Source organism: Lichenicola sp. (genome assembly GCF_965198575.1).
GTDB lineage: Bacteria > Pseudomonadota > Alphaproteobacteria > Acetobacterales > Acetobacteraceae > Lichenicola.
In genome coordinates this window covers 773,007-830,677 of the sequence record NZ_OZ240671.1, presented here as the reverse complement: position 1 = coordinate 830,677, position 57,671 = coordinate 773,007, and the positions used below count along the sequence as shown (strand labels likewise).

Here is a 57,671-nt window from a genome sequence, read left to right as displayed (position 1 = left end):
CCAGAAATAATACAGCGACAGGATCCGCGGTGCGGGGTCGCGCAGCAGGCAGAAGGTGAAGCAGCGCTCGCCGCGATCGAGCCGTCGCATCGTCGGCAGGTCGTAATGGCCCCACACCACATCCGCCCGCCGATGCGCCTCGGCGAGCGCCCTGGTCTCGGTGAGGGAGCGCACCGGTGCATGCCGCCGGTCGGTGTTGGAGTGGATCTGCAGCGGGTGGAACTGTGCCGCCAGCACGCTGATGAGCGACGAGCCGGCGGTTTTTTCCAGGTGCAGGAACCGAACCTTGGGGCCGCGCCAGAGGGTGAGCGGGTTGCCCATCATCTGCGCCGGGCTGAGTGCCGGGCCTGCGTCGGCGTCGGTCGTGGCGCCCAGCAGCATGCTGCGGCTGATCATCGGACGCGCTGCCGGAACGTATGCGGCGGCACGCAGCAGCGGCGGCAGGGCGTGCGAGGTGGCCTGCAGGCCGCGCACGAATTCCGCCTGCTCGGACGCGTCCGGCCAGCGCCCGAGGATCGTGCGCAGCACAAGCTGCCCGGGCCAGCCGGCAACCACCGCCCGGAGGACGCGCCAGCCCACGCTGCGCACCGCATGCCGAAGGAGGCTCGACCCCGGGGGACCCTGGACGCGCAGCCGGGCCGGTTTCGCCTCGGCCACGACGTTGCGGCCTGGCACCGCCAGCAGCAGCGCTCCGACCAGTCCCAGCGTCAGGAAGCCGGTATCGTCCAGATGGCCGACCAGGCCGAGCCGATCCGGGATCAGGTCGAACGGGAGGAACAGGTAGCTTGCGCCCGCCGCAAGCACGAGCTTGGGCACGATCCCCGACTGGCGGCTGAACAGTCGCGCCAGGGTCGCCGGCGTGGCGGCTTCGGCAAGGCGTCCGGTCAGTCCGCGAAACGCACCGGGTCGGCCTGGATGGGCGCGGTCGCCTGGCGTGATGGCCTGTTCCAAGGTCAGTCGACAGCTCCTCCAACCGGCACGCCGTCTCGCAGGTGCGGGCCGGAATTGTCCCGGAGTGTTGCGTAACGCTCCGTGCCGAGTGTTACAGCAGCCCGCATGTCATGTGATGGTCATAAAGCCGGCCCGGCGAAACCCGGGCAATTTCCGTGCGCCACCGCCGGGCTGGAGGTAACAGCACAATCGCGTGATGCCATGTTCGGAGTGCTTCCGGGAGGTCGCCCGGGAAGCCCGCGTTGCCGCTCGGAGCCGCACATGCAAGATTGACCGATCGGTCAGCGGCAGCGCGGCCGCGACAGGCGCCCGGGGGCAGGATGGCTGAAGACGACCGGCAGCAAGATGGCGGCCACGACACCGAAAACGACCGGCAGGGCGGCGGGCAGGATAGCCGGGCCCGGACTGCCGGAAAGCAGGATGCCGAAACGCAGGAAGGCGGCAAGCAGGACGGCGGAAAGCAGGACGCCGACAAGCAGGACGCCGACAAGCAGGAGGCCGACAAGAAGGAAGCGAAGCGGGACGAGGATCGCAATGCGGCCAAGCCGTATGTGAAGATCGGGCTGTTCCTGTTCCTGGTCGTGCTGGTCGTGGGCGGCGTCTATTTCTGGTGGAGCACGCGCAACGAGGAGAGCACCGACGACGCCTTCACCTCGGGCCGCACCCTGACGATCGCCCCGCATGTCGCCGGCTACGTGACCGAGCTCGACGTCAACGACAACGAATACGTGCATCAGGGGCAAGTGCTGGCGCGCATCGATCCGCGCGACTACCAGGCCGCGCATGATCAGGCGCAGGCGACGCTCGACCAGGCGAAGGGCCAGCTCGAGGGTGCGAAGTACTCCGTCGAGGTGTCGAAGCAGAGCTTCCCCGGTCAGCTGAAGCAGGCCCAGGGTCAGCTGGCACTGGCGCAGGCGGCGGAATTCCGCGCCGAGACCGACTACAAGCGCGAGCACAGCATCGAGCGCGCCGCGACCTCGCAGCAGCAGGTCGACTACTCCACCGCTGCCCTGGACCAGGCCAAGGCGCAGGTCCTGCAGGCGCAGGGCGCGCTGCAGCAGGCGAGCCCGGTGCAGTCCAATATCGGCACCCAGCAGACCCGCGTGACGCAGCAATCGGCATCGCTGGAACAGGCACAGGCGCAGCTCGAGCAGGCTGATCTCAATCTCGGCTGGACCGTGATCAGAGCGCCGAACGACGGCTGGGTCGCCCAGCGCAACATCGAGCGCGGGAACTACGTCACGAGCGGCCAGGCGCTGTTCTCGATCGTCGAGCCCGATGTCTGGATCTCGGCCAACTTCAAGGAGACCCAGATCACCCGCATCCGGCCCGGGCAGCCGGTGCGGATCTCGGTCGATGCCTACCCTCAGCTGAAGCTGCGCGGCCATATCGACAGCATCCAGCTGGGCTCCGGCGCCGCCTTCAGCACCTTCCCGGCGGAGAACGCCACCGGCAACTTCGTCAAGATCGTGCAGCGCGTGCCGGTCAAGGTAATCATCGATGACGGGCTGGACCCGCTGACGCCGCTGCCGATCGGGATCTCGGTGGAGCCGACGGTGGACGTGAAATGAGCGGTTCGGCGAAGCCGGCGGGGGCAAAGGCGGGCGCCGGCGCCGACTGGAAGCCGAAAGGCAATCCGTGGCTGATCGCCGTTGTCGTCACCCTCGCGGCGTTCATGGAGATCCTCGACACCACCATCGTGAACGTGTCGCTGCCGCATATCGCCGGTGATCTCTCGACCTCGTACGACGACGCCAGCTGGGCGCTCACCTCGTACCTCGCGGCGAACGGCATCGTGCTGACGATCTCCGGCTGGCTCGGCCGCAGGCTCGGTCGCAAGCGCTACTTCATGATCTGCATCGCGATGTTCACGGTGTTTTCGTTCCTGTGCGGGGTCGCCACCAGCCTGCCGCAGCTGATCGTGTTCCGGCTGTTCCAGGGGCTGTTCGGCGGCGGGCTGCAGCCGAACCAGCAATCCATCATCCTGGACACCTTTCCGCCGGCCAAGCGCGGCGGCGCCTTCGCGATCACCGCCATCGCCACCATCGTCGCCCCGGTGCTGGGCCCGACGCTGGGCGGCTACATCACCGACAATTTCTCCTGGCGGTGGGTGTTCTTCATCAACGTCCCGGTCGGCATCTTCGCGGTGCTGGCGGTTGGCGCGCTGGTCGAGGATCCGCCCTGGGCGAAGATGCGCAAGACCCCGGTCGACGTGATCGGGCTGGCGCTCATCACCATCGGGCTCGGCTGCCTCGAGGTGATGATGGATCGCGGCGAGGACGATGACTGGTTCGGCTCGCCGTTCATCCGCATCCTGGCCGTGCTGGCCGCGATCGGCATCGTCGGCGCGATCGGCTGGCTGCTGACCGCGAAGCGTCCGGCTGTCGATCTGCGGGTGTTCGCCGACCGCAATTTCGCCATCGGCGCAGGGCTGATCGGAGTGGTCGGCGTGGTGCTGTATTCGAGCGCCATCCTGATCCCGCAATTCGCCCAGCAGGTGATCGGCTATACCGCGACCTGGGCCGGGTTGATCCTGTCGCCGGGCGGCCTCGGCATCATCATAATCATCCCCTTCATCAACATGGCGATGAAGCGCATCCAGGCCCGCTACATCATCGCCACCGGCTTCGCGATCATGGGCGCCTCGCTGATCTATTCCTCGCACCTGGTGCTGCAGATCGACTTCAAGCACCTGGTCTGGTACCGGTTGTCGCAGACCGCGGCATTGGGATTCTTGTTCGTGCCGATCAGCACGGTGGCCTATCTCACCTTGCCGCGCGAGCTGAACGGCGACGCGTCAGCGCTGTTCAGCATGTTCCGCAACGTGTTCGGCGCGATCGGCATTTCCGCCAGCACGTCGCTGGTCACCGACCGGACGCAGATCCGCGAGGCGCATCTCGGCACCTTGATGACGCCGTTCCACCAGCCGTACAACGCCTACCTGAACCACGCCGAAACCGTGCTGCGCCGGCTCGGTCGCCCGGCTGCCTCGATCCACGGGGCCGCGATGAACCAGCTGCACCGGCAATTCATCACCCAGGCGTCCGTGCTGGCCTACAACGACTGCTTCCTGCTGTTCTCGCTGATCGCCTTCACCGTGGTGCCGTTCTGCCTGCTGCTGAAGCCGGGGGTGACCGGTGGCAAGAAGCCTGGGGGCGGCGGACACTGACCGGGCTCAGTCGTCGCCCTCGGGGATGATCGAGACCTTGCCGTCGCGCTCGACGATCGCGTAGCGCACCTGCTCGAGCCGCATCAGGCCGTTCTGGCGCACCGCCGCCATCACGTCGCTCTCCAGCATGCGCAGGTCGCGCATGCGGTCCTGATGCCATTCGCCGCGCTCGTAGATGATGACCGGGGTGCCATCGACGACGCGCCCGAACCGCGGCGACCGGCGCTTCAGTGCCGACACGCCGATATGCATCAGGCCAATGGTGAACACCACGCTGATGGCTGCCACCATCGAATGGTCGTTGCCCAGAACGGCCGACATCAGCGCGCCGCCGAACAGGAACAACACGACGATGTCGAACGGCGCCATCATGCTGGCCATGCGCCGGCCGATCAGCCGCACCGCCAGCAGCAGCACCAGGTAGGCCACCGCGGCGTGAATGATGACGGTCATGGGCCCCGCCTTCTTGCAAAGGGCCTTATCGCACCCGGCCTCATGGCACGACGAACTGCGTCCAGCGCAGCACCGGATGTCCCTGCAGATGGGCGACCATGTGCACCGGCCCGATCACGTCCGGCATGAGCATGACGCGCAGCTCGGTGTCGTGGCTGTAGGCCGGCACCGCGATGCTCAGGCGCAGGCCGTCGGGCGCGGTCTGCGACACCACCGGTTGTGGCAGGACCTGGTGCAATCCCATCGGCTCGACCAGGTGGTTGTCCAGGAACAGGTCGATCGTCGTCGCGGCGGTATCGTTCTTGATATGGAACGTCACCTGGGTGTCGCATTGTGATCGCGCCACCGGCTCGAAATCGACCGCCAGGCCGGAGGCGGGCGAGCTTACGGTGCGGTGGCTGAATGGCCCGCGCCCGAACAGTCCGGCAATTCCCGCCGCCACCAAGACCAGCATGACGACGTAGCCGCTTCGTTCGGCATGGCTCCATCGCCTCTCGAACGTCTCGTCGTATCCGACCTCGAGTTCGTCATTGACCTTGTCGGCACCCTGCATGGCGCTGCAACACCGCGACCGGAAGCGGGTTGCTGTCACGATCCGTGACGGCTGTAACGGAAGCCATCATCGGGTGCGGATCAGCAGGACGCGGCTCCACCAGCGCGGCTTGCGTACACGCTCGCGCTCGAAGGTGAACAGTCCGGAGCCGATGATCACCAGCGAGCCCAGGATCATCGGCAGATCGATGCCGATGTCGAACAAAGCCGCATCGAGACCGATCGCCCACAGCATCTGGCTGTATTGCTGCGGGGCCACCTGGCTTGCCGGCGCGCGCTCGGAGGCGAACATCAGCAGCACGTTGGCGAACGCCGCCAGCACGCCATAGCCGAGCACGAACAGCCACTGCCGTGGCGTGGGCAGCAGCAGATGCGGGCTGGCGATGACGAAGCTCGCCACGATCGGCCCGACCAGGCCGGCGCCGTACAGCGAGATGCGCTTCTCCGTGGGCCCGAGCTTGCGCAGGATGACGATGGTCACCGCCGCAGAGAATGCGCCCAGAATCGCCGACAGGTGGCCGAAGGTGAACGGCTCGAGCCCGGGCCGCAGCACGATCAGCACGCCCGCGAAGCCGGTCACCACCGCCGACCAGCGTCGCCAGCCGACCGCCTCGTGCAGGAACAGCACCGACAGGATGGTCACGAAGGCCGGCATCAGGAACAGCAGCGCCATCGCCTCGGCCATCGACAGCCGGGTGAAGGCGATCACCGAGAACACCGAGCTGGCCACCGCGGCGACCGCACGCAGGCACCACATCAGGCGGGAGCTGGCCCGCAGCAGATCGCTCCAGCGCTCGTCCGGCCGCTTGACCAGCGGCACCACGAGAACGCCCAGCAGCGCACCCAGGAACACCAGCTCGAACGGCGGCAGGGCCCCGCGCAGCAGCTTCACCGACGCATCGCTCAGCGAGTAGAAGACGAAGGCGAGGAACGCCAGCACGACGCCCTGGCGGACGCTGCCAGTCGCTGCCCCGATCCTGGCCGGGCTATCCGGAAGATCCATGACGCTGTTCCCGCTCGTGTCCCGCAGCCCCCTGCATAGCAGGGAGCCGGGCGTGATGGGCGGGCCCGGCGACGCTTTATCCGGCGTTCAGGAGGAAGGTCCGGGCCCGGGGGGACACGCGGCGCAGCACGATCACGAGCCCTGCAGCGGCATCGCGTAAGGGGCGAACGAGACCGCCAGGATGGCGTAGGTGGCCTGCTTGAAGCCGACCTCGAGCGTCGGCAGGGTCTCGAGCGGCGCCCACTTCCAGGCGTCGAACTCCGGATGCGGATCCAGGTCGAGGCGGATCTCGCTATCCTCGCCCAGGAACCGCAGGGCGAACCAGCGCTGCCGCTGGCCGCGATACCGGCCGCCGAGCGCACGTCCGAGCAGATGCGGCGGCAGGTCGTAGCTCAGCCAGTCCGGGTGATAGCCGAGGATCTCCGCATTGTCGGTGCCGACCTCCTCGCGGAGCTCGCGCAGCACCGCCACGGCCGGATCCTCGTCGGCATCAATGCCACCCTGCGGCAGCTGCCAGACGCCCGGCGCACCCTCGGCATTGGGCAGGTCGGCCCGGCGCGCCACCAGCACCAGGCCGTCGCGGTTGAACAGCGCCGCGCCGACATTCGGGCGGTACGGGAGATGGCTGAACGCGTCGCTCATGACGGGCTTCCGGCAGTGACGGGGATGGCTTTCGGCGCCGCGGCATCCGGTCGGTGCTGCCGCCAGCTGAGCAGCACGGTGACCGGCACCAGGGTGATGCCGCGATCGCCGAGATGCCGGCTCCAGGCGGCCAGCCGCGCGATGGTGACCGGCCTGAGCGGTCCGGCGATGCCGAGCGCGCTGCCTTGCGACACGGCGAGTTGCTCCAGCCGGGACAGCCGCGCCTCGATGTCGGCGGCATCCGGCTCGGAGTCGAGCGTCAGGTCGGCATGCACCGAGTCCGGCATCGGAACCACCGGACCGGCATGCGGACCGGTTCCGGCATCGACATAGATCAGTCCGCGCGAGGACAGCGCCCCGGCGACGATCCCGAAGGCACCCGAATTGGCGAACCGGTCGCCGCGCAGGCCGCTCAGCGCGTTGGTCACGCCGACATAGCCCTGCAGCCGCGACAGCGTCCATTGCAGCGCGCGGCGGTCCTGGTCGAAGGCGAGGGTGGTGCTGAGCGCCTGCGGGCCCTCATCGTCGAGCGGGCTGCCGGCGGGTTCCATCGGCAGCGACAGCAGGGTCTCGTGGCCGACAAGCCGCGCGGCCTCGGCCAGTGTCGACACGCCGGACTGGTCGCGCACCGGGCCGGGCGGATGATCGAAGGCCACCGCGTAGGGTGAGAAGCCGAGCGAGATGGCGGCGGGCAGGCTGTCGATCGCGGTGTGGCTGATCGCGTCCGACAGGCCCAGCCCCTCGATCAGGATCGCCACGATCTGACCATGCGGGGGCGCTCCCGGATGGGCGGCATAGACCTGCGCGGGGCGGCGCCCGTCGTCGGCGATGCGTGGCAGCATGCGGTCGGGATAATCCGGCGCAGGCTCGAGCAGAGCAAGGTCGGGTTTGGCCAACGCGACCGGGATCGAGGCGACCGCGGGCAAGGGCGTCGCCCCCACGCCGGCAGCGGGAGTGGTCGGTTCCTGCGTGGATTTCGGCGGCAAGGGCTGACTGCCGGCGATTACCGCCTTTGGCGCCCGCGGATGGGGCGCGCCCAGTTCCTGCAGCAGCAGGGCGCCACCACCGCTCAGCAGCAGCAGCGTCGCCCAGCCGGCGATGAGCGCGCGACCAGCCGGATGCATGCCGGCCGCACGCATGTCAGGGGGAGCCGGCGTGCTGGGTGCTGGCGGCGGGCGCGGCTTGGCCTGCCGACATCGCGTTGACCACCTTCAGGCCTTGCTGCAGCTGGAAGTCGGTGCCGGGTTTGGTCGGATCGAAGGTGGGCCAGTTCGCAGGCGGCTCGTCGGGGATCGACTTGGCGATCGCCGGCAGGTCGGTGCGCGGCGCGGCCGGCGTCTGCGTGCCGCCCTCGTTCTTGATGATGTGGGCGAGATCGCCTTCGCGCAGCATGAACTTGCTGTCGTCCTCGCGGCTCTCGCGCACCTTGATGTCGGGGGTGATGCCGAGGCCCTGGATCGAGCGGCCGGACGGCGTGTAGTAGCGCGCCGTGGTCAGCCGGATGGCGCCGTTGTCGCCCGACAGCGGGATCACCGTCTGCACCGAGCCCTTGCCGAACGATCGCGTGCCGAGGGTGATGGACCGATGGTGGTCCTGCAGCGCGCCGGCGACGATCTCGCTGGCCGAGGCCGAACCCTCGTTGGTCAGCACCACCAGCGGCAGGCCGTCGGTGATGTCGGTGCCGTGCGCGTTCATGCGCTGGCTGTCCTCGGGATGGCGGGCGCGGGTGGAGACCACCTCGCCTGAGGTGATGAAGTCGTCACACACCGCCACCGCCTGGTCGAGCAGGCCGCCCGGATCGTTGCGCAGGTCGAGGATGACGCCGTCGAGCTTGCCGCCGGCCTGCTTCTTCATCTTTTCGAAGGCGTCGCGCATGCCGCTTTCGGTGTCCTCGTCGAACGAGGCCATGCGGATATAGGCGACCTTGCCGTACAGCGCCGAGCGGATCACCTGGATGTGGATGATCTCGCGGGTCATGGTGACGTCGTACGGCTTGTCCTTGCCGGGGCGCTTGATGGTCAGCGTGATCTTGGTGTCGGGCGCGCCGCGCATCCGGTCGACGGCGTCGTTCAGGTCGATTCCGTCCAGGCTCTTGCCGTTGATCGAGATGATGTAGTCGCCGGTCTTCATGCCGGCGCGGTAGGCCGGCGTGCCGTCCATCGGCGTCATCACCTTGATCAGCCCGGCGTCGGAGGTGACCTCCAGCCCAAGGCCGCCGAAATGGCCCGAGGTCTGCACCTGCATGTCGGCGAACTGCTTGGCGGTCATGTACGAGCTGTGCGGGTCGAGCCCGGTCAGCATGCCGTTCAGCGCGTTGTTGATCAGGTCGCGATCGGTGACCGGCTGCACGTAGTCGGCGCGCACCCGTTCGAACACGTCGCCGAACAGCGTCAGCAGCCGGTACGTCTCGGCGTGGCCGCTGGCGCTCGTGGCCGAGGTGCCGGCGGTATTCTGCTGCACGTCCTGGGCGAGGGCGGAGCCGAAGGTCGCCTGGTGGCGTGCGACCCGCCCGATCTCGGGGCCCGCAACGACGCCGACCAGGAAGGCGGTGCCGAGCAACAGGCCATTTCGCAACGTCATGCGGTGCTGTCTCCAGGGGTGCCAACGGACGCACCGGGGATATGGATGGAACCGTACGGTGAACCGGGACCGACCGGTGTGGAGAGAACAAGGGGGCGGACAGCCTGCAAGGCAAGCTCACGGAAGCCGCCATTGTGGCGGTACCAGCCGTTCTGGCACCTTTCGATGACATTACACTTAACGTGTCCCCAGCAAAAACCGCGCGGGATCGATCGTCGCGTCGCCGTGTCGCAGCTGCACATACAGCGCGGCACCCCCGGTGACACCGGAGGCGGGCATCCGACCGACCGCGGCACCACGGGCAAGGGTCTGGCCGATCGCCACGTCGAGCCGGTCGAGGCCGGCCAGCACGAAGCGATACTCGTGGCCGCAATCCAGGATCAGCATGTGGCCGTAGGAGCGGAACGGCCCGGCGAAGTCGATCCGGCCGGAGCACGGCGCCGTCACCGTGGCCAGGGCGGCCGGCGCGTAGGTGACGCCGGTGGCCGGCCCGGCATCCGTGCGTGCCCCGAACGACTGCACCAAGCGCCCGGCGACCGGCGCGGTCCCGGGGGCGTTTCCCGGCGAGGTGTTTTCCGCCTTGCTGCCAGACGCGCTGCCAGACGCGCTGCCGGACGCGCTGCCGGCCGGGGCCAGGCCCGGTCCCGCAGGCACCGCCAGGCTTGCCGCATCGTCACGTGCCCGCCTGGCATCGTCGGGGCGTCGCGCAGCCTCGGCCGCCGACGCCTGCTGCTGGAAGCGTGCCTCCGCCGCTGCCTCGGCCGCCTCGATGCGTGCGACCGCGTCGCCGAGGGTGGTGGCGCGTGCCGCGGCGTCGGCGGCCGTGCGTGCCGCCTGGTCCGCCGCCGCCCGCGAGGCCAGCTGCACCGCCTGCGCCGCCTGTGCCCGGGCAGCCACCTGGGCCTGCTGCTCGGCCTGGTGCTGCTGCAGCGCCGACAGCCGCGCCTGCTCATCATCGAGCTGCACGCCGAGGGCTGCCAGCCTGGCCTGCTCGTCGCGCAGGCTCCGGGCGCGGCGCTCGAGCTCCACCCCGAGGCCGCGCAGGACCATCAGCCCGGTCAGGGCGTCATCCGGCCCGACAGGTGCGGCCAGCAGCGTTTCCGACGGATACAGCGACAGCCGCTCGATCACCGGCAGCAATGGAGCCAGCGCCGCCGCATCGGCCGCCAAGGCCCGACGTGCGACGTCGGCCTGGGCGTCGAGGGCGTGGACGCGGTCTCCGGCATCGGCTGCGTTGCGCTCGGTCTGCTGCACCCGGCTCGCCGCCTGCACCGTCGCCGCCGACAAGGCACGCGCGCGGGCACGATCCTGCTCGGCACGCAGCCTCGCCGCCGCCAGCTGGTTCGCCGCCGCCGCCGCGATTGCCCGAGCCGCGAGTCGCTGGGTCGCAAGGAGCCGGCGCTGCTGCTGCAGGCGGGCGGTCGTCGCGGCATGATCCCCGAGGGGCTGGGGAGGCCTGCCCACCCGGGGGCGAACGGATCGGCCCGGATGGTCCTGCGGCGCATGTGCAGGGAACGCCGGCACGGCACCGAGTGGCAGCATGGTCATGAGCAGGCAGCAGACCCGGACCAGCCGTGCGACGCGCATTGCCGAGGCGTGATGAGGAGTTAGCCCTGGGACCTGGGTTCAGCCGCCGTCGAGCAGCGAGCGCCCGGTCATCAACACCGGCTGCTCCAGCCCCATCAGCGCCAGCAGCGTCGGCGCCAGGTCGGCGAGACGGCCATCCGCCAGGCGCGCATTATGCGGCAACGCATGCTGGCCGGTCAGCACCAGCGGGACCACGTTCAGGGTGTGCGCGGTGTGCGGCTCGCCGGTGGTGGGATCGCGCATCATCTCGCAGTTGCCATGATCGGCGGTGGCCAGCAGCACGCCACCCTGCGCCTCGACGGCAGCCACCAGCCGGCCCAGCCCGGTATCGACGGTCTCCACCGCCTTGATCGCCGCCTTCAGGTCACCCGTATGCCCGACCATGTCGGGGTTGGCGTAGTTCAGCACGATCAGGTCGTAGGTGCCGGATGCGATGGCTGCCACCGCCTTGTCGGTCAGCTCCGGCGCCGACATTTCCGGCTGCAGGTCGTAGGTCGCGACCTTGGGCGAGGGTACCATGATGCGGTCCTCGCCCGGCAGCAGCGCCTCGCGGCCGCCATTCAGGAAGTAGGTGACGTGTGGGAATTTCTCGGTTTCCGCCATGCGCAGCTGCCGCCGGCCGGCGCGCGACACCACCTCGCCGAGCAGGTCGTCCAGGCTCTGCGGCGGGAACAGCACCATGAGGCGGTCGGCCAGGTCGTCGCTGTAGCGGGTCATGGCGACGACGCCGCAGATCTTCGGCGGCCTGGGGCGCTCGAACCCGGTGAAGTCGGTGTCGAGGATGGCGTTCAGCAGCTGGCGGATGCGGTCGGCGCGGAAGTTGAACGACACGATGCCGTCGCCGTCCTGGATGCCGTCGAAGCCGTGCAGCACCGTCGGCAACACGAACTCGTCGGTGATGCCGGCGGCGTAGGCGGCCTCTAGCACCGTGTCGGGGTCCTGCTCGCGCGGGCCGTGCGCCGACACGATCGCGTTGTAGGCAAGCTGCACCCGCTCCCAGCGCCGGTCCCGGTCCATCGCGTAGTAGCGGCCCGAGATGGTGGCGAGCTGAACCTGTGGCGGCAGGGCGTGGCGGAGGGCGGCAACGTATTCGCGAGCGGATTGTGGCGGGGTGTCGCGCCCGTCGGTGAAGATGTGGAACGCCACAGGAACGCCGGCCTGCACCAGGATGTGGGCGAGTGCCGCGGCATGGTCCTGGTGGGCGTGCACGCCTCCGGGCGAAACCAGGCCCATGAGGTGAGCCGTGCCGCCCGACGCCCGCAGCGACGTGATCAGGGACTGCAGCCCCGGCAGGTGGGCCAGTGACCCGTCCTCGGCTGCGGCGGTGATGCGCGGCAACTCCTGCATCACCACGCGGCCGGCGCCGATATTGAGGTGGCCGACCTCGGAGTTGCCCATCTGGCCCTGAGGCAGTCCGACGTCGTAACCGCAGGTGCGCAGGAAGGCGCGCGGTCCGTGGCTCCAGAGGCGGTCGAAGGTCGGCGTATTGGCCTGTGCGACGGCGTTCTCGGTGCTGTCCTCGCGCCAGCCGAACCCGTCGAGGATCACCAGCATGACCGGTCGAGGCGCCATGGCGGTGGGGTCTGGCGGCAGCATGGCACTCTCCTGGCAGTGTGGCCCGGGCAATCAGGCCGGGGCCGGTCCGGGCACGACGCCCGCGACCTGACCCCAAGTGTGCCACCAAACCTCCAGGCTGCGAACCGACCCGGATCAGTCGTTGGGGCCGGTGCTGCCTCCGACGGACGGCGGGTCGCTGGCCGGGAAGGTGTCCTCGACGGCGTCGTCGACCTTCTCCTCGCGGACCTTGTGGTGCACCGGCACGCCTTGCGCCGTTTCGGCCGTCCCGGTCTCGGGTGGAACGGTCTTGCTGTCGTCGTCGTCCATCATCGTCTCCCAGAGCGTCACGTACAGGACAGCGCAGCCGCCGCTGCCGGGTTGCGCGGATCGCCGCGACGCCCAATTTGCAGGTGCGAAACGACGCTTCGAGGAACCATCATGAGCAGCACCGCCAAGCCCGCATCCGACACGTCCAGCCCGACCGAAGTTTTCGACGACGAGACGCTGCGGCAGCGCCTGACGCCGGAGCAGTTCTATGTGCTGCGCGAGCATGGCACCGAGCGCGCCGGCACCAGCCCGTTGAACTACGAGAAGCGCGACGGGCTGTTCCACTGCGCCGTCTGCGACACGCCGCTGTTCAGCTCGGCCACGAAGTACGAGAGCGGCAGCGGCTGGCCGAGCTTCTTTGCCCCGCTCGAAGGCGCGGTGGAAAACTCGGTGGACACCAGCCACGGCATGCGCCGCGTCGAGGCGCATTGTGCCAAGTGCAAGAGCCACCTCGGCCACGTGTTTCCGGACGGACCGAACCCGACCGGCGACCGCTACTGCATGAACGGCGTCTCGCTCTCGTTCGAGCCCGCGAAGGCCTGACCTGGACGCTTGCGGACGGAGGGGCGGCCGCTACTGCAGGAAGCCCCAGCGGTCGGTGGCCGGTTCCGCCTGTGCCCAGCGCCAACGGGCCGACCCCTTCGCCGCGCACTCGGTGGTGACGTAGTCGGCTTGCCGGTGTCCGCTGACCACGGTGAACACGATCTCACGGCAGTCGGCCAGCGGATTGGGGATCGTATCCGCGACACGCAGGGTGCCGTGTGCGTCACCGAACGGCAGCACGTGGGTGATCTTCCACTCGGTCGCACCACCGAGGGGAAGCTTGCCAGCCGAAGCCGCGATGGTGTCCTGCTGGTCGGCCTGCTGGCTGCGGGCGATATACATCACGAGGGCATTCACCGCCGCCTGGGTGCCCAGCCCGACCGCGGTGCCCACCAGCGGATTGACCGTCGCGGCGCCCGTGGCGATCCCGGCGATGGCACCGGCACCGGCCCCGACCGATTGGCAGCCGGCCAACGCCAACACCCCCAGCAGGGCCGGGGCGAGCAGCGCCGAGTCGGGCCGACGCCGCCGACTCACTGCAGGGCACCCCACCGCGCGGTCGCGGGCTCCGCGGTCGCCCAGTTCCAGGTTCCGCCGTCCTGGCACACGGAGGCGGTGTAGAAACGCGGTGCCGGCTGATGCTTCACCGTGTGGTCGACCGAGAACACGATCTCCTTGCACTGCATGCCTGCGGCATCGGAGCCGATCAGCCGCACCACCGCGACCTGGCCATGCTCGTCCGCCTCGATCGGGATGTCGTGCTGCACGCGCCACGGCGTGCTGGCGCCGACCGGCAACGGGCCCGCCGCCAAAGCGATCTGCTGCTGCTCGGCGTGATGCACGGTGCGTTCCAGCGCCTGCACGGCGGCCGACGCCACCGCCTGCGCGCCGAGGCCGATCCCGGTGGTGACCGCCGCATTGCTGGTGATCGCGTTGGCGACCCCGGCACCCGCAACGCCGGCTCCTGCCGATGCGCCCTGCGTCAGCAACGAGGAGCAGCCACCCAGTCCGATGCTCGACACACCGATCCACACCGCGGCGAGCCAAGCCCGTCGCGTTCCTGCAAATGCCTGCACCCGTTGCCTCGAAGCCAGCCTGTCGTAGCGCATCGTGCAGGAGTTTCCCCGGTTCCGGCAACCGGTGCTGGAAAATTCGTGCAGGGCTGCTAGACGGGGTGACATGGAGACTGTCCCGCCCGATCTGCCGCCCCCCGGGGTGGCGCTGCCCGCACGGTTTCCGTCGGTGGTCGTGCTCGAGCATCCGCTGGTGCAGCACAAGCTGACCCTGCTGCGTCAGGCGAGCACGTCGACCGCAGATTTCCGCCGCCTGACACGCGAGATCAGCCTGCTGATGGCGTACGAGGCGACGCGCGACCTGAAGCTCGAGCCGGTCCGCATCGAAACCCCGCTGGAGCCGATGACGGCGCTGCATCTGTCGGGCAAGAAGCTGTGCTTCGTGTCGATCCTGCGCGCCGGCAACGGAATTCTCGACGGCATGCTGGATCTCGTTCCGGCAGCGAGGGTCGGCCATATCGGCCTGTATCGTGACGCGGCCACGCTGGCGCCGGTGGAATACTACATCAAGCTGCCCGACGATCTTGCCGAGCGAGACTGCATCGTCGTCGATCCGATGCTCGCTACCGGCCATTCCGCGGTTGCCGCCATCGACCGGCTGAAGCAGGCGGGGGCGAGTCGGATCACCTTCGTCTGCCTGCTGTCGGCGCCGGAGGGGCTTGCCACCCTGACCGCGGCACATGCCGACGTGAAAATCATCACGGCGGCAATAGATCGCGAGCTGGACAGCCACGGCTATATCCGGCCTGGCCTCGGAGATGCCGGAGATCGGCTGTTCGGGACACGATAGGAACGATCTCACCTGGAGTCAGAACCGGCCCGCTGCCAGCGCCAGGGCAGGTAAGGCCCGCTGCTGGTCGGCAAGGAACGCCGCAACCGCAGAGGCCGGCATCGGCCTGCTGAACAGGTAGCCCTGCATGACCCGGCACCCGAGAGCGGTGAGCACGCGTTTCTGCGCCTCGGTTTCGACGCCCTCCACGACGCAGTCGAGATCGAGGTGTTTGCACAAATCGATGATCGTCCGGATGATGTCGCCCGACGTCTTGCTGCCCTGGACGTCGGTCACGAAACTGCGGTCGATCTTGATCTGATCCGGCTTCAGACGATGCACGTGCCCCAGGCTTGAGCAGCCGGTGCCGAAGTCGTCCAGTGCGATCCGCACGCCCAGTTGCCTCAGGATCTCGATCGCCGCGGTCGCCTGGCTGAAATCGAGCAGCGCCGCGGTCTCGGTGATCTCGACGTCGATGCGCCCTGGCGCGATGCCGCTCTCGCTGATGATGCGCGAGACGTCTGCGATGGTCTCGAGGCTGGTGATGTCCCTCGCGGAAAGATTGATCGCAATCCGTAATGAAACCGGCCACGACCGGGCGGCGATGAGCGCCTTGGTGAGCAGCACGCCGGTGAGCCGGCCGATCAGGTGCTCGCGCTCGGCAACCGGGATGAACAGGTCCGGGCCGACCGCGCCCAGCACCGGGCTGTTCCACCGTGCCAGCGCCTCGAAGCCGGTGGTGCGCGCAGTCGCCGTATCGATGATCGGCTGGAATGCGAGCCACATCTCGCGCTCGAAATCGGCATGACGCAAAGCCTGCACCAGCCGGTGGCGCTCGCGGATGAGGCTCTCATGCGCTTGCGAGAAGACCACCGCCTGTCCGGTCCGGGTTTCCTTGGCACGATACAGTGCGAAATCCGCTCGCTCGAAAAGTTGCCCGGCCGTGTCGCCACCATCGGGAAATGCGACCATGCCGATCGACCCCGACACGTTGGCGGCAATGTCCGGCATCAGGTACGGCCCCTGCAGCACGCGGCCGAGTTCGCCTGCATGTGATGCGAGATCGTCATCCGTCGGGTTGTCTGCGAAGATGACGCCGAACTCGTCGCCGCCGAGGCGTGCCAGGAATACCGACGGGCTGCCGATCGCCTTCAGGCGCCCGGCCACTTCCGTCAGCAGGCGATCGCCGGATACGTGGCCGTAGATATCGTTGACGCTCTTGAAGTTATCGAGGTCGATCAGCGCCAGCACGCAGCGCTTTTCGGACAGGCGGGATGTTTCCATGACCGCTTCGAGATCGGACAGGAAGCGCCGCCGATTCGGCAGGCCGGTCAGGTCGTCCAGGTTGGCCAGCCGGAAGTTATCCTCGCCAAGACGTTCGGCTTCCGCGTGGCGGCGCCGCAGTTCCCGCTGCGACACGATCAGCTCGGCGAAATCGCGATAGTTGCGCAGCAGGACATAGATCAGTCCGCAGGTGACGAGCAGCAGGTTGATCGCCACGGCGACGAAAACGAGCCGGCCCGTGCAGCAGAAGAAGATCGAGAACGGAACGACGACCACCGCCGTCAGCAGCAGCGCGGCTGCACGCAGGTGCATCAGGCAGAAGATGCAGCTGATGACCGTGATCGACATGTAGAAGGCAACGTGGAATTTCGCCGCGGTGTCGCCGTATGGATAAAGGCTGAGACTCCAGGCGGTGAAGGCAACGCCGAACAGGGGAGTCATAAGCCCCGTCCTCCGCAATTGACGGACCGCCTCCTGGGAGCTGATCGGCTTGCCGATGGCGCGAGACCAGAAGATCGCTCTGGCGCTGCAGCAGCCGCAGAGCACCATCGGCACGATGACTGCCAGTGCGAACGGCGAGGACCTGACATGGGTGATGCAGAGTGCCACGGCATTGGCCATGAGGATGCAGTACAGCAACGGCAACTGCCGGCTGAGGGCCTGGAACTGCGAACTCGCAAGATCCGGGTCGCCGGCATGGACGCTGAACAGCGCCCTCAGGTCTCCCAGCTTGTTCGCCATCGCATGGACTGCCTGACCTGCCATCCGGCGACCATGACGGGAAGATGTTAACGACGCGCTAACCCGATGCGGGTCGGTGCGGCGCCGTTACATGCGCCGCACCACGTAACGTTCGGCCAGCGCGTCGGCGATCTCGTCCGCGTGCGTAGGGTCCCGTGCTTCCAGCATCACCTCGAGCTCGGCCGCCTGCACGCTGGGTGCCGCGAACAGCCGCTCGTGCGACACCTCGATGATGTTGCCGCCGCGCTCGCCGATGATGGTGGCGATGTCGGCCAGCACCCCGGGGCGGTCCGGTATCTGCATCGACAGCCGCAGCAGCCGGCCGTCGCGCAGCAGGGAGCGCAGCAGGGTGTTGGCGAGGATCCGGCTGTCGATGTTGCCGCCGCAGATCGGCATCGCGACCCGCCGGCCCTGGAACATGTCCGGATGCGACAGCACCGCCGCAAGCGCCACCGCGCCGGCACCCTCGGACACCTGCTTGGCCGCCTCCGCCATCAGGGTGATCGCATCCTCGACGGCGCGTTCCGACACGGTGAGCACGCGGCTCACATGACGCCGCACCAGCTCGAGCGGCTGCCGGCCGATCTGCAGCACGGCGATGCCCTCGGCGATCGTCGAGCCACCTGGCGGCATCACCTCGTCGCCGGGGAAGGCGCCGAGCGAGGAGTAGTTCGCGACCTGCACGCCGATGATCTCGATGCCGGGGCGCATCTCGACGGCCGCCGCAGCACTGCCGGCGATCAGCCCGCCGCCGCCGATCGGGATCACCAGCGCGTCGAGCGGGCCGGTATCCTCGAGCAACTCGAGCGCCAGCGTGCCCTGGCCGGCCATCACCGCGACATCGTCATAGGGATGCACGAACACTCGGCCCTCGCTCCGGCACAGCGCGTCGGCATGAACCGACGCTTCCGCAAAGCTCGAACCGTGCAGTACGACGCGTGCACCCCAGGCGGCGGTGCGTGTCACCTTGGCGGCCGGAGTGAAGCGCGGCATCACGATCACCGCGTCGATCCCGAGCAGGCTGGCATGGCGTGCCACACCTTGCGCGTGGTTGCCCGCGGACACCGTGATCACCCCGCGGGCCCGCTCATCCGCGGTCAGCAGGGCGAGCTTGTTGGCAGCGCCGCGCTCCTTGAAGGAGCCGACAGCCTGCAGGTTGTCGAGCTTGAGGGTGATCTCGGCGCCAGTCGCGCGCGACAGGCCGTGGCTGAAGATGCTGGGCGTGCGCAGGATCCGGTCCGAAATCCGCGCATGCGCCTCACGGACGTCCTGCAGCCCGATCAGCGACAATGGAGCGCCCTCGGTCAGCCGAAACTGATGTTGAGGATCTCGTAGGTGCGGTCGCCACCTGGTGCCGGAACCGACACCGTGTCCCCCTTGCGCTTGCCGATCAGCGACCGGGCCAACGGCGCAGAGACGGAAAGCAGCCCGGATTTGATGTCGGCCTCGTACACGCCGACGATCTGGTAGGTCGCCTCCTTGTCGGTCTCCTCGTCGACCAGCTTGACCTGGGCGCCGAACTGCACGTGGTCACCGGACAGGCTGGACGGGTCGATCACCTCGACCGCGGACAGGATTTCCTCAAGCTCGCCGATGCGGCCTTCGACGAAGGATTGCCGATCCCGCGCCGCGTCGTATTCGGCGTTTTCCGACAGGTCGCCATGGCTGCGGGCCTCGGCGATCGCGCGGATCACCGACGGGCGCTCCTCGCTCTTCAGCTTGCGGAGTTCATCCTCGAGCCGCTGCAGGCCACGGGCAGTCATCGGAAATTTCTGCAACGGACGCGTCCCCAAGACAGATGATCAGGTGGTGGCGAAGCGGCCGAAGGAGCAGCCCGGGCGGGATCGACCCGGAGCGCTCCATCGCAATCCGCTTAGAACGATCCGTGAAAGTAGGACTGCAGCGGGGCAACTTCAAGCGGTCCGGATCGCAGGGCCGCTATGGCATAGACGGCGGCACGGGCGCCGGCGATCGTCGTGAAATGCGGCACTCCGTGGGTGAGCGCGCTGCGGCGGATGTCGAAGCTGTCGGCGACCGACTGTGCGCCGCCGGCCGTGTTGATCACCATCTGGATGTCGCCGGAGCGGATCGCATCCACGCAATGCGGGCGGCCTTCCAGCACCTTGTTGACGATGGCGGCCTCGATCCCGGCTTCCTTCAAGGTGGCTGCGGTGCCGCGGGTGGCGAGCAGGCCGAACCCCATATCGACCAGCCGGCGGCCCAGCGGCACGATCGCCGCCTTGTCGCCCTGGCGGACGGAGAGGAACACCCGGCCGGTCAGCGGCAGCTTCACCCCGGCGCCGAGCTGGGCCTTTGCGAAGGCGCGCTCGAAGCTCGCATCGAGGCCGATCACCTCGCCGGTGGAGCGCATCTCCGGCCCAAGGATCACGTCCACGCCGGCGAACCTGGCGAACGGGAACACCGCCTCCTTGACCGCGACGTGTGGTGCTATCGCGCGATCGTCGAGCCGGAACTCCGACAGCCTGGCGCCTGCCATGACGCGGGCGCCGATCTTGGCGATCGGAACGCCGGTCGCCTTGGCAACGAACGGCACCGTGCGGCTGGCGCGCGGATTGACCTCGAGCACGTAGATCGCGTCGCCCTTGATCGCGTACTGCACGTTCATCAGCCCGACGATGCCGAGCTCGCGCGCCATCGCCTCGGTCTGCGCCTTGAGTTCGGTGATGGTGGCGGGCGACAGCGAATAGGGCGGCAACGAGCAGGCGCTGTCGCCGGAATGGATGCCGGCCTCCTCGATATGCTCCATGACGCCGGCGACGTACACCTGCTGCCCGTCGCAGATGCAGTCGACATCGACCTCGATCGCGTCGTTCAGGTAGCGGTCGATCAGCACCGGGCCGGAGGCGATCTCGGGGCCGGCAAGCTGCAGTGCGACACGCATGTAGCGGGCGAGACCGGTGCGGTCATGCACGATTTCCATCGCCCGGCCGCCGAGCACGTAGGACGGGCGGATCACCACCGGATAGCCGATGCGCTCGGCAACCACTTCCGCTTCGGCAGCCGACCGCGCGATGCCGTTTTCCGGCTGGCGCAGGCCGAGCTTGTGCAGCATCGCCTGGAACCGTTCGCGATCCTCGGCACGGTCGATCGCGTCGGCGGGTGTGCCCAGGATCGGAATGCCGGCAGCACCGAGCGACTGGCTCAGCTTCAGCGGCGTCTGGCCGCCGTACTGAACGATGCAGCCCAGCACGCGACCGTTCTGCTGTTCGCGGCGGATCAGCGCGATCACGTCCTCGTCGGTGAGCGGCTCGAAATACAGCCGGTCGGAGGTGTCGTAGTCGGTGGAGACGGTTTCCGGGTTGCAGTTGACCATGATGGTCTCGAACCCGGCCTCGCGCAGCGCGTACGCGGCATGCACGCAGCAATAATCGAACTCGATGCCCTGGCCGATACGGTTCGGACCACCACCGAGAATGACGATCTTGTCGCGCGCGGTCGGATCGCTTTCGCATTCCGGCTGGCCGTAGCCGCCTTCGTAGGTCGAGTACATGTACGGCGTGGTGGAGGCGAACTCGGCAGCACAGGTATCGATGCGCTTGTACACCGGGAGCACGCCCGCACGGGTCCGGCGCTCATGCACGGCGGTCTCGTCGAGGCCGCCCAGCACGGCCAGGCGCGCATCGGAGAAGCCCATCGCCTTCAGCCGGCGCAGGCCGTGGGCGTCGGCAGGCAGGCCGGCACTCTCGATCTCGCGTTCGGCGGCCACGATCTTCTCGATCTCGCGCAAGAACCACGGGTCGAACTTGCAGGCGGTGTGGATGTCCTCGACCGACACGCCGGCGCGCAACGCCTGTGCCGCCATCAGGATGCGATCCGGTTTCGGCTGGCTCAACGCGGCGCGGAATGCGTCATGGCCGCCATCGCCGGGCGGCTCCACCGGATCCAGCCCGGTGAGGCCGGTCTCCATCGAGCGCAGGCCCTTCTGCAGCGCCTCGTTGAAGCTGCGGCCGATCGACATCGCCTCGCCGACCGATTTCATGCTGGTCGACAACATCGCGGGGCTGCCCGGGAACTTCTCGAAGGTGAAGCGCGGGATCTTCACCACGACATAATCGATGGTGGGCTCGAAGGCGGCCGGCGTGCTGCCGGTGATGTCGTTGGCGAGCTCGTCCAGCGTGTAGCCGACCGCGAGCCGCGCCGCGACCTTGGCGATCGGAAATCCGGTCGCCTTGGAGGCCAAAGCGGAGGAGCGCGACACCCGCGGGTTCATCTCGATGACCACCATGCGGCCATCGACGGGATTGATGCCGAACTGCACGTTGGAGCCACCGGTATCGACGCCGATGCGGCGCAGGCACGCGATCGAGGCATCGCGCATGCGCTGGTATTCCTTGTCGGTCAGCGTCAGCGCCGGCGCGACGGTCAGGGAATCCCCAGTATGCACGCCCATCGGATCGATATTCTCGATCGAGCACACGATGATGCAGTTGTCGGCGGAATCCCGCACGACCTCCATCTCGTATTCCTTCCAGCCGAGCACGCTCTCCTCGACCAGAACCTCGGTGGTGGGCGATGCCTCCAGGCCGCCGCTGACGATCTGCTCGAATTCCTCGCGGTTGTAGGCGATGCCGCCGCCGGTGCCGCCGAGCGTGAAGGAAGGCCGGATCACCGCCGGCAACCCGACCTGCGCCAGCGCCTCGCGCGCCTCCGCCAGGCTGTGGGCGATGACGCTCTTCGGGCTCTCGATGCCGATCTCGGCCATCGCGTCGCGGAACTTCAGCCGGTCCTCGGCGCGGTCGATGACCTCGGCATTGGCGCCGATCAGCTCGACGTTATTAGCGCGCAGGAATCCCGACGCATCGAGCGCCATCGCGGTGTTCAGCGCGGTCTGGCCGCCCATGGTCGGCAGGATCGCGTCGGGCTTCTCGCGCAGGATGATGCGCTCGACGAACTCGGGCGTGATCGGTTCGACGTAGGTGGCGTCCGCAAGACCCGGATCGGTCATGATCGTCGCCGGGTTCGAGTTCACCAGGATCACCCGGTAGCCCTCGTCGCGCAGCGTCTTGCAGGCCTGCGCACCGGAATAATCGAACTCGCACGCCTGGCCGATGACGATCGGGCCGGCGCCGATGATCAGGATCGATTTGATGTCTGTCCGCTTGGGCATGATCCGCCTTCACATCCTGGAGGCGGCATCGGCCGCGTGAGACGTCATCAGCCCGACGAAGCGCTCGAACAAATGGAAACTGTCGGACGGCCCAGGGCTCGCTTCGGGATGGTATTGCACCGAGAAGGCCGGCCAGCGGGTGCTGGCGATGCCCTCGTTGGAGCCGTCGAACAGGCTGGTGTGGGTGATGTGCACGTCGTCCGGCAGGCTCTTGTCCTCGACCGCGAAGCCGTGATTCTGGCTGGTGATCTCGACGCGCCCGGTCGCCAGGTCCTTCACCGGCTGGTTGGCGCCGCGATGGCCCTGCTCCAGCTTGTAGGTCGCAGCCCCCAGTGCCAGCGCCAGCAGCTGGTGCCCGAGGCAGATGCCGAACACCGGCTTGCCCGCCTCCAGCACGCCCTTGATCGCCGGCACCGCATACACCGCCGTCGCCGCCGGATCGCCCGGCCCATTGGACAGGAACACCCCGTCCGGAGCGTGCGCCAGGATCTCGGCCGAGGTGGCGTTGGCCGGCACGACGGTCACGCGGCAGCCGGCCTGCACCAGGCAGCGCAGGATGTTCCGCTTGGCGCCGTAATCCACCGCGACCACGTGCTTGGCGTCCGCGGCCGGCTGCTTCGGCGCGCGCCCGTCGGCCCAGGTGCCCTCGGTCCAGTCATAGCTCTGCGTGCACGACACCTCGAGCGCCAGGTCCATGCCCTCCAGCCCCGGCCACTCGCGCGCGGCCTGCTGCAGGGCGGCGATGTCGAAGCGGCCATCGGCGGGATAGGCCAGGATCGCGGTCTGCGGGCCATGGTCGCGAATGCGGCGGGTGAGGGCGCGGGTGTCGATGCCGCAGATGCCGGGGATGTTTCGGGTGGCAAGCCAGGCATCGAGGGTGCGGGTCGAGCGCCAGTTCGAGGGCTCGGTCAGGTCCTGCTTCACCACCAGCCCGCGGGCGGCGATGTTGGTGGCCTCCTCGTCCTCGGGCGTGGTGCCGACATTGCCGATATGCGGAAAGGTGAAGGTGATGATCTGGCCGGCGAACGAGGCGTCGGTCAGCGTCTCCTGGTAGCCGGTGAGGCCGGTCGAGAAGCAGATCTCGCCGATCGATCGCGCGCCGTCCGTGTGCGCACCGAAGCCGCGGCCCCAGAGCACGCTGCCATCGGCCAGCAGCAGCACCGCCGTGGCGCCATCAGGTGCGTCGTCGACCGGGATTGCGGCGGCTGGCATCGAGGCGGCTGGCATCGGCGTCTCCGGCTGGTTCGACATGGAGGCACCGGACGGCTGGGCGAGATCTGCCACGCTGACGCCGGTCGCGGCCAGGATGGCGCTCCAGTGCTTCGGCGGCACGGCGCGCGCCTGCCTCCACTTGCGGATCGCCTCGGTGCCGACACCGGTCAGCCGGGCGGCCTGTTCGGCGCCCCCAAGTCGTTCGATGATCGCCTCGACAGTCAGCGGCATGCGATAAGACCTTCCAGTCCGGGTGCGGACGGCTTAGCAAGACCGACCCGATCTGGGAAGTTTTTTCCCACATGGCAGGCTTGTGCCGCTGGGAAGTCCGTTCCCGATGACCGCCTGCCACCAACCAGGAGATCCGACCATGTCGTTGCGCGCGCGCTTCACCGACGGCCTCAAGACGGCGATGAAGGCCGGTGATGCGCCGCGTGTGTCCACGCTCCGGATGGTGCTGGCCCGGCTCAAGGACCTCGACATCGCGGCGCGGCCGAAGGGCATCGAGCAGATCCCGGACGACGAGATCGTCTCGATGCTGCGCAACATGGTGAAGTCCCGCTCGGAGTCGGCGGCGATGTATCTGCAGGGCGGGCGTGGCGAGCTGGCCGCCAAGGAGGATGCCGAGATCGTCGTGATCGAGGAGTTCCTGCCGGCCCCGATGGACGATGCTGCCCTGGTGCTGGCGGTGGCCGACGCGGTCACGGCCACCGGCGCCGCGTCGATGAAGGACATGGGCCGGGTGATGGCGGCGCTGAAGGCCGCGCACGGGGCCGCACTCGATCTCGGGCGTGCCAACGCGCTGGTGAAGGCGCGGCTGTCCGTCTGACGCACGATGGCCTTCGACCCCGCCTTCCTGGACGAACTGAGGGCCCGGACGCCGCTCGCCGCGGTGATCGGCCGGCGCACCAAGCTCGTGCGATCGGGCCGGCAGCTCAAGGCGTGCTGCCCGTTCCACGGCGAGAAGACGCCCTCCTTCTACGTGTACGACGACCATTTCCACTGCTTCGGCTGCGGCGTGCATGGCGACGCGATCAGCTTCGTCATGCAGGCGGAGGGCCGGTCGTTCCTGGAGGCGGTCGAGGGGCTGGCCTCCGAGGCCGGGCTGGAGGTGCCACGCCAAAGCCCTGTCGATCGCGGCCGTGCCGAGCGCGCCCGCAGCCTCACCGACGTGCTCGACGCCGCCCAGCGGAGCTACGCGCGGCGGCTGCACGAGGCCGAGGGCAGGGAGGGACTGGCGTACCTGCGCGGCCGCGGGCTGACCGACACCACCATCGCCGATCACGGGCTCGGCTGGTCGGGCGATGGTCGCGGCAGCCTGGTCGCCGAGCTCAAGGGCCAGGGGTTCGCGGCCGAGATGATCGCCGAGGCCGGGCTGGTGCGGATGGACGAAGAGGGCCGGCCGAAGGGCGAGCTGTTCTTCAACCGGGTGACGTTCCCGATCCGCGATCGCCGCGGCGGGCTGGTGAGCTTCGGCGGCCGCATCCTGGGCGACGGCCAGCCAAAGTACCTGAACGGTCCGGAAACGCCGCTGTTCGTGAAGCGGCGCACCCTGTTCGGGCTGGAGCGCGCATCCTCGGCGCTGCGCACGATCAGGCCGCCGGGGAGTGCCGCACTCGCCTCCCGGGAGCTGGTGGTGGTCGAGGGCTACATGGACGTGATCGCGCTGCACCAGGCGGGGTTCGGCGGGGCGGTGGCGCCGCTCGGCACGGCGCTCACGCCCGAGCAGCTCGAGGCGCTGTGGCGGGTGTCGCCGGCGCCGGTGCTGTGCTTCGACGGCGATGCGGCCGGCCGGCGGGCGGCGATCAAGGCGGCCGAGACGGCACTGCCGCTGCTCGATCCGGAGCGCACGCTGCGCTTCATCCGGCTGCCCGAGGGCGAGGATCCGGACAGCCTGGTGCGTCGCCAGGGTCCACCGGCGATGACCGCCCAGCTGGGAGCGGCGGCAGGCCTGTCGGACGTGCTGTTCGAACTGCTGAGCGAGGGCATCAAGGATCCTGGGCCGGAGCAGCGGGCGGCGCTGCATGCCCGACTGACCGAGGCCGCCGCGACGATCGGCCACAAGGGACTGGCCGCCGAATATCGCCGGACGCTGCAGCAGCGGTTCTTCGAGGCGTTCTCCCGCGGGCGGGGCGGCAATCAGAAACGGGGGCCAGGCAGCGGCGCCAGGGATGGCAATCCGGTCCGTCCGGGCGGCGCACCCGCGATCCAGCCGGCGCGCCCGATCCCCGGCGCCGAGAACACCCGGTTCGAGCGCATGCGGCTGCTGCTGGCGATCCTGCTGGCGCATCCGGACCTGCTGCACGACGTCGAGCAGGCGCTGTGCGGGCTCGACCTTCCGGAGGATCTGGGGCGCGTCCGGGCTGCACTGCTGGAGGCTGCATCGACATCACCGACACTTGACTCGGAGGGTCTCATAGCCCACCTGCACTCGGCCGGATTGACGGCACAAGCGGACATGATACGCGCGTCCAGACCCCTTCCGATGTCGGCAGATGCTTCACCAGGAGCGATGCCGGCCGATGCGGAGCGGGCATGGTGGGAGCTTTTCGGCTTTCTCAACCTGGCCGGGCTCGACGAGGAGGTCGCGGCTGCGGAACGCGCAGCGGGGCAGGGCGATGAGGATTCGCTGAGGCGCCTGGCGGTTCTGGCTCCGGTGCGCTTCAGGCTGCGTCGGGGCGAGCAGACCGACGAGGAAGATTGATCGTTCGGGGCCCGGTGCGGGCACGCGTCCTGCAAGGCGGGGCGTTGCGCCGGGTGTCGGGGTTGGAGTTGGGTTAAAGCATGGCGACGAAGACGGCGGCGACGACGGAAGCGACCTCGAGCGAGCAGGATGCCGACGCCACCCTGCTCGACACGCAGTCCACGGCGGTCAAGCGCCTCATCGCGCGCGGCCGCGAGCGCGGGTACATCACGTTCGACGAGCTCAACGCGGTCCTGCCGCCCGACCAGATGTCGTCGGAGCAGATCGAGGACGTGATGGCGGTGCTGTCCGAGATGGGCATCCAGGTTGTCGAGAACGAGGACAACGAGGAAGCCGAGCCCAAGAGCGAAGAGGAAGAGGAAAAGAAGCCCGAGGCCGAGGAGGGCGAAGCTCCCACCGGCAATGTCGATGCCGAGAGCCTCGGCCGTACCGACGATCCGGTGCGGATGTACCTGCGCGAGATGGGCTCGGTCGAGCTGCTGTCGCGCGAGGGCGAGATCGCGATCGCCAAGCGCATCGAGGCCGGCCGCGACGAGATGATCGGCGGACTTTGCGAGAGCCCGCTGACCTTCCGTGCGATCATTTCCTGGCACGACCGCCTCAAGGTCGGGCAGATGCTGCTGCGTGACATCATCGACCTCGAGGCGACCCAGGCCGGCAACGTGGTCGTCGAGGAGGTGGCCGAGGGCGCGGTGCCGACGCCGCCCGAGCCCAGCTTCGAGGCAGCCCCCGACAGCGACGATGCGGAAGAGGGCGAAGGCGTCGGGCTGTCGCTGTCGGCGCTGGAGGAGAAGCTCAAGCCCGAGGTGCTGCTGCAGTTCGAGGAGATCGAGACCCTCTACAAGAAGCTGCACAAGGTGCAGGCCAAGCGACTCGATAGCCTGACGTCCGGCGAGGAGATGTCTGACCGCTCGGAGAAGAGCTACGAGAAGCTGCGTGACGAGCTGGTCGCCAAGGTCGAGCAGGTCCGGCTGCACAACAACCGCATCGAGGAGCTGGTCACCCAGCTGAAGCAGATCAGCCAGCTGCTGAACGGCCTCGAGGGCCGCATGCTGCGTCACGCCGAGAGCGCCAAGGTCAGCCGCGACGACTTCCTGATCAAGTACCGGGGCCACGAGATGGACCCGAACTGGATGCAGACGGTGTCCGGGCTGCCCGGCAAGGCCTGGAAGAACTTCGTCGCCAAGCACGCGCCCGACGTCATGGAGCTGCGCGGCAAGGTCGGCCAGGTGGCGCAGGATACCGGGCTGCCGATCAGCGAGTTCCGCCGGGTGTATGCGACCGTGTCGCGCGGCGAGCGCGACAGTGCGCGCGCCAAGAAGGAGATGATCGAGGCCAATCTGCGCCTCGTGATCTCGATCGCCAAGAAGTACACCAACCGTGGGCTGCAGTTCCTGGACCTGATCCAGGAGGGCAATATCGGCCTGATGAAGGCGGTCGATAAGTTCGAGTACCGCCGCGGCTACAAGTTCTCGACCTATGCCACCTGGTGGATCCGCCAGGCGATCACCCGCTCGATCGCCGATCAGGCGCGCACCATCCGCATCCCGGTGCATATGATCGAGACAATCAACAAGCTGGTGCGCACCTCGCGCCAGATGCTGCACGAGATCGGCCGCGAGCCGGCGCCCGAGGAGCTTGCCGAGAAGCTCGGGATGCCGCTCGAGAAGGTCCGCAAGGTGCTGAAGATCGCCAAGGAGCCGATCAGCCTCGAGACGCCGATCGGCGACGAGGAGGACAGCCACCTCGGCGACTTCATCGAGGACAAGACCGCGGTCATTCCGCTCGATGCGGCGATCCAGACCAATCTGCGCGAGGCCACCACGCGGGTGCTGTCGTCGCTGACGCCGCGTGAGGAGCGGGTGCTGCGGATGCGCTTCGGCATCGGCATGAACACCGACCACACGCTGGAAGAGGTCGGCCAGCAGTTCAACGTGACCCGCGAGCGCATCCGCCAGATCGAGGCGAAGGCGTTGCGCAAGCTCAAGCACCCGAGCCGCAGCCGTAAGCTGCGCTCGTTTCTCGACGACTGAAGCCGGGGCCTGGACGACGAGCACTTGGTCGCCCGCAACCGGTTCGACTAGAAGAAGTTGAGGCCTTGGGCACCGGTGGCGATCCCCCCGGCTGCGTGCCAGGGGAGGCAGGGACGATGTCTTTCTGGCAGCCGCCACTTCAGGACCGCAACAGCACCCGGATCGCGGTCGACGTGACGTTCCTGCGTCTGGCTCCTGCGGCTCCCGGTTCGGCCGGTGCGGGCGCAGCTGCGGCGGATCTGTTTCCGCCCGGCACCGCGCTGGTTCGCCTCGAAGCCCCCACCGTCGGGTTCTATCGCTACCTCTACAACACCGTCGGCAACGACTATTGCTGGTGGCTGCGCCGGATGACCCCGGATGCGGAGCTGGCTGCCCTGCTTGCCCACCCCGGGGTCGGCATCTACGTGCTCTATGCCGGCGGCGAACCTGCCGGCTTCTTCGAGCTCGATGGGCGTGGCGGCCAGGACGTCAATCTCAGCTATTTCGGGCTGATGCCCGGTGCGATCGGCAAGGGCCTCGGCTCCCGCCTGTTGCAGGCGGCGATCGAGGTGGCGCGGGCCCGCAGCAGCTCCGGCGTGGTGAGGGTGAACACCTGCACGGCGGATCATCCGCGGGCGATGGCGACGTACCTGCGTGCCGGCTTCGCACCGATGCGGACGGTGCGCGAGGTGTGGGACATTCCCGAGGCGCTTGGGCTGCCGATCCCGGATCGGCTGCGTGCGTAGGCTCCCCGCGCGCCGACCGGCGTGATGCATCCTGACGCACCGCCCGGCGTGATGAGACGGGAGCCGCCCTTGTTGCGGCTTGCCGGGGGGCAAGTGGCGGCGAGCGGCCCCGATCCTGTGGCGATGCCGCGCAGGTCCGACCTGGAGGCGGGACCTGCCTCTCGTCCGCCTGCAGCTCCGCCGCCGTCCCAACCTGCCGCTCCGCCGCCGTCCCAAGCTGCGGCTCCGCCGGCGCCTCGACCTGCGGCTCCGCCGACACCTCGACCTGCGGCTCCGCCGCCTGGCGCTGCCGTCGTCCTGTCGCGACCACGGGCCAGGCTGTTCGTGCCGTCGGCTGCCTGGGGCGGGCGTCGGCGGCGCGAGATCCTGTTCGCCGCCGCATTCATCGCGGTGCTGGCCCACATCCTGCTGACCGTGGCGATCATCGAGGCGCCCCGCCTGTGGCCGGCGCGCTTCGCACCGCCACCACCACCACCATCGGCAGCCGACCAGCCACCGACCATGGAGATGCTGATGGACAAGAACCGCTACGCCGGCGGTTCGAAGCCCACGCCGCAGGCCAGCCCGACGCCGCCGACCCCGCAGGCTCCCCCGGCGCCGCCGCAGCCGAAGCCGCCCGCGTCACCCGACCTGACCACCACCGCCAGGAATTCGCACGAGACGGTGACCGTCCCGCCGCCCTCGCCGAGCTCCACCACCCAGCCGCCCCCGACGCCCGTGCAGCCGGCCCCGACCCAGGCGCCGCAGGGGCCGCCGCCACAGCCCGAGGTCAATCTCGATCCCGCCGACGGGCTGGGCTACGGCGAGCAGGACGATCCGAAGATCATCCCGGCCAGGCCCGACGATCCGCGCGCCAACCGGATGCCGCCCTATCCGCCCGCCGCCGGCCGGCGCGGCGAGGAGGGCTCAGTCGAGATGCTGGTGCAGATCGCAGCGGACGGCTCGGTGTCGTCGGTGGAGATCGCCACCAGCTCGGGGCACGCGTTGCTCGACAAGACGGCGCGTGATGCGGTGGCGCACTGGCACTTCAGGCCGGCAATGCAGAACGGCGTCGCCGTGCCGACCCAGATGATGCAGGTCTTCAACTTCAAGATCGACCGATAGGCCCTCTGGCGGGCGCGCCACTCATGTCCGGATGGTGGTTTGACATCGTCCGGACAGGTCTCCATGTGTGTCGCAACCCGCCCCCGATGGACGGCAGGACGCGTCCAGCGCCGGTCGATCCGGGGTCATTGTCTCGCAGGATCTGTTTGATGGCGAACCGGCACCTCCAACCTGAGCGCGTGCCCGCGTGCCCGTAACACCGGCGCATGGCCTGACGACGGTGTCCGACCCGGTGATCCTGACCGACGGCTGTCATCACCTCCGCCTGGCTTCCGGGGATATTGTCCCGCTGTTCGAGGCGCCGGGCCTGCCGTCATGCAGCTTCCTCCCCGGTTGGTCGCCGGTCGCCCTGTATTCGGGCGCGGGCGCCGTCAGCGTGCTGGCGTTCGAGGGGCCGGGCGGCGCCACCGGCTGCTGGCTTCTCGACCGCGACAATGTGCGACTGGGCGACAGCCTTGGCGAGTTGCCGCCGGAGCTCGCCGCCGACTTGCTCGACAGCCTGCGTCCGGTGGTGGCGGCGCTCGCCGGCGAGCTGCTGCTGCGGACCCATCCGAGCCCCTCCGCATTGCAGGAGGCGCTGGCATTCCTGCATCTCGGCAGGGAGTTGCGGGAACAGGTTGCCGACGCGCTGTCTCTCGACCTGGTGGTTCCGCCGCAAGTCCTGCTGGCGGACGCGCTGGCAACCAGCACCCTGGTGCCGACCCCGGACGGCGTCGTGCCCGAGGTCGCCATCGACCGCCTGCTGGTCCGTGCCGGTTTCGCCGTCGACCTGCAGGACCGGCTGGTCTCGAGCACCCTGGCTGGGCTGCTGGAATGGCCGAGCCCGGTCGACGGGCGGATGGTGGCCACCCAGCAGTGCCTGTATCTTGATGATTTCCGGCTGGCCTACCGCTTCGTCGACTCCCGACATGGCCTGCTGTTCTATGTCGTGGCCTCGGATCATCTCTGCCGGTCGCTTGCCCTCTATCTGCCGACCGCCGACCTGCTGGTGGTGAAGGACGACTGGAGCCGGCATCTCACGGAGGTGTATTTCCCGGTCGGCATCGCCCGTCGGCTGGCGGCGCATTGCGCGGTCTGGGCGACCGAACTGGTCCCCGCCTTGTCCGTGGGTGCCCGGGGCATGGCCAGCGTCATGCGCGGTCCGGGCGGTGCGCATCTCGGGCACCAGCTCTGGAACGAGCTGACCGGCATGGAGAACCTGCTCACCCACGCCAACGGCGCCGAGCTGCCGGAGTGGATCGTCGCCGGTGGACCCGAAGGGGTGGAGTTCTGGGGGCCGATCGAGCGGCTGTTTCCCGAGCTCGAGGGGCGCGTCAATCGCAGCCTGGCGAGCGACGCCGACATCGCCAGCCATCTCTATGCCAACCGGCTCTGTGCCGCCCGGGTGACCGGCGAGCGGGTTTCGGCCGAGCTGCGTCGGCGGTTGCAGGCGAGCATCGACATGGCGCCGGCACGTGCGCGCCTGCGTGCGCTCCAGCATGGCGACGACATTGCATCGGCGGGTGCGGACGATGAGCGGCCGCCGGTGATCCTGTTCGGCCTGCGCGTCGAGAACCGCACCCTCACCGATCTCGCCGGGTTCTGCGTCAGGCTGGCAGGCTTCATCGCCGAGACGTGGCCCGGCGCCGTGCTGGTACTGGATGGACATAATGCGCGCGAGGTCGGCAGCGGTGTGCACGGCACCCGGATCATGAGCCACGGGGAGGTGTTCGCGCCCACCGAGCCGCTGGTGATCGAGCAGGCGATCGCCGCCCAGGTGCGCGAGGCGGTACTCGGCAGGCCGGTCCACATCGTCGACACGCTGGGTCTGCCGATCGCCGAGAGCCTGGCCTGGTCGATGCTGTCGGACTGCTTCATCTCGATCTGGGGCGCCAGCCTCGCCAAGTTCCGCTGGGTCTGCAACAAGCCCGGCCTGGCGATCAGCAGCCGCGCCAACCTGCTGCACCGCGACGACCTGCATATCTACGACCTGCCGCGCTACATGGAGGATCCGACCCAGCTGCTGATGGCGGACCCGGCCGCGGTCACCGACGATGGGGCCGCTCCCAGGCTGGTGCCGGTGGCGCTGGACAACCCGTTCTTCGCGAATTTCCGGGTCGACGAAGACCGCCTGTTCGACCAGTTCCGCGCCTTCGTGTTCGAGGTCATGACCGCCAAGTCGATCGCGCCGGAACCCGAGGACGTGCTGGCCTCCTGAACCGGCACGCCGCCGGGCAATAGCCGCTCTGTTCCAGCAGGCGACGTCTTCGTCTAGGTTGGCTGCCGTCGGGTTTACCGGGAGAAGGATGAACATGGTCTCGAGGGTGGCGATCATCGGCGCCGGCTGGTACGGGTGCCACCTGGGGAGCTCGCTCAAGGCGCTGGGCTTCGAGGTCAAGGTGTTCGAGCAGCACCACCGGCCGCTGCACGAGGCGTCCGGCAACAACCAGTTCCGGCTGCATCTCGGCTTCCATTATCCGCGCCATCACGGCACCCGGGTGCAATCGCGCGACGGGTTCATGCGGTTCATGGAGCGCTATCCGCAGCTCAGCCGGGAGATCGCGGAGAACATCTACGCGGTGCCGCGGGCCGAGAGCCTGATGGATTTCGCCACCTACCGGCTGATCATGACCTCGACCGGCATCGATTTCCGCGAGCAGAGCGAGACCTCGATCCCGATCCGCGAGATCGCGGGGCTCATGCTCACCGGCGAGCGGGTGCTGCTGATCGAGCAGTCCCGGCGGTTCTTCCGCGACCTGCTCGGCGACAGCCTGGTGCTCGACCACAAGGTCACCTCGATCGAGGAGGAGGCCGACGGCGTGCGTGTCGAGGGCGAGACCTTCGACCTGCTGATCGATGCCAGCTGGGGCCAGCAGCTCGGCATGCCGATGCCGTTCTTCTACGAGCCGACGATGCTGCTGTACTACGAGACCGACCACACCTTCCCGGCGGTCACCTTCGTCGATGGCCCGCTCTGCTCGGTGTATCCGACCGAGGATCCCAACATCTTCACGCTGTCGAGCGTGCCGCACACGCCGCTCGCCCGGGTGAATTCGGCGGCCGAGGCGCAGCGGATTCGCGACACGGTTTCGTCGGAGACGGTGACGGCCAAGGTGAAGGCGATGGAGGAGCAGGTGTCGCGCTACCTGCCGACCTTCAAGGAGAGCTTCCGCTTCGTGGGGCCGCAGCTCGCCATCAAGACCAAGCCGGTCGGCAATTTCGACGATCGCAGCTGCTCGGTGTTCCGCCGCGGCCGGGTGTTCCACGTCATGTCGGGCAAGATCGACACGATCTTCTTCGCGATGGAGCGGATCCTGGCCTTCATCGAGAGCAGCCGGGAGCGTGGCTTCGCACCGCTGGCAAGCCCGCTGCGCCGCGACATCGTCACCCGCAGCCTGCAGACCCAGGAGCATGGCTAGGGCCATGCGTGAAACGTGCCGGGAGCATGGCTAGGGCCATGCGTGGAACATGCCGGGAGCATGGCTTGGCCATGCGTGGAACATGCAGGGAGCATGGCTGAATGTCGGAGTTCACCACCGCGCGGGCGCTGATCGGGCATACCGGGTTCGTCGGCTCGAACCTGGTTCGCCAGCAGCAGTTCGACGCGCTCTACAACTCGACCAGCATCGGTGAGATCGACAGCCGCCACTTCACCGACGTGGTGTGCGCGGGCGTCGGTGCGGTGAAATGGTGGGCGAACCAGAACCCCGACGAGGACCGCGCCCGCATCGAGGGGCTGATGGCGCATCTCGACACCATCAGCGCCGACAACTTCACCCTGATCTCGACGATCGACGTGTATGGCTCGCCGATCGGGGTGACCGAGGCCGACGAGCCGGTGCTCGAGGGGCTGCACGCCTATGGCGCCAACCGCGCCATGCTGGAGAGCTGGGTGTCGGAGCGGTTCCCGAACCACCAGATCGTCAGGCTGCCGGCGCTGTTCGGCGCGGGTCTGAAAAAGAACGCGATCTACGATCTGATGCACGACAACCGCATCCAGGTGATCAACGGCGCTTCGGTGTTCCAGTGGTATCCGCTGGAGCGGCTGGGCGAGGACCTCGACCTGGTCCGCGAGCGTCATCTCGGCGTGGTCAACCTGGCCACCGAGCCGCTGTCGATGGAGGAGATCCGCGCCCGCTTCTTCCCCGGCAGCCATATCGGCGCCGAGGCCGCACCGACCGCGCGCTACGACATGCGGACCATCCACGATGCCGAGTTCGGCGGCGCCGATGGCTACATCCTCGACCGCGACGGGGTGCTCGATGCGATGGAGCGCTTCATCGCCAGCGAGAGCGTCCGGGGCGGCGAAGCGTGAGGCGGCTCGGCGTCTCCAACCTCGCCTGGTCGCCTGACGCCGAGACTGCGGCGCTCGCGCTGCTGGCCGAGCATGGCGTGTCCGGCGTCGAGGTGGCGCCGACGCGGATCGCGCCCTGGGAGGAGTTGACGCCGGCCAGGCTGGCAGCCTTCTGCGATGGTTGCCGCGAGGCCGGGCTGTCGGTGAGTTCGTTGCAGGCGGTGTTCTTCGGCCGCCCGGAGGCGACGCTGCTGGCCGATGCCGCCGGGTTCGATGCGATGTGCGCGCATATGCGGGTGCTGGCCGGCGTCGCCGAGGCGCTCGGGGCCGGGGTCGCGGTGTTCGGGGCGCCGAAGAGCCGGCTGCGCGGGGACCTGTCGAACCAGGTGGCGATGGCGCTGGCGGCCGAGCGGCTGCGCGTGCTCGGCGACATCGCGGCGACCGGCGGCCTGACCCTCGGCATGGAGCCGGTGCCGCCGGTGTATGGCGCCGACTTCCTCAACCGGTATCGCGACATCCTCGACATCGTGGCCCTGACCGACCATCCGAACGTGCGCGCGCATCTCGATACCGGCTGCGTCACCCTCGGCGGCGACCTGCCGGGGGACGCGATCCGCGCGGCCGCCCCCGTGCTGGCGCACTACCACATGGCCGAGGCGCAGCTCGGGCCGTTCGACGCGCCTGCCTTCGATCACGAAGCGGCCGGGAAGGCGCTCGACGAGATCGGCTACGATCGCTGGGTGGTGATCGAGATGAAGCAGGGTGAGGGCGACGGGCTTGCTGCAGTTGCCACCGCGATCGGGTATGCGAAACGCCATTACGTCCGGACCGCCGCATGATTGGCCGCCGCATGATCGGCCGTCGCGGGATCGGTGCCACCACACGTCGGCACGATTGAGGCGCCGGTGTCGAAGCGGACACGGCGCGCCGCTGCCCGGTCCGTCGCGCGGGCTGGGAGCACGCCGGTCGCCGCGGCCGATGCACCGGGGTCGGAAGCCGTGACGCCCGCTCCCGTGACCGCCGACGACATCCTGATTGCCGATCCCGTGACGGTCATCGACAGCGCGCTGCATGTCAGGCTGGCCGGGCACGACCTGCCGCTGCTGATGGGTGGGACGCCGGTGCCGGGGTTCCTGCCCGGGTGGCGCGCCGGATGGCTGTTCACCGGTTTCGCACCGCTGTTCCTGCTCGAGCTGGTGCATGACAGCGGCGCCCGCGCGACCTGGTTCCACGACTACCGGATGCAGCAGGTCGGCGATGCCGTCGCCACCCTGCCGAGCGACCTGCTCGACCTGCTGAAGCTGCACGCGCTGCCCCTGCTGCGGCTGATGACCGACCCGCTGCTGCACGCCGTCGAGCCGGTGCTGGATCCCCGCGTGCGCGCCTTCATGGGCATCAACCAGACCACCCGGCTGGCGATCGCGCATGCCTGCGTCGACGCGCTGGTCCGGCCGCCGGCGCTGTATCTCGCCGAGCACCTGATGCCGCATGCCCTGGTCTATCGCGGCGAGGACCAGGTGCTGCGCTCGATCGACCGTGAGTGCGTGGCCGAAGGGCTCGTGCAGGACTGGCAGGATCGCATCCCCGGATATGTCCGGGACGGCCGGATGAGCTGGCCGAGCCCGGTGGATGGCGAGACGCTGCACGCCCAGGGCAGCCTGGTGTTCGACGATTTCCATTTCGCCTACCGCTTCGCCGATCGTCGGCACGGGTTGGTGTTCTTCGTCATCGTCGGCGAGCATTTGTCGGCGATCGCCGGGGTCTGGTTCCCCTCGATGGGGCTGATGGTCAGCCACGACGAGGCGCAGCGCCGGCTCGCCTGGCAGCTGATCCGCAGCATGCCGGCCTGGTTCGTGACCCACGCGGCGGTCTGGGCGGAGGAGCTGTTCGACAGCCTCGGCCGGGGCGCCACGCGCTTCGCCAGCGTCATGCGCGGGCCGCCATCGGTGCATATCGGCCACCAGCTCTGGAACGAGCTCAGCGGCATCGACCGCTACGTGGCGGACGAAACCACGGCGGCGGGCGTGCCCCTCTGCGAGTGGATCGTGCTGAACCGCGGTGACGGGATCGAGCTCTACGGCCCGCTCGACACGCTGTTTCCCGAGCTCGCCGGCCGGGTCAATCGCCGCCTGCAGGATGGCGACGACCTCGCCCGCTACGCCTACGCCGAGGGCGTGTTCATCCTGCGCGTCACCCGCGAGTTCGTCTCCGCCAGCCTGCGAGAGCGTATCCGGCGCCATGTGGCGGCACTGCCGGCCGCGCGACGGGTCGCCGAGAGCATGCCGGTGGTGCGCGATGCGCCGGTGATCCTGTTCGGCCTGCGCGTCGAGAACCGCACGATCGTCGATCTGGGCGGCTTCCTGACTCAGTTCCTGGCGATGATCGCCGGGCGCCATCCGGGTGCGGTGGTGGTGTTCGACGGCCACAATGCGCCGAGCGAGGAAGCCGACGGCAGGGTGATCGGCAGCCATGGCGAGCGCTTTGCCGGCCGCAGCCCGGCCGATGTCGAGCATGAACTGGTAGCGTCCCTGCGTGCGGCGTTCGCCGACCTGCCGATCACGATCGCCGACACCATCGGCCGGCCGATCTCGGCGAGCCTCGCCTGGGCATCGGCGGCCGACTGCTTCGTCTCGATCTGGGGCGCCAGCCTGGCCAAGTACCGGTGGGTCTGCAACGTACCCGGCTACGTGCTGACCGGCCACACCAACCTGCTGCATCGCGGCGACCTGCACATCTACGACGATCCGAAATACATGCAGGACCCGTCGCCGCTGATCTTCGCCAACCCGGAGCTGGTGACCGACATTCCCGATGCGGTCCAGCTGGTGCCGGTGGCGCCCGGTGCGTGGGCGCTGTTCAATTTCCAGCTCGATACGCCACGCATCATCACAGACATCGACGGCTTCATCGACCGCAGCCTCGCGGCCGGCGCGTCCCGGAGGCCGTCCGCCGGTTAACCGATCCTTCACCCTGGCAGCCGCATATCGGGCGTGTCGGGGCAGCGCGGGGACATCATGGGTCGCACGGCGCGTGTGCCATCGCTCGAGCGTGTTCTTGGCGCGGGCATTGCCGATCATCGCGCCGGTCGGCTGGGTGACGCGGAACAGCGCTACCGCCAGGTGCTCGCGATCGATCCACGACAGGCCGACAGCCTGCATCTGCTCGGGGTGGTGGCGTCGCAGACCGGGCGCACCGACCTCGCCATCGAGTTGATGCGCGCCGCGATTGCCGTCGCTCCGCGGCTGGCGACATGCCACTCGAACCTCGGCAACGAATTGGCCGGGCGAGGTGAGCTCGACGCCGCGGTGGCCTGCTTCGACACCGCACTCTCATTGCAACCCGGCCTCGGCGAGGCGCACGTCAACCTGGGCAATATCTGGCTCGGGTTGGGCCGTCTGGACGCGGCCGCCGCTTGCTACTGCCGGGCACTCGCGTTGCAGCCGGACCTGGTTCCGGCGCTGAGCAACCTCGGCGACGCGCTGCGGCAACTGGGACGGCTCGACGAAGCCGGGCGGCGCTACCGCCAGGCCCTGCACGTCGCTCCCGGTCATCCGGAAGCCAGGCTTGGCCTGGGCAACGTCCTGCTGGCGCAGAAGCACCCGGATGCCGCGATCGCCTGCTTCCGCGAGGTCCTGGAACCGAGGCCGGATTTCCTGGCCGCACGGATCAACCTGGGCGTCGCCCTCACGCGGCGGGCGCAGCCGGAGGATCTCGACGAGGCGGTGTCCTGCTTCGTGAGCGCGATCGCCCTGAAGCCGGATCACCCGGACACCTACAACAATTTCGGCGACACCCTGATGGAACAGGGCCTGCTGGACGAGGCCTCGGCCTGCTTCAACATGGCCGTCGTCCTGAAGCCGGACTACGCGGAAGCCCATGCCAACCTGAGCGGCGCACTCAGGAGCCAGATCCGCCTGGGGAAGTCTTTGCATCACGCGCGGCGTGCCGTTGCGCTGGCGCCTGAGCTGGCTGCCGCGCATTGCGCCCTGGGCGCCACGCTCCGGGCACTCGGACAGCTCGACGAGGCGATAGACCCGCTCAGACGGGCGGTGGCACTTCAGCCGGACGACGCGGAGGTCCACTCCGACCTGGCCGGCGCGTTGCTCGCGCGGGGCGACATGTCGGAGGGGTGGCGGTCCTACGAGTGGCGCAGCCGGACGCGACACATGCTGGCTGGGCAGCGTGATTTCGGCGTGCCGCAATGGCGGGGCGAGGAGGCAGTCGGCCGGACGCTGTTGATCCATGCCGAGCAGGGCTTCGGCGACACGCTGCAGTTCTGCCGCTACGCAAGCATGGCGGCGGCGCGCGGTCTGCGGGTGATCCTGGAAGTGCAGAAGCCGCTGGTTCGGCTGCTGGGGACGTTGCCCGGGGTCGAGCAGGTTCTCGCGCGAGGTGAGGCACTGCCGGACATTGATCTGCATCGCCCGATGCTCAGCCTGCCGCTGGCATTCGCCACCACCCTGTGGTCCGTTCCAGGCGACGGCGCCTATTTGCGTGCAGATCCCGTTCAGGTCACCCACTGGCAGGCGCGGTTTCCTGCAGACCAAATCCGGTCGTCCAGGATCGGCCTGTTGTGGGCCGGAAACGCCTATGCGGGGTCGCCGAAGCTGGCACTGCTCAACCGGCGGCGCAGCTTGGATCCGGCAGGGCTGGAACCGCTATTGGCGCTCCCCGGCCTGCAATTCTTCAGCTTGCAGCACGATTCCGAAGCAATGCTGCCGCCCGGGCCGTTGATCGACGTGATGAGCGAGATGTCCGACTTCGCCGATACCGCGGCACTGATCGCGACACTCGACCTCGTCATCTCGGTCGACTCCGCAGTGGCGCACCTGGCCGGAGCACTCGGCAAGCCGGTCTGGCTGCTCGACCGGTTCGATCCGTGCTGGCGCTGGATGACCGGCCGGACCGATAGCCCGTGGTATCCGACATTGCGGATCTTTCGCCAGCCACAGCCGGGGGACTGGCACTCGGTGCTGGCGGACGTCGTGGCGGAGCTCAAGGAAGGCCAGGGCCTGCCCTGGACCCGCTCAAGGCGGAGCCTGGAGGATCCAAGATTCCAAGGGGAACGAGGGTAGATGTTGTAAATCATCTTGATCCGTGCTTCATGCGCGGCTCCCTGCCGGCGCGAGTGGCATCGCCCGGCTATACCCATGCTTCCGCTTCCGCGAAGGCGCCGCGACCCGAGGATCCCTTCGGCCGGTCGGGTTGAATGCATCCGAAGGGAGAACCCATGCCACTTTATGAATGCATCCTTATCGCGCGTAACGACGTCACGCAGCAGCAGGTCGAGGCTGTCGCCGACACCATCGCCACGCAGCTCGAGACCGAGGAAGGCTCCATCCAGAAGCGCGAGTATTGGGGGCTGCGCAGCCTCGCATACCGCATCAAGAAGAACCGCAAGGGGCACTACCTGCTCCTCGGCCTGGATGCCAAGCCCGCCTCGATCAACGAGATAGAGCGCCAGCTCAGCCTCAACGAGGACATCCTCCGCTTCATGACGATCCGCGTCGAGGCGATCGAGGAGGCACCGTCCGCCATCCTCAGCCGCAAGGCCGATGATCGCGAGCGCGGGTTCCGTGGTCCGAAGCCGGCCGGACGCTTCGATAGCGGCCGCAAGCGTGGCTACGACGACCGCGAGGAGTTCCGCGCCCGTGACGAGGGCGGTGAGCGTCCCGAGCGCGGCCCGCGCGGCCCGCGTCCTGAATTCGCCGAGGCGGAGTAAGCACCGATGTCACAGTCCTATAGCCCGCCATCCGGCGCCGGCGCGGAAGAAGGCGGCGCTGGTCGCCGTGCAGCAGTCGGCGCCCGCCGGCCGTTCTATCGCCGTCGCAAGTCCTGCCCGTTCTCCGGCCCGAACGCGCCGAAGATCGACTACAAGGACGTGCGCCTGCTGAGCCGCTTCCTGTCCGAGCGCGGCAAGATCGTGCCGAGCCGGATCACCGCGGTGTCGGCAAAGAAGCAGCGCGAGCTCGCCCAGGCGATCAAGCGCGCCCGCTTCCTGGCACTCCTTCCCTACATCCTGAGCTGAGGGAGCAAGACAGATGTCGGCAACCGAAGTGATCCTGCTGCAGCGCGTCGACAAGCTGGGGCAGATGGGCGAAATCGTGAAGGTGAAGCCGGGTTACGCCCGCAACTTCCTGCTGCCCCAGGGCAAGGCGATCCGCTCCAACACGGCGAACCGGGCGCGCTTCGAGGGCGAGCGGATCCAGCTCGAAGCCACCAACATCAAGCGTCGCGAGGAGGCCGAGCGCCTCGCCGAGCGGATGAGCGGCCTCACGGTCGTGATCATCCGCCAGGCCGGTGACAGCGGCAGCCTGTATGGCTCCGTTTCGCCGCGGGATATCGCGGTGGCGGCGGCCGAGGGTGGTCTCACCATCAATCGCCAGCAGGTGCAGCTCGAGCATCCGATCAAGACGCTCGGCCTGTCCGACGTCCGGGTGGTGCTGCATCCCGAAGTGACCATCCGGGTCGTGGCGAACGTCGCCCGCTCCGTCGAGGAGGCCGAGCGCCAGGCCCGCGGCGAGCGCGTCGGTCGCGACGACGAGGATGAGGACGAGGACGACCAGCCGGCGTTCGGCGGCGCGGCCGATGACGCCGATGCCGACCTGGATCAGACCGCCTGACCGCTCGACGTTACTGATCCGCGGTCGCCCGACTGAGGGCGGCAGCGGCACCTGAAAGGACGGCCCGGATGACAAGTCCGGGCCGTTTTCACGTTTGCGCGCTCGATCTCTCGTAGGGTTTGCCCCGGCTTGCCCGGTGTCTCATGGTGACGTCGTAAGGTGACGGAGCCGAGGCGCATGAATATCCTGCTCGACCAGGTCCTGAAGCGCTTCATCAGGCAGGGACGGCTCGATATTCGCTACGCCGATGGCAAGGTCCGCTCCTACGGGAGGGGCACCCCACACGTCGCTCTCGAGATCCTGCAACAGAAGGTCGAGAACGACCTTTTGCTCAACCCTGGGTTGCTGTTCGGCGAGGCCTACATGGACGGTACGCTCCGTCCGGTGAACTGCTCGCTCTACGACCTGGTCGATGTCTTCATGGTCAATGCGATGCAAGGGACGCACCCGGGCGCCGTGGTGACGTCCAAGCTGCGCGAATTGCGGCGGGTCTGGACACAGTATAATCCGGCCAGCCGGGCGCGCCGCAACGTGGCGCATCATTACGATCTGAACGGGCGCCTCTACAGCCTGTTCCTGGATCGCGACCGGCAATATTCCTGTGCCTATTTCCCCCGAGGCGACGAAACGCTCGACGAGGCGCAGGAGGCCAAGAAGCACCACATCGCCGCGAAGCTGAAACTGGATCGGCCGGGACTCGAGGTGCTGGATATCGGCTCCGGCTGGGGCGGACTGGCGCTGACCCTGGCGCGGGATTACGGCGCCCGCGTCACCGGCGTCACGCTCTCGACCGAGCAGCTGGCCGAAAGCCGCGCGCGCGCCGAGGCGGAGGGCCTGAGCGACCGGGTTCGTTTCGAGCTTGTGGATTACCGCTCGATCGTCAAGCGTTTCGACCGCGTGGTGTCGGTCGGCATGTTCGAGCATGTCGGCGTCGGTCATTTCGAGACGTATTTCGCGAAAATCCGTGACTGCCTGACCGAGGATGGCGTCGCCCTGGTGCATTCGATCGGCCGCTCGGAGGGGCCGGGTGCGACCAATGCCTGGCTCGACAAATACATTTTCCCGGGCGGCTACTCGCCGGCGATGAGCGAGACGTTCGCGGCGATCGAGCGCACCGGCCTCTGGGTGACCGATTGCGAGGTGCTGCGGCTGCATTATGCGAAAACCATCACCCATTGGCGCAAGCGGTTTGCCGCCAACCGGACCGTCATCGCCTCGCTCTACGACGAACGATTCTGCCGCATGTTCGAGCTTTATCTGGTCGGTGCGGAGGTAGCATTCCGCAGACAGGGCCACATGAACTTCCAGATCCAGCTGACCCGCCGCATCGACGCCGTCCCCTTCACCCGCGACTACATGTTCGACGCCGAACGTGCCGCACATTCGATGGCGCATGGCAGGGTCGAGGCGGAACAGCTAGAGGAGAGGGAGCGCATCGACGCCGATTGAGGCCGCGCATCACGGGAGGCCGCACTGGAAGACGACGCCAAGCCGAGACCGTCGGTCCGCAAGCGCGCAGATGCGATCAAGGCGTTCCGCTGCAAGCACCTGATCGCCGTGATCGAGAATCCGACCGACGTGAAGAACATCGGAACGGTGATCAGGAACGCGAACGCCCTCGGCGTCGAGAAGGTCTATGTCGTCGATACGCGCCGGGCCCTCCCGGACGACTGGCAGGATCTACGCGATCAGCGGTCGGTTTCCAAAACCTCCGTATCTGCCGTGAAGTGGACGTTCGTGAAGCGTTTCGACACGACGGACGAGTGCTTCGATCATCTCGAGGCGATGCGGTTCAAGTCGATCGTCACGTCGCCGCATGTGAAGGGGAAGGCCAGCATCTTTCTCCACGACGGCGACTACACGATACACCCGAAACTCGCAGTCTGGTTCGGTAGCGAAGCAGTCGGGATCAGCGACCTCGCCGTTGCGAGAAGCGAGATGTGCGTGAGCATACCGATGTTCGGGATGATCGAGAGCCTCAATCTCGGGACCAGTTCCGGCATCGTTCTCTACGAGGTCGCAAAGCAGCGACGCGCATATCAGAGCAAGTACCGGTTGCGCGGGCAGAAGGGCGAACGCGCAACGCCTTTGCCGACCGTAATCCCGCCGGAGATCTAGCAGGCTTCAGGTCGCGCCGAGGTCAGGCCTTACAACAGCCTGGCAAGCCGGTCGAACTCTTCGATCGCAAGCGTCTCGGCGCGACGTTCGGGATCGATGCCGGCGCGCTCGAGCAAGGCTGCCCCACCGAGCGACTTCAGCGATCCGCGCAGCATCTTGCGACGCTGGCCGAATGCCGCAGCGGTCAGACGCTCCATGGCGCGGAACAGGTCCGGCTCCGGCTGCACCGCGTGCGGCACCAGCCCGACCACGGCGGAGAACACCTTGGGCGGCGGCGAGAACGCGCCCGGCGGGATGCGCATCAGCAGGTCGGCGCGGCAGGTCCACTGCGCCAGCACCGCCAGCCTGCCATACGCGTCGGTGTCGGGTGCGGCCGCGATCCGCTCGGCGACTTCCAGCTGGAACATCAGCGTCAGCCGCTCCCAGGACGCCGCCTGGCGCAGCCAGCCGATCAGCAGCGGGGTGCCGACATTGTACGGCAGGTTGGCGACGATCTGCCGCGGCGACGGCACCAGGGCGGCCAGGTCGAGCTGCATCGCGTCGGCCTCGAGCAGCCGCAACCGCTCGGTGGGCGGGTCACCGGCATTGACGTCCAGGCGCAGCTCCTCGATCGCCGGCACCGCGCGGCTGTCGATCTCGATCGCCGTGACACCTGCGGCAGGGGTCGCCAGCAACGCACGGGTCAGGCCCCCGGGTCCGGGTCCGACCTCGACCACATGGCGGCCGGTGAGATCCCCGGCGCAGGCGGCGACGCGGGCGATCAGCGTCGGGTCGAGCAGGAAATGCTGGCCCAGCGACTTGCGGGCATCGAGCCCATGCCGGGCAATGACGTCCCTGAGCGACGGCAGGTCGTCGGCCAGGGACACGGGCGGCCTCAGGAACGCATGTCGATCGTCGCCTTGCGGTGCAGGTCGCGATTCAGCTGGCGCGAGATCAGCTCGACCCGGTCGCTCAGCAGCTGGTCGGCGATCTCCTCGGTGCTGCGGTCGGCCAGGTTCTTCTGCGTCCTGGAGCACACCATGATGACGTCGATGCCGTCGCTCGAGACCAACGGATGGCTCGCCTCGTTGACCGCCAGCGGCTCCAGCACATGCGCCATCTGCGGGTTCAGGCGGTCGAGCTGCACGGTTCCGGGATCGCTCGGACGCTTCTCGCCGAAGCTCTTGTTGGCGGCGGCGATGGCGTCGCAGTCATGCGCGGACTTCGACAGAGCGGTCGCCTTCTGCAGGTCCTGCTGCTGCTGCGGCGTCGGCGCCTGCGGGTTCAGCGGGCTGTCGAAGGCCATGAACGCCTGGCGCAGGTCCAGCATGGTCGCCATGTCGGTGCCGATGGTGCGGCGGCCGGCGAGGGCGATGATCTCGTAGCCGCCCGCCACCTTGATCGGGTTGCTGATGGCGCCCACCGGCATCACCTTGGCGACCGCCACCACCTGCGGATCGAGGTTGTCGGCCTGCACCCAGCCCAGCGATCCGCCATCCAGCGCGGTCTGGCTCTGGCTGAACTGGGCGGCGACGATCGGGAACGGTGCGCCCGCATGCAGCTGCTGGATGACGGTGGTGGCGAATTTCAGCGCCTCGCCGTCGTTTTTCGGGTCATCCACCGGCACGAAGATCTCGCTGATCTGGTACTCGGGCTGGCCGGCCTCGCGCTTGAGGGCGTCGGCGCGCTGGCGGATCTCGGCCGCGGTCACCCGGGAGCGGTCGCCGAGCTGCTGGCGCAGCACGCCGGTCCAGGCCAGCTGCACCCGGATCTGGTCGATCAGGGTGGTGAGCGCCACGCTCTGGTCGCCGAGCCGGTCGCGCAGGGTGTTCGGCTTCATGTTGTTGCGCTTCTCGATGTCGCTGATCGAGGCGGCGATCTGGTCGATCGGCACATTGATGTGGCGCTGCTGGATCTCCTGCATGCGCAGCTTCTCGTCGATCAGCTGGCGGGTGATCTGCGGGCGCAGGCGGGACAGCACGTCCTCGTTCATCGGCAGGCCGGTCGAGAGCGCGAACAGCCGGCCGCGATCATCGACGTCGCGGCGGGTGATGATCTGGCCGTTCACCACCGCGATGATGGCGTCCTGCGAGACGCCGGCGGGGGCGGATTTGCCGCTCGTGCCGGACCCCGCGGCCGCGGGGCCGGGCTGGCCGTGATGGTGGGCGCCGGCGAAGGCCTCGGCGGAGGCGGCCAATCCGAAGCAGGCCAATCCGCAAAAGGCTGCGACTGCGACCGTCGGAAGGGTGAGGCGCCTGGTACTCATGGCTGGTTCCTGGTCTGCCACTCAGCCATTCACCGGGAAGGTGCCGAGCGTCTTGAAGGTGAGGGTGAAGAGGATCGAGCTGTCGCCGCTGTCGCCGTTGATGGTCGTGTAGCGCCGGTTGAAGGCGACGTCGAAGATGAAGCAGTCGTTCGTGTAGGCGAAATCGGTGCCCAGCGCCACGAACTGGTTGGTGGCGAGGTCGCGGCGGCCATAGGCGGACACGCGGAACTGCTTGTAGGTGCTCGAGACGCCGAGCGTGCCCTCGTTGGTCGGCACGAGGAACTGCGACGGCGGCCCGACCGTGTAGGGGTTGCTGTTGTAGTAGTAGTAGTAGCTGCGCGAATTGTAGATGTAGCCGCCACTGACGCTCAGCAGCGGCACGCCGACGGTGACCAGGCCGTCGGCGAAGTGGGTCTGGCCGCTCTCGTGGTCCATGCGGTCGCGCAGGGTGAGGTCGATGTACTTGTTCGGCGTGAAGCTGAGCCGGCTGACGATGTCCGAGGCGTGGGTCTCGAGGCCGCTATCCGGCAGCTGGTTCCGGTCGATGTGCTCCTGGTAGCTCTCGCCGATCAGCGCATCGATCTGGTGGCCGTTGAACGACCAGTTGGCGTGCAGCCCGACATTGGCGCGCATGCCGCCATCCAGCCGGTCGATGCCCTCGTGCCGGTTCAGCGCGAACAGCGTGGTGTCGGTGAACTCGTAATCGAGGCTGTCCTCGTTCGGGCGGTTGCGGGTGCTGCTGTTGCCGGAGTTGGGGGCGGCGATCAGCTGCACGATCGGCTCGATCACCGCCGAGCCGTTCTTGAGCGTCTTCAGGAACGGCCAGTTCATCTTGACGGCGACCGTCGGCAGCGCCTGCCCGGTGGTGGCGGCGTTCACCCCGGCATAGTTCGGGACCAGGTCGAGCTTGGTCGCCTTGTACACCTCGCTGTCGACGTGGCCGGTGAACACGAACTCCTGGCCCAGCGCGTTGGTGAACGGGCGGTCGTAGTTCAGGCTCAGCGACAGGCGCTGGTCCGAGGTGCCGTCGGGGCGGTAGATGTTGAAATCGTTGGTGTTGAGCGAGATCCGGCCGCCGAGCGCATCCGGCTCGCCCATGAAGGCATACTCGTAGCGCGGCAGCACGAACGGCAGCTGGCTCGAGTTGATGACGCCGGTATTCAGCCCCTGGAAGAAGCTGCCATCGAGCCTGGAATACGAGCCCAGCCCGAAGCCCTCGAGATAGATGTTGCTGCCCAGCACATCGGCGCCGTAGCCGGTGATGCGGTAGTCGCGCAGGTAGTTCGCGGAGCTTGCGACGTTGATGTCGGCACCGTAGCGCCAGGTCTGGTTCAGATTGAACTGGGTGTGCGCGTACAGGTAGCCCTGTACTCCCTTGTCGTCGACCGCAGGCTCCAGCGTGCCGTTGTCGTAATAGGCCGCCTGGTTGTTGGTGTCGTAGGCGATGGCGCCGGTCAGATGGACGATGCCCTCGTTGAAGTGCTCGCGATATTGCGCGGTGAGCTGCGGCCCGGTGGCACTCGAGACCAGCGGCACGAAGGTCACGTCGGTGCTGCGGTTGATCGCCCAGAAATACGGCAGCGTGGCGTAGGTGCCGAGATGCTTGTCGGACGGCGAGATGTCGCCGAGCAGGAAACCGCTCTGCCGTTTCACCGACGGATCCGGCGTCGAGAAGTACGGCAGGTAGAAGACCGGGATGCCGAACATGTCGAGATAGACGTCGCGATACTCGATGCGCTTGTGCTCGAGGTCGTCGGTCGCGTCGTAGGCGCGCATCTGCCAGAACGGCGGCTGGTCGGGGTGTTTCGCGCAGAGCTTGCAGGCGGTGTACACGGCGCGCGACATCTGGTTGATCTTGCCGTCGGTGCGACGGGCGCCGTTCGCACCCAGCTTGCCGTTCATCGAGAGCAGCGAGCGCATGTTGGTCATGACGCCCTCGCGCATGCCCTGCGTGAGCTCGGCGTAGTCGGCGAACAGCACCTCGCCGTCCGGCTCCAGGATCGCGACATGGCCGCTGGCGGCAGCGACGTTGGTGTTGCGGTCGAACGTCACCTTGTCGGCGCGCAGGATATGGTCGTTCTGCCAGATCTCGACATGGCCGGTCCAGGTGACGATGCCGGCCTTGCTGTCGTAGTCCACGCTGTCGGAGCGGAACGTCACCGGCTCGTTGCGCACGATCGGCGCACCCTTGGCGGCACCCGCACCGGGAAGCGCGATCTGCGCCTGTGCCGCCTCGAACGGCGAGCCGGCGATCGACAGCCCGTACAGCCCGCCGACCATCAGCATGCAGCGTGTGCGCCAGGCACCTTTGGCCGCGGCCGGGGGGCGGGACGCGGTCTCGCGTGGCTTCATGGCCGGACGGCCGGGCCGTCGGGAGGGGGCAGGCAAGCGGCGCATCAGCCGTCCTCCAGATGCAGCAGAAGGGTGATGGCGAGCAGCAGTCCGGCTGCGGCCGGTGCCCAGGCCGCCATGACCGGCGGCAGGGCTCCCGACTGGCCGAACTGCTCGGCCACCTTGGACACCGTGAACAGCGCGAAGCCGGCCGCGACGCCGCTGCCGATCATCCGCGCGACGCCGCCGCGACGCACCGGGCGCATCGAGAAGCCGGCCGACACCAGCGCCATCGTTCCGGCCAGCAGCGGCAGCGCCAGCAGCTCCTGGAAGTGCAGCCGGTGGCGGATCGCCGAGAAGCCGGAGCGTTCCAGCAGCGCGATGAAGCCGGGCAGCGACCAGACGGACAGGGTGTCGGGCGCGGCGAAGCTCTCCTGCACGCGGCTCACGGTGAGGTCGGTGGGCAGGGTGGCATTACCGATCGGCTCCGGAAGGTGGTCGGGCTTGATGCTGCGGGCACCATGGAACACCCATTGGCGCTTGCCGAGATGGCCCTCATCCGCCTCGATCCGGCTGAGCAGCCGGTCGTGCGCATCGAGGCGGAATACGCTGATCCCATGCACGTCGAGCGCCCCATGGCTCAGCATCACCTGCCGCGCATGCAGGATCGCGATGCCACCCGGAGTGAGGCCGGCATCGGCCTGGCGCAGCCATAGCTGGCCACCGGACAGGTTAAGCGGCCCGCCGGCGTTGCGCAGGTAGGCGTTGTCGAGATCCTCGGCCTTGGCATAGGTCGCCGAGGAGAGCGGGCTCAGCAGCGTGGTCGCGGTGAGGCCCAGCCCCATGGCGCAGGCCAGCGGGGCGGCCAGGAACTGCCAGGCCGAGATGCCGGCGGCCCTGGCGACGATCAGCTCGGAGGACCGGGTCAGCCGCCAGAAGCACACGATGCCCCCCAGCAGCACCCCGAAGGGCAGCAGATCGATGCAGAAATAGGGCAGGTGCAGGGCGGCGATCTCGACCGCCAGGCTGTCCGGCACGTCCGGCCGGGTGGCGGCGCGGCGCAGCAGGTCGATGAAGTCGAACAGCGACACCAGGCCGGTGAGGAAGGCCACCATCGCCAGCACCGCGAGGGTGAACTGCTTGGCGATATAGAGCGACAGGGTGACGGCGACCGGCATGGTCCCGCCTCAGGTGACGACGGCGCCGCGGACCGCGACCCGGGCGGCGCGCTGGGCGGCGTTGGCCTGCCGCACCTCAGGCCAGAACAGCATCACCCCGCAGATCACCCCGGGCAGGATCGCCTGCAGCCAGATCAGCGGGATCAGCGCGGGCGTGCGGGCCGCGACGCTCTGCACCACCAGCCCGACCGCCAGCAGCCCGACCACCGTCATGATCGCCACCAGCGGCCGCAGCACGTTGCCGTGGCGGGAGAAGGCGCCGGACAGCACCGCGACCAGCGCCACCATCGCGAACGACAGGGCGGTGAACGGCGCGCTCAGCCGGCGATGCGCCTCGACCGCGAACTTGCCGACGTCGCGTGCCTGCACGAAGCGCGGATCGGGATGCAGCAGCTCGTTCAGCGACATCTCGGTGGAATCGCGGTAGCGGATGTCGTCGTCCTTGGATGTGGCCGAGAGGTCGATGGTGTTGCGCGTGAAGGTCAGGACGTTGAGCCGGCCGGTCTGCTTGTCGATCTCCTCGCGCGAGCCGTCATAGAGGATCACTCGCGGCACGTCGCCGGTCGATTCGAGGTGGCCGTGCTCGGCCAGGATGGTGGCCCGGCTGTTCTTCTGGCGGTCGTCCTCGACCAGGATGCCGTGCAGCGTGCCGTCGCGGTCGCGGGTGCGGATATAGACCGTCATGGTGTCCGAGACGGGCGTGAACACGCCCTCCTGCAGCAGGAAGGCCGCCATCTTGTTGCGGATCTCGAACTCGTATTCGCGGAAGCTGTGATAGCTCGTCGGAACGATCCACACGTTCAGGACGTAGCACAGCACGACGGAGAGGCCGGCGACGTACATCGCCGGTCTGGCGATGACCGAGGGCGGCAGCCCGGCAGCCTGCATCACGGTGATCTCGCGGTCGCCCGCCAGGCGCTGATAGACGAACTGGACGACGACGAAGGTGGTGATCGGCAGGATGACCGCGACGAAGCTCGGGATCAGCAGCCCGGTGAGCTGCAGGAACACCCGGAACGACAGGCCACGCTCAACCACCAGGCTGACGAAGCGCAGCGACTGGGTGAGCCAGATCAGCGCCGCCAGCCCGCCGGTGGTCGCCAGCAGGGCCACCGTCAGCTGGCGCACGACATACCGGTCGAGCCTGCTCAGGAAAGACGCGTTCATGCCTCTCTCTACCCTCCATGGCGCCTGTACAAAAGACGGCAACGTGGCACGGAACGTGTCCCGGGACCGGCCGGGGTCCCGGCCGGGGAGCGACCCGCGTGGCTGACGGCGGCAACCATGCAGGCAGGGACCGGCAACCGGACGAGGATGCCGACGCGCTGCTCGCCCATCACGAACAGCTGCACGGCCCGGTCTCGGACTGCCCGATCCTGGACGGCAACCGGGTGACGCTGCTGCATCACGGGGCGGCGGTGGTCGATGCGGTGATGGACGCGATCGAGGCGGCACGCGACTACGTGCACATGGAGTACTACACCGCCGACGACGTGACGCTGTCCGGCCGCAGCCTGTTCGCGCTGCTGGAAGCGACCGCCCGCCGCGGCGTCGAGGTGGCGCTGACCTGGGATGCGGTCGGCTCCGGCCCGACACCGGATGCGGCGTTCGATCGGCTGGCGGCGGCGGGGGTCAGGCTGCTCGAATACCACTCGATCAACCCGCTGCGGGCGCGCTTCAATATCAGGCTGAACGACCGCAACCACCGCAAGCTGACCGTCGTGGACGGACAGGTGGCGGTGATGGGCGGCGTCAACATGTCCAAGGTGTACGAGACGCCGCCGGAGGTGGGGCGCGGGCCCGATCCGGACCATGGCTTCTGGATCGATAACGGGGTGCGCATCGAGGGCCCGGCGGTGGCCGAGATCCACCGGCTGTTCTTCCATACCTGGGACGGCAACGGCGGCGTGCAGACGCCTCCGCTGCGTGGGCGCGGGGATCCGGCTCCGGCGCCCCGGACCGGCCCGGAGGGGAACCAGCGCATCCGCGTCGACGGCAGTGCTCCCGCCGAGCGCCGACCGCTCTACAACATGTCGATGCGGGCGGCGATCGCCGGCGCGCGGTCGCACATCCTGCTGGCGACCGGGTATTTCGTGCCGTCGCGCCGGGAATGGCGGCTGCTCGCCGAGGCGGCGCGCAGGGGTGTCGAGGTCAGGCTGCTGCTGCCCGGCTATAGCGACGTGCAGGCGGCGGTGCATGCGGCACGCGCATTGTACGGACGGCTGCTCAAGGCCGGGGTGCACATCCACGAGGTGCATGACGCGATGCTGCACGCCAAGGTCGCCACCATCGACGGGGTCTTCACGGCGATCGGCTCGTCGAATTTCGACTGGCGCAGCGTGCACTACAACAACGAGATCGACGCGATCGTGCTGGCCAAGGAGACCGCGTCGCATGTCGAAACCATGCTGCGCGGCCAGATCGATCGCGCGGTCACGGTCGATTACGAGACCTGGGCCGCCCGCTCGGCCCGTGAGCACGCGCTTGAGTTGTCCGCCCGGCTGTGGAAGCGGCTGATGTAGTCGGCGGGTACCTGTGCCAGGTTGCATGAACACCGCGCCCGCTGTCATGGCGGGCCCAATGAGAGGATGCAGCCGCCGATGAACCGCTTCGCATGTCTGGGCGCCGCCCTGGCGATCTCGCTTCCGGTCGCCGCCTGGGCCGCTCCTCCGGCCGGTACCGGAACCGATGCCGCCGCTCCAGCCATCACGACGCCCGCCGCGGGCGCGCCGGCCAACACCGGTGCCGGCAAGTCGGCCCATGCGAGCCGGCGCGGCGTGGCGGCGACCCCGGACATCTCCTGCCCGGGCGATGCGGTGGTCTGGGTCAATCCGCGCAGCAAGGCCTACCACATGCAGGGCGACAGCTTCTTCGGCCGCACGAAGCACGGCTCCTTTATGTGCAAGAAGGCCGCAGACGCCGCCGGCGACCATCCGGTGAAGTCGAAGTAGCCGGCCCCTGATCGCCCCGGAGCCCGCTGCGGGATTATTCCCCGGCGGCCTCAGGGCGGCGCACATCGAGCGCGGGTGGGCCCGGCGGTGTCTCGCCGCCGTGGCGGGGCTCGCGCGGCCTGCATCCGGAAACGATGCCAAGTCGCGGTCTGCTGTTGCAGTGCCGGGCGGGCCGGACTGCGCGCGCCCGCCGATAGTGTGAGCTTCCGATCGTTGGTAAGGAGGTGGCGCGCACGCTATGGAGACATCGTGGTATTGCATGAGCTCGGTGAGACATCCTTGACCGCTCAAGGCAGCATCGTGCCTGCGGATGAAGCGAAACGTCCGGTGCTGTCGGTGGTGGTACCCTGCTTCGACGAGCAGGAGGTCCTGCCCGAGTTTCATCGACGCCTGGCCTCGGCAATGAACGGCATCGGTCTCGACTGGGACGTGCTCTACGTGAATGACGGCAGCCGTGACCGGACCCTCTTGGTCATCCAGGACCTGGCTGCTCAGGACCCCCGCATCGGCTGGCTCAACCTCAGCCGCAACTTCGGCAAGGAGGCGGCGCTGACCGCCGGCCTCGATCATGCGCTCGGCAGTGGCGGCGTCGTGGTGATCGATGCGGACCTGCAGGATCCACCCGAGGTGATTCCGAACCTGGTCGCGGCCTGGGGCGAGGGCATCGACATGGCGTACGCGAGGCGGCGGCGTCGCGAAGGCGATGGCCCGATGAAGCGCCTCACCGCGACCCTGTTCTATCGGCTGATCTCGCGCGTCGGCCACCGCGTCGAGATCCCGGAGGATAGCGGCGATTTCCGTCTGATCAGCCGCCGCGCGCTCGACGCGCTGCTGGAACTCCGCGAACATCATCGCTTCATGAAGGGCCTGTTCGCCTGGGTGGGATTTTCCAGCCGGGCCGTGTTGTACGATCGTGCGCCACGCGCGGCCGGTTCCACCAAGTGGAACTACTGGTCGCTCTGGAATTTCGCGATCGAGGGCATTACCGGATTCTCGGTGCTGCCTCTGAAGATTTCGACCTATGTCGGGTTGCTTGTCGCGTTCGGCGCACTGATTTTCGGGCTGCAACTGATCGCCCGCACCTTGCTGTTCGGCAATCCGATTCCGGGTTATCCGAGCATCATGGCCGTGGTGTTGTTTCTGGGCGGCGTGCAGCTGATCACCCTCGGCGTGATCGGCGAATATCTCGGCCGGATCGCGAACGAGAGCAAACGCCGTCCGCTGTACGTGGTGGAACGTTTCGCGCCTGCGGTCTCCGCTGCGCCGACGCCACGCCACGCCAACGGGCCGGGTGCTGCGTTCCGGGAGAGCGCGTGATCCGCTCTGCGAGAAGCGCCTACGGTCTGGCTCTGCTGATCGGCATCGCCTGGACCGTGTTCACGTTTCCGCCGTGGGTCCTGCTCGGGGGGCTGCCGTCCGGACAGCCGAACAACCCGGACCTGATCCAGCACGTGATGGGCCAGCGCTACTTCTGGCACCAGCCCTGGCACATCAGGGGACTGCTGGTCAGCCGCGACCTCGACGCACCCGACGGCGTGATGATCGGCATGACCGACAGCCTGCCGCTGGTCGCGCTGCTGTTGAAGCCGTTCATCGGCTGGTTCCCGTCCAGCTTCCAGGCGGTGACCCCCTGGCTCGCGCTGTGCTGGATCCTGCAGCCGGTCGCGGCCGTATTTGCCCTGCGCTCCGCGGGAGAGACGCGGATCATCCCGGCCCTGGCCATTGCGGTCTGCGCAAGCTCGATGCCGACGTTCCTGATCCGCGCAAGCCACGCCGCGCTCTCGAGCCACTTCCTGCTTTTCCTGGCGATCGGGATCTCCCTGCGCCTCTCCGCACGTCCGGCCCAGCCGCCCGCAACGACGGACGGCCGTCTGCCGACACGCTGGCTGGTGGCGGGCTGCGTGCTGATCCCCGCGCTGCTGCTCATCCATCCCTACCTGATGATGATGGCCGTGATCGTGTTGTTCGCAGGCCCTGCGACGCTGCTGATCCGCCGCGACCGTAATGGGATCGTCGTGCTGGCGAGCCTCCTGCTGGCGTCGCTGGCGACGGCCCTGCTGGCCCGCGCGCTGGGCTATCTCGGGGGCGCGAGCACGGACGGTTTCGGCATCTATTCGATGAACCTGCTTGCGCCGGTCTGGCCGGAAACCGCTTCGCTGCTCGGTCGGCTTGCGCCGCACCCGCTGGATGCGACCGGCGGACAATATGAAGGGTTCCAGTATCTCGGCATGGGCCTGCTGCTGGGCGTGGCCGGCCTGGTGCTGTTCCAGAGCTCGAGGCGCTCGCTGCGGGCCGTCGTGTCGCATCAGCCGGGTCTGGTCCTGGCGTGCCTGGTGCTGACGCTGATCGCGGTGTCCAACAGGATCTACCTCGGACATGATCTCCTGGTGTCACTTCCCTCGCCGCCCGGGGCCGGCATTTTCCGCACCAGCGGACGGTTCTTCTGGCCGGTGGGATACGCCGTGCTGGTCGGAACCATCGCAGGCCTGGCAACGGTGCGGGCGCGCGTCATGTCGCTGCTGCTCGTCGGGCTTGCCCTGGTCCAGACACTGGACGCCAGGAAGCTGCACGATGCCGACACCTTCCGTTTCCGGATCTTCACACCCTTCACGTTCGATGCGGACCGTCTGCAGAGTGCCATGCAGAGCAGCGCGCTCTTGACCATCTATCCGGAGTGGCCATGCGAATCGACGATCCCGGTGGTGGCGAGCATGATGGCGGTCCTGAACATTGCCGACCGCGTGCTGATCCCCGTCGACACGATGTACACCGCACGCATGACCCATCCGCCGCGCTGCGATCGGTCGGTGCTGCTGCTGAAGCCGTTGCAACCGGGCGAGCTCAGGGTAATCCTGCCGACGCAGATCAAGCTGATGGACCTTGTTCCGCAGCACGACACCATGTGCCGCCGGTTGGGTCCGTACGGCGTGTGCAGTCGCAGCCTCTCGAGCGTGTTGCCGGCGCAGTGACGGTGGCGGCGCCGGTGCGGCGGTCGTTGCCAGAGCAGCATCAGCCTAGGTCGGGTCGCCTTGCGGTTCTACCGCGCCGACAAAACTGCCCTGCACGAAACTAGGACAGCCGCAGCAATCGCCGCAGCAGCCTGCGAGCCCATGGCACGCGCCTCGCCATTGCGCGCAACCACGAGGCGAACCGCCACGTCGTCGAGCCCAGCACGGCGTGGAGCTGCGCCGCCCGCGCCTCCGCATCTGCCCGCATGACTGCGAGCGCCCGGTCGCGGTCATGCACGGCCTGATGCAGGCGTGCCGCCTCGGCCGCCAGGGTGGTCTCTCGCACCGCAAGCCGTGCCAGTTCGCCCTGCATCATGGCGATCCGGCCTCGCGTCTCGGTTTGTGCGATCCGCAAAATGCCATATCTCGCCTGCAGCCTTGCCTCGCGCTGCACCGCAGTGGCATGTCGCACCTCCAGGCGTTCCAGCCGGTCGGCCTCCGCGATCCGCCGTTGCTCCTCCCGTTCCGCACGCTCCTGCAGGGTGGCGATGCGTTCGCGCAGCACGATCTCGTCGGCAGCGCGCGCCAACGCCTCGACGTGCGCCTGAGCCTGGGCGGTGATGGCAGCTGTCAGTCTCGTCAGCCGGTGATGCAACCGGACGGCGGCACGCGACGACACCGGGATGTCCAGGGCGCCTGGCCCATGCCGGGCAATGTCGATCTGCATGACGCTCACCAGGGCGTCAGGCCGCACCGGCAAGGGGGCCGCCACCAGTAGCGGCCATAGCACAGGGATCCTGATGACGGGCGCGATCTCCGCCTCGTAGTGCAGCCAGGCGGCGGCCAGGTCTGCCTGGAACACGCAGGGGATGCCGATCGAAGCCGCGAAATCATGCCACTTGAAGGGCAGGTCCACGTTCCCGCTATCCCAGAAGGCGAACGGCCTGCCGTAGGAAGCTGCCACGATGGCGGCGTGCATGGCGCCGCACAGCACGAAGTCGGCCGCGACGATCTTGTCGATGAACTCGTCGATCGCGGTCAGGTCGTTCGGGATGTTGGGTCGCCGGACGGTCGAGCAGCCGGTCAGTCCGAGCAGCTCGTCGTCGCTCCGGCTGTCGTGGAAATGCGGGACGATCAGCCTGGCGCCATCGCCATTGCGCAGTCGCGCCGGTCGATATAGCGCCGGTAGCAGCAAAGCCGGATCCCCGATCGGGACGGTGGGGTCCAGCCGCAGCGCAGCGCGGGTCAAGGGTCCGCGGACTGCCAGGATCTCCGCGGAGGTGCGCTGCTCCGGGCTCAGCCCATCCTCCCGGCGCAGGCCGCAGCCCCAGAAAATGGTCCCGATGCCATCGAGCCCGCCGCCATCAGGCGACGGTGCCGGCGGTCCGATCAGCCAATCATCGATACAACTGCCGATGATGCGCAGGGTGCGTCCCTGCCTGGGCTGCGGATAGAACAGGGTGTGGAGCAGATACTCGGAGAGGAAATCCCCGAAATTCTGCACGCTCTCGCCCTGCAGCCAGTGCCGGATCTCGGGGGTCATGCGCTATCCGGATCCGGACGGCATCTCCCGGACCGGCGAGAGGGAAACAGGGATGCAGCGGGTTCTACGGAGTCCTGAGGCTATCATCACCGTCGCTATGCTGGGTTCTGCGTCATTGTCCTGGTTTTGCGGCAGAAATCCAGGTCTCAGCGGCGATGCATGACCCGATGCCGGGCAATCCGGATCAATGTCCGCCCCAGCCGCCAGGCGGCCCGTGCCGGCGGCGGGGCACGCCGGCCTGCCTTGATCCGCAACGCCCGCAACCGCCCGACCTTCGCCTCTGCAGCCGGCGCTACGGGCGCGGCCTCATCCGGGCCTGCCCAGTCGGCATAGGTGATGCGTGCGGCCACGGCGTCCGGCATCGGCGCGCCGATCACCTCGCGGCGACGGGCCAGCACCATCGAATGATAGGACGGGATGGTCGAGGTGCGGGTCAGCATCTGCTCGAACAGGATCACCAGCCGGGCCACGGTCTGGTCCTTCGGGTCGTCCCAGTCGAAATTGCGCAGGATGCCGGTGAAGAACGGGCGCATGATCGCGCCGCCGTAATCCTGGCGCTGGATCACGTCGAAATACTGGTAGGTGAGGGGCAGGATGCGCGATGCGTGCACGCCTTCGGACGGGTCGTGCTGCATCATGAACTCGAGCGACGGTTCCGGAACGGCGTCGCGGACGCGCCCTTCGTTCGCGACGATGTCGACGCGATAGCCGGGCGCCAGGCAGTCGTTGATCTCGTTCATCAGGTCGAGCACGTGGCGGTCGTACATGTGATGGTCCGGTCCGACATACTCGTCGTACCAGAGCAGCCCGTCCGGGCGCAGCACCCGGTGGAACAGCTCGAACATTTCTTCGATCTCGAAGAAATGGTGGATCGCCGCCTGCACGAACACCATGTCGAAGGAGCCGGGTTCCAGATCCTCCTTGAGCACGTCGGCACTCTTCATCACCAACCGGTCGGCGTACGGCTTGTCGGCGACACGCTGGAGTGCCGCGCGCACCGCGGTCGGGGACATCTCGTAGGCGGTGATGTGGCCGACCATGTCGTTGGCCAGCAGGTGTTCCTCGATGAACGCCATGCCGGAGCCGATCGCCAGCACCCGTTGCGGACGCCCTTTCAGGTGCTCGCGCGCGAAGGTCTCGATCGGCCAGCCATCGAGCAACCCGGTGGTCGGCTTGCCGATCGAGTGGCTGTAGAGGAACTTGTGCTGCGTGTAGTCGATCGGGTCGCTCTCGATCGTAGGTGCGGTGCCGACATGGCCGCCCTTCTCGTAGCGTTCGTCCCAGACCGAGGTCGCATCGACCTGCACCGCATCATCCATGATTG

General features: G+C 68.1%; 48 protein-coding genes (1 of these 48 only partly in view). 24 read left to right on the top strand and 24 right to left on the bottom strand.

Features of this window, described 5'->3' with window-relative positions; all coding sequences use genetic code 11:
• Positions 1-951: the 5' portion of a YkvA family protein gene (locus tag ACOEQ2_RS03965; protein ID WP_419730089.1), read on the bottom strand. 510 nt of this gene lie to the left of the window's left edge; the window shows 951 of its 1,461 coding nt (coding positions 1-951); its start codon is at positions 949-951; its stop codon lies beyond the left edge, outside the window.
• Between the two features lie 320 nt (positions 952-1,271).
• Here ACOEQ2_RS03965 and ACOEQ2_RS03960 point away from each other — a divergent pair, with 320 nt between their 5' ends.
• Together ACOEQ2_RS03960 and ACOEQ2_RS03955 are read left to right on the top strand one after the other, a co-directional pair.
• Complete coding sequence (locus ACOEQ2_RS03960; RefSeq protein WP_419730088.1) at positions 1,272-2,522, top strand: efflux RND transporter periplasmic adaptor subunit; 1,251 nt, start codon at positions 1,272-1,274, stop codon at positions 2,520-2,522.
• Positions 2,519-4,120: a DHA2 family efflux MFS transporter permease subunit gene (locus tag ACOEQ2_RS03955; RefSeq protein ID WP_419730087.1), complete on the top strand. Its 1,602-nt coding sequence runs from the start codon at positions 2,519-2,521 to the stop codon at positions 4,118-4,120. The genes ACOEQ2_RS03960 and ACOEQ2_RS03955 overlap by 4 nt, the downstream gene beginning before the upstream one ends.
• A 6-nt stretch (positions 4,121-4,126) precedes the next feature.
• Here ACOEQ2_RS03955 and ACOEQ2_RS03950 read toward each other — a convergent pair whose 3' ends face one another.
• The 9 genes from ACOEQ2_RS03950 to ACOEQ2_RS03910 all read right to left on the bottom strand — a co-directional run bounded on the left by ACOEQ2_RS03950 (position 4,127) and on the right by ACOEQ2_RS03910 (position 12,821).
• A complete protein-coding gene (locus ACOEQ2_RS03950; protein ID WP_419730086.1) occupies positions 4,127-4,573 on the bottom strand; it encodes a DUF421 domain-containing protein in 447 nt (148 codons plus the stop codon).
• Between the two features lie 40 nt (positions 4,574-4,613).
• A complete protein-coding gene (locus ACOEQ2_RS03945) occupies positions 4,614-5,126 on the bottom strand; it encodes a hypothetical protein (protein ID WP_419730085.1) in 513 nt (170 codons plus the stop codon).
• A gap of 66 nt (positions 5,127-5,192) precedes the next feature.
• Complete coding sequence (locus ACOEQ2_RS03940) at positions 5,193-6,128, bottom strand: DMT family transporter (protein ID WP_419730084.1); 936 nt, start codon at positions 6,126-6,128, stop codon at positions 5,193-5,195.
• Between the two features lie 132 nt (positions 6,129-6,260).
• On the bottom strand, positions 6,261-6,770 hold the full coding sequence (locus ACOEQ2_RS03935; RefSeq protein ID WP_419730083.1) for an RNA pyrophosphohydrolase: 510 nt from the start codon (positions 6,768-6,770) through the stop codon (positions 6,261-6,263).
• Entirely contained in the window at positions 6,767-7,909 is a 1,143-nt protein-coding gene (locus ACOEQ2_RS03930) for a divergent polysaccharide deacetylase family protein (RefSeq protein ID WP_419730082.1), read from the bottom strand. Before ACOEQ2_RS03930 ends, ACOEQ2_RS03935 begins: the two co-directional genes overlap by 4 nt.
• Position 7,910: 1 nt before the next feature.
• Positions 7,911-9,350 (bottom strand): S41 family peptidase, encoded by a 1,440-nt coding sequence (locus tag ACOEQ2_RS03925; protein ID WP_419730081.1) that lies wholly within the window; start codon positions 9,348-9,350, stop codon positions 7,911-7,913.
• A gap of 177 nt (positions 9,351-9,527) precedes the next feature.
• Complete coding sequence (locus ACOEQ2_RS03920; protein ID WP_419730080.1) at positions 9,528-10,898, bottom strand: murein hydrolase activator EnvC family protein; 1,371 nt, start codon at positions 10,896-10,898, stop codon at positions 9,528-9,530.
• Between the two features lie 78 nt (positions 10,899-10,976).
• Positions 10,977-12,533, bottom strand: coding sequence for a 2,3-bisphosphoglycerate-independent phosphoglycerate mutase (gene gpmI, locus ACOEQ2_RS03915; RefSeq protein ID WP_419730079.1), 1,557 nt, complete (start codon positions 12,531-12,533; stop codon positions 10,977-10,979).
• Positions 12,534-12,647: 114 nt separating this feature from the next.
• Positions 12,648-12,821 carry a hypothetical protein gene (locus tag ACOEQ2_RS03910; protein WP_419730078.1) on the bottom strand — a complete coding sequence of 58 codons (174 nt, stop codon included), beginning with the start codon at positions 12,819-12,821 and terminating at the stop codon, positions 12,648-12,650.
• A 111-nt stretch (positions 12,822-12,932) separates the two neighbouring features.
• On the opposite strand from ACOEQ2_RS03910, the gene msrB reads away from it, so the two are divergent.
• Positions 12,933-13,364 (top strand): peptide-methionine (R)-S-oxide reductase MsrB, encoded by a 432-nt coding sequence (gene msrB, locus ACOEQ2_RS03905; RefSeq protein ID WP_419730077.1) that lies wholly within the window; start codon positions 12,933-12,935, stop codon positions 13,362-13,364.
• A 30-nt stretch (positions 13,365-13,394) separates the two neighbouring features.
• On the opposite strand, the gene ACOEQ2_RS03900 is transcribed toward msrB, so the two are convergent.
• Together ACOEQ2_RS03900 and ACOEQ2_RS03895 are read right to left on the bottom strand one after the other, a co-directional pair.
• Positions 13,395-13,901, bottom strand: a complete 507-nt coding sequence (locus tag ACOEQ2_RS03900) for a hypothetical protein (RefSeq protein ID WP_419730076.1) — start codon at positions 13,899-13,901, stop codon at positions 13,395-13,397.
• Positions 13,898-14,473 carry a hypothetical protein gene (locus ACOEQ2_RS03895; protein WP_419730075.1) on the bottom strand — a complete coding sequence of 192 codons (576 nt, stop codon included), beginning with the start codon at positions 14,471-14,473 and terminating at the stop codon, positions 13,898-13,900. Before ACOEQ2_RS03895 ends, ACOEQ2_RS03900 begins: the two co-directional genes overlap by 4 nt.
• Before the next feature lie 70 nt (positions 14,474-14,543).
• Here ACOEQ2_RS03895 and upp point away from each other — a divergent pair, with 70 nt between their 5' ends.
• A complete protein-coding gene (gene upp, locus ACOEQ2_RS03890; protein WP_419730074.1) occupies positions 14,544-15,227 on the top strand; it encodes a uracil phosphoribosyltransferase in 684 nt (227 codons plus the stop codon).
• A gap of 18 nt (positions 15,228-15,245) precedes the next feature.
• Here upp and ACOEQ2_RS03885 read toward each other — a convergent pair whose 3' ends face one another.
• The 5 genes from ACOEQ2_RS03885 to carA all read right to left on the bottom strand — a co-directional run bounded on the left by ACOEQ2_RS03885 (position 15,246) and on the right by carA (position 23,802).
• On the bottom strand, positions 15,246-17,231 hold the full coding sequence (locus tag ACOEQ2_RS03885) for a putative bifunctional diguanylate cyclase/phosphodiesterase (protein WP_419730073.1): 1,986 nt from the start codon (positions 17,229-17,231) through the stop codon (positions 15,246-15,248).
• A gap of 87 nt (positions 17,232-17,318) precedes the next feature.
• Positions 17,319-18,515, bottom strand: coding sequence for a threonine ammonia-lyase (locus tag ACOEQ2_RS03880; protein WP_419731130.1), 1,197 nt, complete (start codon positions 18,513-18,515; stop codon positions 17,319-17,321).
• A 20-nt stretch (positions 18,516-18,535) separates the two neighbouring features.
• A complete protein-coding gene (greA, locus tag ACOEQ2_RS03875; RefSeq protein ID WP_419730072.1) occupies positions 18,536-19,009 on the bottom strand; it encodes a transcription elongation factor GreA in 474 nt (157 codons plus the stop codon).
• A 95-nt stretch (positions 19,010-19,104) separates the two neighbouring features.
• Positions 19,105-22,359 carry a carbamoyl-phosphate synthase large subunit gene (gene carB, locus ACOEQ2_RS03870; protein ID WP_419730071.1) on the bottom strand — a complete coding sequence of 1,085 codons (3,255 nt, stop codon included), beginning with the start codon at positions 22,357-22,359 and terminating at the stop codon, positions 19,105-19,107.
• Between the two features lie 9 nt (positions 22,360-22,368).
• Positions 22,369-23,802, bottom strand: coding sequence for a glutamine-hydrolyzing carbamoyl-phosphate synthase small subunit (gene carA, locus ACOEQ2_RS03865; protein WP_419730070.1), 1,434 nt, complete (start codon positions 23,800-23,802; stop codon positions 22,369-22,371).
• A 139-nt stretch (positions 23,803-23,941) separates the two neighbouring features.
• Here carA and ACOEQ2_RS03860 point away from each other — a divergent pair, with 139 nt between their 5' ends.
• From ACOEQ2_RS03860 to ACOEQ2_RS03785, 16 genes are all read left to right on the top strand, one after another.
• Positions 23,942-24,400 carry a GatB/YqeY domain-containing protein gene (locus tag ACOEQ2_RS03860; RefSeq protein ID WP_419730069.1) on the top strand — a complete coding sequence of 153 codons (459 nt, stop codon included), beginning with the start codon at positions 23,942-23,944 and terminating at the stop codon, positions 24,398-24,400.
• A 6-nt stretch (positions 24,401-24,406) separates the two neighbouring features.
• Positions 24,407-26,275 (top strand): DNA primase, encoded by a 1,869-nt coding sequence (dnaG, locus tag ACOEQ2_RS03855; protein ID WP_419730068.1) that lies wholly within the window; start codon positions 24,407-24,409, stop codon positions 26,273-26,275.
• An 80-nt stretch (positions 26,276-26,355) separates the two neighbouring features.
• Positions 26,356-28,308: an RNA polymerase sigma factor RpoD gene (rpoD, locus tag ACOEQ2_RS03850; protein ID WP_419730067.1), complete on the top strand. Its 1,953-nt coding sequence runs from the start codon at positions 26,356-26,358 to the stop codon at positions 28,306-28,308.
• Positions 28,309-28,424: 116 nt separating this feature from the next.
• Positions 28,425-29,033 carry a GNAT family N-acetyltransferase gene (locus tag ACOEQ2_RS03845; protein ID WP_419730066.1) on the top strand — a complete coding sequence of 203 codons (609 nt, stop codon included), beginning with the start codon at positions 28,425-28,427 and terminating at the stop codon, positions 29,031-29,033.
• Between the two features lie 324 nt (positions 29,034-29,357).
• On the top strand, positions 29,358-30,137 hold the full coding sequence (locus ACOEQ2_RS03840; RefSeq protein ID WP_419730065.1) for an energy transducer TonB: 780 nt from the start codon (positions 29,358-29,360) through the stop codon (positions 30,135-30,137).
• Between the two features lie 187 nt (positions 30,138-30,324).
• Positions 30,325-32,334 carry a hypothetical protein gene (locus ACOEQ2_RS03835; protein WP_419730064.1) on the top strand — a complete coding sequence of 670 codons (2,010 nt, stop codon included), beginning with the start codon at positions 30,325-30,327 and terminating at the stop codon, positions 32,332-32,334.
• 88 nt (positions 32,335-32,422) lie between these two features.
• Positions 32,423-33,535 (top strand): FAD-dependent oxidoreductase, encoded by a 1,113-nt coding sequence (locus tag ACOEQ2_RS03830; protein ID WP_419730063.1) that lies wholly within the window; start codon positions 32,423-32,425, stop codon positions 33,533-33,535.
• A gap of 101 nt (positions 33,536-33,636) precedes the next feature.
• Positions 33,637-34,431: a hypothetical protein gene (locus ACOEQ2_RS03825; protein ID WP_419730062.1), complete on the top strand. Its 795-nt coding sequence runs from the start codon at positions 33,637-33,639 to the stop codon at positions 34,429-34,431.
• Positions 34,428-35,249: a sugar phosphate isomerase/epimerase family protein gene (locus tag ACOEQ2_RS03820; protein WP_419730061.1), complete on the top strand. Its 822-nt coding sequence runs from the start codon at positions 34,428-34,430 to the stop codon at positions 35,247-35,249. The genes ACOEQ2_RS03825 and ACOEQ2_RS03820 overlap by 4 nt, the downstream gene beginning before the upstream one ends.
• 159 nt (positions 35,250-35,408) lie before the next feature.
• Complete coding sequence (locus ACOEQ2_RS03815; RefSeq protein WP_419730060.1) at positions 35,409-37,367, top strand: hypothetical protein; 1,959 nt, start codon at positions 35,409-35,411, stop codon at positions 37,365-37,367.
• A gap of 57 nt (positions 37,368-37,424) precedes the next feature.
• Positions 37,425-39,485: a tetratricopeptide repeat protein gene (locus ACOEQ2_RS03810; RefSeq protein WP_419730059.1), complete on the top strand. Its 2,061-nt coding sequence runs from the start codon at positions 37,425-37,427 to the stop codon at positions 39,483-39,485.
• A gap of 155 nt (positions 39,486-39,640) precedes the next feature.
• Positions 39,641-40,132 carry a 30S ribosomal protein S6 gene (gene rpsF / locus ACOEQ2_RS03805; RefSeq protein WP_419730058.1) on the top strand — a complete coding sequence of 164 codons (492 nt, stop codon included), beginning with the start codon at positions 39,641-39,643 and terminating at the stop codon, positions 40,130-40,132.
• Positions 40,133-40,138: 6 nt separating this feature from the next.
• A complete protein-coding gene (gene rpsR, locus ACOEQ2_RS03800; RefSeq protein WP_419730057.1) occupies positions 40,139-40,438 on the top strand; it encodes a 30S ribosomal protein S18 in 300 nt (99 codons plus the stop codon).
• A 13-nt stretch (positions 40,439-40,451) separates the two neighbouring features.
• Positions 40,452-41,033 carry a 50S ribosomal protein L9 gene (rplI, locus tag ACOEQ2_RS03795; protein WP_419730056.1) on the top strand — a complete coding sequence of 194 codons (582 nt, stop codon included), beginning with the start codon at positions 40,452-40,454 and terminating at the stop codon, positions 41,031-41,033.
• Positions 41,034-41,210: 177 nt separating this feature from the next.
• The gene (locus ACOEQ2_RS03790; RefSeq protein ID WP_419730055.1) at positions 41,211-42,482 is read left to right on the top strand and encodes a class I SAM-dependent methyltransferase; all 1,272 of its coding nucleotides are present in this window, start codon (positions 41,211-41,213) and stop codon (positions 42,480-42,482) included.
• 108 nt (positions 42,483-42,590) lie between these two features.
• Positions 42,591-43,151: a TrmH family RNA methyltransferase gene (locus ACOEQ2_RS03785; protein ID WP_419730054.1), complete on the top strand. Its 561-nt coding sequence runs from the start codon at positions 42,591-42,593 to the stop codon at positions 43,149-43,151.
• A 29-nt stretch (positions 43,152-43,180) separates the two neighbouring features.
• On the opposite strand, the gene rsmA is transcribed toward ACOEQ2_RS03785, so the two are convergent.
• Genes rsmA through lptF form a run of 5 tightly spaced genes read right to left on the bottom strand, consistent with a single transcriptional unit; the run spans position 43,181 to position 50,072 of the window.
• Positions 43,181-44,017: a 16S rRNA (adenine(1518)-N(6)/adenine(1519)-N(6))-dimethyltransferase RsmA gene (rsmA, locus tag ACOEQ2_RS03780; RefSeq protein WP_419730053.1), complete on the bottom strand. Its 837-nt coding sequence runs from the start codon at positions 44,015-44,017 to the stop codon at positions 43,181-43,183.
• A gap of 8 nt (positions 44,018-44,025) precedes the next feature.
• On the bottom strand, positions 44,026-45,396 hold the full coding sequence (locus ACOEQ2_RS03775; RefSeq protein WP_419730052.1) for a peptidylprolyl isomerase: 1,371 nt from the start codon (positions 45,394-45,396) through the stop codon (positions 44,026-44,028).
• Positions 45,397-45,417: 21 nt separating this feature from the next.
• Positions 45,418-47,748 (bottom strand): LPS-assembly protein LptD, encoded by a 2,331-nt coding sequence (locus ACOEQ2_RS03770; RefSeq protein WP_419730051.1) that lies wholly within the window; start codon positions 47,746-47,748, stop codon positions 45,418-45,420.
• A gap of 44 nt (positions 47,749-47,792) precedes the next feature.
• Complete coding sequence (gene lptG, locus ACOEQ2_RS03765) at positions 47,793-48,905, bottom strand: LPS export ABC transporter permease LptG (RefSeq protein ID WP_419730050.1); 1,113 nt, start codon at positions 48,903-48,905, stop codon at positions 47,793-47,795.
• A 9-nt stretch (positions 48,906-48,914) separates the two neighbouring features.
• Complete coding sequence (lptF, locus tag ACOEQ2_RS03760) at positions 48,915-50,072, bottom strand: LPS export ABC transporter permease LptF (protein WP_419730049.1); 1,158 nt, start codon at positions 50,070-50,072, stop codon at positions 48,915-48,917.
• 98 nt (positions 50,073-50,170) lie between these two features.
• Between lptF and ACOEQ2_RS03755 the strand changes: the two genes are divergently transcribed.
• The 4 genes from ACOEQ2_RS03755 to ACOEQ2_RS03740 all read left to right on the top strand — a co-directional run bounded on the left by ACOEQ2_RS03755 (position 50,171) and on the right by ACOEQ2_RS03740 (position 54,825).
• Positions 50,171-51,427, top strand: a complete 1,257-nt coding sequence (locus tag ACOEQ2_RS03755; RefSeq protein ID WP_419730048.1) for a phospholipase D-like domain-containing protein — start codon at positions 50,171-50,173, stop codon at positions 51,425-51,427.
• Positions 51,428-51,505: 78 nt separating this feature from the next.
• Entirely contained in the window at positions 51,506-51,856 is a 351-nt protein-coding gene (locus ACOEQ2_RS03750) for a hypothetical protein (RefSeq protein WP_419730047.1), read from the top strand.
• Between the two features lie 300 nt (positions 51,857-52,156).
• Positions 52,157-53,173: a glycosyltransferase family 2 protein gene (locus ACOEQ2_RS03745; RefSeq protein ID WP_419730046.1), complete on the top strand. Its 1,017-nt coding sequence runs from the start codon at positions 52,157-52,159 to the stop codon at positions 53,171-53,173.
• Positions 53,170-54,825 carry a DUF6311 domain-containing protein gene (locus ACOEQ2_RS03740; protein WP_419730045.1) on the top strand — a complete coding sequence of 552 codons (1,656 nt, stop codon included), beginning with the start codon at positions 53,170-53,172 and terminating at the stop codon, positions 54,823-54,825. Before ACOEQ2_RS03745 ends, ACOEQ2_RS03740 begins: the two co-directional genes overlap by 4 nt.
• A 100-nt stretch (positions 54,826-54,925) precedes the next feature.
• Here ACOEQ2_RS03740 and ACOEQ2_RS03735 read toward each other — a convergent pair whose 3' ends face one another.
• Both ACOEQ2_RS03735 and ACOEQ2_RS03730 read right to left on the bottom strand, forming a co-directional pair.
• The gene (locus ACOEQ2_RS03735) at positions 54,926-56,347 is read right to left on the bottom strand and encodes a polysaccharide pyruvyl transferase family protein (protein ID WP_419730044.1); all 1,422 of its coding nucleotides are present in this window, start codon (positions 56,345-56,347) and stop codon (positions 54,926-54,928) included.
• Positions 56,348-56,493: 146 nt separating this feature from the next.
• Positions 56,494-57,666, bottom strand: a complete 1,173-nt coding sequence (locus ACOEQ2_RS03730) for a class I SAM-dependent methyltransferase (RefSeq protein ID WP_419730043.1) — start codon at positions 57,664-57,666, stop codon at positions 56,494-56,496.
• Positions 57,667-57,671 lie beyond the last annotated feature (5 nt).

Bases quoted from the DNA above. Each gene is read 5' to 3' on its own strand.
- ACOEQ2_RS03735 (WP_419730044.1), bottom strand. From the start codon at position 56,347: ATGACCCCCGAGATCCGGCACTGGCTGCAGGGCGAGAGCGTGCAGAAT.
- upp (WP_419730074.1), top strand. From the start codon at position 14,544: ATGGAGACTGTCCCGCCCGATCTGCCGCCCCCCGGGGTGGCGCTGCCC.
- ACOEQ2_RS03910 (WP_419730078.1), bottom strand. From the start codon at position 12,821: ATGGACGACGACGACAGCAAGACCGTTCCACCCGAGACCGGGACGGCC.
- ACOEQ2_RS03825 (WP_419730062.1), top strand. From the start codon at position 33,637: ATGTCGGAGTTCACCACCGCGCGGGCGCTGATCGGGCATACCGGGTTC.
- ACOEQ2_RS03885 (WP_419730073.1), bottom strand. From the start codon at position 17,231: ATGGCGAACAAGCTGGGAGACCTGAGGGCGCTGTTCAGCGTCCATGCC.
- ACOEQ2_RS03935 (WP_419730083.1), bottom strand. From the start codon at position 6,770: ATGAGCGACGCGTTCAGCCATCTCCCGTACCGCCCGAATGTCGGCGCG.
- ACOEQ2_RS03775 (WP_419730052.1), bottom strand. From the start codon at position 45,396: ATGAGTACCAGGCGCCTCACCCTTCCGACGGTCGCAGTCGCAGCCTTT.
- lptF (WP_419730049.1), bottom strand. From the start codon at position 50,072: ATGAACGCGTCTTTCCTGAGCAGGCTCGACCGGTATGTCGTGCGCCAG.
- ACOEQ2_RS03845 (WP_419730066.1), top strand. From the start codon at position 28,425: ATGTCTTTCTGGCAGCCGCCACTTCAGGACCGCAACAGCACCCGGATC.
- ACOEQ2_RS03750 (WP_419730047.1), top strand. From the start codon at position 51,506: ATGAACCGCTTCGCATGTCTGGGCGCCGCCCTGGCGATCTCGCTTCCG.
- gpmI (WP_419730079.1), bottom strand. From the start codon at position 12,533: ATGCTGCCGCCAGACCCCACCGCCATGGCGCCTCGACCGGTCATGCTG.
- rpsF (WP_419730058.1), top strand. From the start codon at position 39,641: ATGCCACTTTATGAATGCATCCTTATCGCGCGTAACGACGTCACGCAG.
- ACOEQ2_RS03830 (WP_419730063.1), top strand. From the start codon at position 32,423: ATGAACATGGTCTCGAGGGTGGCGATCATCGGCGCCGGCTGGTACGGG.
- carB (WP_419730071.1), bottom strand. From the start codon at position 22,359: ATGCCCAAGCGGACAGACATCAAATCGATCCTGATCATCGGCGCCGGC.
- ACOEQ2_RS03790 (WP_419730055.1), top strand. From the start codon at position 41,211: ATGAATATCCTGCTCGACCAGGTCCTGAAGCGCTTCATCAGGCAGGGA.
- rpsR (WP_419730057.1), top strand. From the start codon at position 40,139: ATGTCACAGTCCTATAGCCCGCCATCCGGCGCCGGCGCGGAAGAAGGC.
- ACOEQ2_RS03950 (WP_419730086.1), bottom strand. From the start codon at position 4,573: ATGACCGTCATCATTCACGCCGCGGTGGCCTACCTGGTGCTGCTGCTG.
- msrB (WP_419730077.1), top strand. From the start codon at position 12,933: ATGAGCAGCACCGCCAAGCCCGCATCCGACACGTCCAGCCCGACCGAA.
- ACOEQ2_RS03770 (WP_419730051.1), bottom strand. From the start codon at position 47,748: ATGAAGCCACGCGAGACCGCGTCCCGCCCCCCGGCCGCGGCCAAAGGT.
- rplI (WP_419730056.1), top strand. From the start codon at position 40,452: ATGTCGGCAACCGAAGTGATCCTGCTGCAGCGCGTCGACAAGCTGGGG.
- ACOEQ2_RS03925 (WP_419730081.1), bottom strand. From the start codon at position 9,350: ATGACGTTGCGAAATGGCCTGTTGCTCGGCACCGCCTTCCTGGTCGGC.
- ACOEQ2_RS03920 (WP_419730080.1), bottom strand. From the start codon at position 10,898: ATGACCATGCTGCCACTCGGTGCCGTGCCGGCGTTCCCTGCACATGCG.
- ACOEQ2_RS03960 (WP_419730088.1), top strand. From the start codon at position 1,272: ATGGCTGAAGACGACCGGCAGCAAGATGGCGGCCACGACACCGAAAAC.
- ACOEQ2_RS03955 (WP_419730087.1), top strand. From the start codon at position 2,519: ATGAGCGGTTCGGCGAAGCCGGCGGGGGCAAAGGCGGGCGCCGGCGCC.
- ACOEQ2_RS03895 (WP_419730075.1), bottom strand. From the start codon at position 14,473: ATGCGCTACGACAGGCTGGCTTCGAGGCAACGGGTGCAGGCATTTGCA.
- rpoD (WP_419730067.1), top strand. From the start codon at position 26,356: ATGGCGACGAAGACGGCGGCGACGACGGAAGCGACCTCGAGCGAGCAG.
- ACOEQ2_RS03860 (WP_419730069.1), top strand. From the start codon at position 23,942: ATGTCGTTGCGCGCGCGCTTCACCGACGGCCTCAAGACGGCGATGAAG.
- ACOEQ2_RS03730 (WP_419730043.1), bottom strand. From the start codon at position 57,666: ATGGATGATGCGGTGCAGGTCGATGCGACCTCGGTCTGGGACGAACGC.
- dnaG (WP_419730068.1), top strand. From the start codon at position 24,407: ATGGCCTTCGACCCCGCCTTCCTGGACGAACTGAGGGCCCGGACGCCG.
- ACOEQ2_RS03940 (WP_419730084.1), bottom strand. From the start codon at position 6,128: ATGGATCTTCCGGATAGCCCGGCCAGGATCGGGGCAGCGACTGGCAGC.
- ACOEQ2_RS03810 (WP_419730059.1), top strand. From the start codon at position 37,425: ATGGGTCGCACGGCGCGTGTGCCATCGCTCGAGCGTGTTCTTGGCGCG.
- ACOEQ2_RS03945 (WP_419730085.1), bottom strand. From the start codon at position 5,126: ATGCAGGGTGCCGACAAGGTCAATGACGAACTCGAGGTCGGATACGAC.
- lptG (WP_419730050.1), bottom strand. From the start codon at position 48,905: ATGCCGGTCGCCGTCACCCTGTCGCTCTATATCGCCAAGCAGTTCACC.
- ACOEQ2_RS03930 (WP_419730082.1), bottom strand. From the start codon at position 7,909: ATGCGTGCGGCCGGCATGCATCCGGCTGGTCGCGCGCTCATCGCCGGC.
- carA (WP_419730070.1), bottom strand. From the start codon at position 23,802: ATGCCGCTGACTGTCGAGGCGATCATCGAACGACTTGGGGGCGCCGAA.